Source organism: Mycobacterium sp. URHD0025 (assembly GCF_000426065.1).
GTDB lineage: Bacteria > Actinomycetota > Actinomycetes > Mycobacteriales > Mycobacteriaceae > Mycobacterium.
Genome location: NZ_AUEQ01000001.1, coordinates 286575 through 340247, shown reverse-complemented (window position 1 = coordinate 340247; position 53673 = coordinate 286575). Strand labels below are relative to the sequence as shown.

Below are 53673 nucleotides of genomic sequence, written 5' to 3'. Positions count from 1 at the left end.
GGCGAGGTAGGCGTCGGCTTCCTCGCGTGTCCTCATGCCCGCTTTCAGTCCCATCTCCACGGCATCGATGAGCTCCGTGGCGATGGGCTCGCCGGGTGGTACGAAGTCTCTGTTGCGCAACCGATCCCAGTCCTGTGCTTCCTCGCCCGCGTAGCCGACACTGACTTGGATGTAGGGCTGGATCCGTTGCATGGGGTCCAGCTGGCTGACGATGAGCGGAGCCGTCAGGCCCACGGCGAAGTTGCCGTCGAGCACGTACACGACAGGCGCTGGCTTCGTGGCGGGGTCGTAGCCGGGTGGCGTGGTGACCCAGACGCCGTAGTCATGCCCACCGCTGGAACGTATCTCGAAATAGTCGGTGCCGGCGAGACAGCCTTGCCACATGGCGCTCATCGAAGGTCCTCATCATTGGAAAAGCGTTATCCAATGGATAAACTGTGTGGCGTGGTCCTGTCAACCGCGGAACGCAAAGGCGACGCCCGCGAGCGTCTCCTGGCGCGGCTCCTCGACGCCTTCGAGGGGGCCCTTCCCTCGCCGGAGATGTCGCTGCGTGAGGTCGCCGCCCGGGCCGAGACCAGCCACGCCCTGCTGCGATACCACTTCGGGTCACTTTCTGGTGTCTTGGCGGCCATGCTCACGGTGCAGCGATCTCGTGACAACGAGGCGCTTTTCGAGATCGCTCAGCGGGGCAGCTTTGATGACCTCGTTATGGCGATCTGGCGGGCCTACACCCGTCCTGAGCAGCTGTCGCGTGCCCGCGGCTTCTTTCACGTCATAGGACTCGCCGCGTACAGCCCAGGGGACTTTCGTGAGTTCATCGACTCGCTCGATGACCTGACCTCGATGCTGACCTCGCTCGCGGAACGCGAAGGGCATGACACCCAGGAGGCGCGGACCATGGCCACCCTCGCCATTGCCGCAATTCGTGGCCTGCTCTTGCAAGAAGTTCTGACTCCGGCAGTCCACTCGCAGGACGCGGTCGCCTTGATCCTGCGCATGACCAAGGGCTGATGGGTTCCTTGTCCGCGTCCGGAGCGACGCCGAGGGCATCGAGGCGGCGCTGCACGAACAACTCTGGCAACTCGGAGCGCTATCGGCCCGATCGCGTGGAAGGCTCGGCGTGACGCTCGCCGTCATGCCAATTGGCCAAGAGTCGCAGCGAGGTCTCGGCGGGTGATCCGGGTTCGGTCGTGTAGACGATGAGCACCTGATCAGGGTCACCGGACGGGTTGAGCGCCTGGTACCCGACAGTGAGGTCGCCGACGATCGGATGGTGGTAGGCCTTGGTTCCGGTGGTGCGGCGTTCGACGTTGTGGTCCGACCACCATTTGCGGAACTCCACCGATCGGATTGAAAGTTCACCGACCAGGGCCGAGAGTTTCTCGTCGTCGGGGTAGCGGCCGGCGTCCAGGCGAAGCATCGCCACGGTGTCGGCAGCCACCTCCGCCCAGTCGGCATACAACTCCCGCGAGTGTGGGTCGAGAAAGACGAAGCGGGCCTGATTGCGCATTGGGGCGGGAAGTTCACGGAACTCGGTGATCAGCGCACCGGCCAAACGGTTGTGCGCCAGCACATCCAGTCGTCGGCCGAGTACGAACGCCGGCGAGGAGACTTGATCGAGAAGTTCCAGCAGACGCAGAGTCGCCGGGTGAACCGATTGCGGGCGGGGGCGCCGTTTGCGTTGCACTGCTAGGGGTTTGGCCAGCAGATGCAGGTGCTGGCGCTCGGCGTCGTTGAGGCGCAGCGCGGTCGCGAGCGCATCGAGCACATCGGCCGACGCACTGCGGCTGCGGCCCTGCTCCAGGCGGGTGTAGTAGTCGACGCTGACCCCGGCCAGCCTGGCCAGTTCCTCGCGGCGCAGGCCTGGAACCCGCCGGCGCGTGGCAGGTCCGTCCAGTCCCACATCCTGTGGAGAGAGGCGCGCGCGCCGCGCACTGAGGAATTCGGCCAGCTCGGTGGGCTTCCGATCACTCATAACGGCCAGTCTGCCGCCCGGCGGCGTGGTCGTCGACGCCTATGGTGGCCCAATTTGTCCCCTGATACTTCGGGCCAGCGTGCGTCCACAAATCCGGCCTTCGGACCTGTTGTCTCGAATGCACATATCCACGCAGTCTCGAAGGGAACAAGACGTATGTCCACCGTGATCTCCTCGGCCCCGTTGACGGGCCGCGTCGCTGTCATCACCGGAGCCTCCAGCGGCATCGGCGAAGCCACCGCATTCCGGCTGGCATCGTTGGGCGCCGGCGTCGCCATCGCGGCGCGCCGAACCGACAAGCTCGACGCGCTCGCACGACGGATCACCGCCGCGGGGGGCACCGCGCTTGCGCTGCCGCTCGATGTCACAGACAGGTCGGCCGTGAACGCGGCCGCCGAGCAGATTGCCTCGCGCTTGGGTCCGGTTGATCTGGTGTTCAACAACGCCGGGGTTCAATTGATCTCGCCGATCGACGACGTCCGATTCGCGGACTGGCAACAGCAGATCGACCTGAACATCACCGGCGTCATGAACGTCATCGGCGCGTTCGTGCCGCAGCTCATCGATTCGGCAGCTCACGGTAAAGCAGCCGACCTCATCACCACATCGTCGATCGCGGCGACCCGGGTACTGGAGAAGTTCTCGGTGTACTCGGGCACCAAGGCCTATATCAGCCAGCTGACCAGGCTGTTGCGCGTCGAACTGGGCCGAAAGATGGTGCGGGTATCGACCATCGAACCGGGAATGGTGGATACCGAATTACCCAGCCATGTCACCGATCCCGACGCGAGCCGGTTGATGGCCGACCTGATCAACGACATCGACGTGCTCACCGCAGCCGATGTCGCCGAAACCGTCGCTTTCATCGCCTCGGTCCCGCGCCACGTCAACCTCACCGAAATCACCATCCTGCCCACCCAGCAAGCCGTCTAGCCAGAAGGACCAACCACCATGACCACGAGCCCGAAGACCGTCCTGATCACCGGAGCCAGTAGCGGAATCGGCGAAGCCGCGGCACTGCGCCTGGCCGGCGACGGTCACCGACTGTTCCTCGGTGCCCGCCGCATCGAACGGCTGAAATCCCTGGCCGCGCGGATTGAGGCCTCTGGCGGCACCGCGTCGTTTCGCCGGCTTGATGTCACCGACGCCGCCGACGTCCGGCGGTTCGTCGCCGCCGCCGTCGACACCTACGGCAGCGTGGACGTCGTGATCAACAATGCGGGCGTCATGCCGCTGTCGGCGCTGGCCGAGAACAAGGTCGATGAATGGAATCGGATGATCGATGTGAACATCCGCGGTGTGCTGCATGGCATCAGTGCGGCGCTTCCCGTCATGCAATCGCAGGGAAGCGGGCACATCGTCAACGTGGCATCCATCGGCGCCCACGAAGTGGAGCCGACCGCGGCCGTGTACTCCGCCACCAAGTTCGCCGTCTGGGCCATTTCCGAAGGGCTGCGTAAAGAACAGTCCGGCGGCATCAGGGTGAGTGTGATCTCTCCGGGAGTCACTGAATCAGAACTCGCCGAATCGATCTCAGACCCGGCAGCCCGTGACGCCATGCGCACCTATCGCGCCCTGGCGATACCGGCTTCGGCGATCGCCGACGCCATCGCATTCGCCATCGGACAGCCCCCCACGGTGGACGTCAACGAGATCATCGTGCGACCGGCCGCCAGCACTCACTGATCTGCCGTCGCGCCGCACATTCAGATACGGCAGTGCGCCACTCCCTCTGGGGAGTGGCGCACTGTTACCGTGGCGGCCGATCCCGGCCTGCCGGTTGGGTGTGTCTTCAGGCGGTCGTCGGGCTGGGGATATGCGCTGCGATCGCCGGCTCGGCGACATGCCGTTCCCGCAGACCGAAGGTCGCGAGCAGCGCGATGAGGTTGAGCGCCGTGATGAAGATCGCCACCGCGGGCCAGTTGTTCGTCTTGCCGAGCAGTGCCGTGGCGATCAGCGGCGACAACCCGCTGCCGATGATGGTTCCCAGGCTGTAGCCCAGCGACATACCGGTGTAGCGGATCCGCGGCGGGAATACATGCGTGAAGTACGCCGGCATGGTGCCGTAGCTGGCGACTTGCGGCAGGAGCAACACGAGGAAGGCGAAGAAAATTGTCGTGTAGGACTTGGTATTCATCATGACGAACCAGATCCACGGTGTCACCAGCATGCCGGCTATCCCGAGTTGGTAGATCAGTTTCCGGTTCTTGAAGTCGGAGAGCCATCCGAAGTAGACGAGGCCGACGATGGCGATGGCGTTGGTGATACAGAGGATCGTGAGCATGACCGGACGTGAGAGGTCAAGCGTTTTGGTGCTGTAGGACAACGAGAAAACGGCCGCCAGGTAGAAGATCACGCCGGTGGGTAGGTAAGCCAGCGCCATCAGCACGATCTCTCGGCCATGGCTGGTCACGGCAGTGCGAATCGGCAGGCGCTCGATGGTGTTGGTGGCACGGACGGCGGTGAACTCGGGGCTCTCCGCAACCCGCAGGCGGATGAACAGGCCGAGGACGAGCAGAACGACGCTGAGCAGGAACGGGATTCGCCATCCCCAGGACATGAAGGCCGCGTCGGGAAGCAGCGACACCAGCCCGAAGACCGCGGTGGCCAGGATGAGGCCAAGGCTGGCTCCGCTGTTGATGATTCCGCCCGTGAGACCGCGCCGGTGAACCTTGGTGTGCTCGATACTCATCAACACCGCGCCGCCGTATTCACCGCCCAACGACAGCCCCTGGATCAGGCGCAGTGCCACCAGGATCACCGGTGCCGCGACACCGATGGCGGAATACGTTGGGAGAACACCAATCAGGAATGTCGCCCCACCCATCGATACCAGCGACACCACGAGTAGGGTCTTGCGGCCGAGGCGGTCACCGTAGTGGCCGAAGATCGCCGCACCGACGGGCCGCGCGACGAAGGCGATGGCAAACGTCGACAACGAGAGCAATGTACCCATGAACGAGTCGAACTTCGGGAAGAACAATTTGTCGAACACCAGCGCGGCGGCGGTGCCATAAATATAGAACTCATACCATTCGATCACCGTGCCGATCAGGCTCGATGCGACGACCCGGCCGGGCCGGCTGGCTTGGACAGTTGTCATGCTTGACTCCAATGGTCTGGGATTTCCTGATTCGGCCACCGCCACCACGTCGTGCGGGGACGTTTGTAGTGGCGGCCTGCCGAGCCGCCCGCCGTACCTTCAGAGGCCGGCACTCATTCGCTGCACCGCGTTGTACTCGTACACCCAATTGGCCTGTATTCCAACGGTGTTCCGGTCGAGCAGCTGGCGCAACTGGTAGACGCGATCGCGCTTGAACTGTGCCCACCTGCTCGGCAGATGGTAGGTGCGCCCACGCTCACGGGCTTCGAGCTGGACCCGGCTGGCTCGTGGAGCCCGTTCGTGTTCATAGGCTTTCAGCGCCAGCGCGATGTCGCCGCGGGATTGGGCCAACGCCTCCGCCAGCACGTAACCGTCCTCGATGGAGATCGCCGCTCCCTGGGACAGGAAGGGGAGCATCGGATGAGCAGCGTCACCGAGGAGGGCGACTCTCCCGTCGGTCCACGTAGAGATCGGATCACGGTCGAAGAGGCCCCATTTGAAGATGTTGTCCTCGTCGGCGCCCTGCAGCAACTCCTGGATGTTCGGGTGCCATCCGCGGAATGCGTCGAGCAGTTCTTGCTTGGAGCTGGGAATCGTCCATGATTCCTCCACCCAGTCGGGGTGCTCTTTCACCGCGACGATGTTGACCATGTCACCGCCGCGGACGTAGTAGGTGACGATGTGCGAATTCGGTCCCATCCAGAACGACGAGTCCGGGCTCACGTGCTTCAGCGGGAACTGTGCGACCGGAACCAGTGCGCGCCAGCACATGTGACCGGTGTAGCGGGCCTTCTCGTCGCCGAACTGTGTGGCGCGCACGATGGATCGGACGCCGTCACAACCCACGATGACGTCAGCTTCGAACTCACTGCCGTCCTCGAACAGGGCGGTCGCCGAAGTGTCGGTGGTACGTACCCCGACGCATGTGGTGCCAAGGGTGGTGCGTTCGGCCGGGATGCGGCGCGACAGCATCTCGTGCAGATCGGCACGGTGGATATGGATGAAACGCGCGCCGTAGAGGGATTCGCAGCTGTCCCTGAGCGGCGTGCGAAAGAGTTCGCGAGCGGTGCGCCAATTGCGGCCCACCATGGCCTCGGGAAGGAACCCAGCCCGGTCGAGGTCGGCGGTGTGGCCGAGTTCGTCGAGGACGTTCACAGCGTTTGGCGTCAATTGCACGCCCGCACCGACTTCGCCGAATTGCTTTGCCCGTTCGAAGATGTGGTAGTCGAAGCCGTGGCGATCGAGTGCGTTCGCAAGTGTCACGCCGCCGATTCCAGCGCCGATGATCGCCACGCGGGGTTGGTTGGTCATGGTTGTATCTCCAGGATTGTCGAGAGAACTGGGTGTCAGATATCGATGACGACGTTCCCGCGGCCACGGGAGCAGCAGATCATCATGCGATCGTTTTTGGCCTGCTCGGAGGCAGTGAGCACCGAGTCGCGGTGCTCGATGTCGCCTGCGATGACGGACACTTCGCAGGCTCCGCACACGCCCTCCTCGCAGGAGAAAGCGACGTCGAGTCCGGCCTCGATGCAGGCACCGAGAATGGTCTCCTCCGGGCCGATGTGCAGCCGTTTCCCGGCGCGCTGCAGGGTGACATCGAAGCCGGTCAAGTCGGTCTCCTCGACGGTTTTTGCAGTGAAGCGTTCTCTGTGCACACACTCGGGATCCCGCCCGGCAGTGATTCTTTCGAATTCGTCGATCATGGCTGTCGGGCCACAGCAGTACAGCTGTGCCGATGCCGGGATGTCGGCGACCACCTCTGCCAGGCGAGGTACGCCGGGGGACTCGGTGTGAATCACCTCCACGCCTGTTGCGCCTGCGAGTTCCTCGTGAAAGAGCGTCCGCGCGGGTGATCTGGTCCAGTAATGCAGCTGCGCCTTGCGTCCGTCGGCGGCCAGTTTGCGGTACATCGACACGATCGGGGTGATACCGATTCCGCCGGCGAACAGGTGAAACTCGCCGTCCTCGTCGGTAAGTCCAAAGTGGTTGCGCGGCTGCGATACCTGATACATCGCACCCACCACCGACTCGCGGTGCAGGTGCCGGGCGCTCGAGGTGTCACCGCCTGGGTAGTGCACCGCGATCTCGTACCGATCAGCTGTCCCCGGTGACCAGAGCAGTGAGTACTGCCGGGTCACTCCGGGCGCGACGTCGACATCGATGTGAGCGCCCGGTTCGAACGCGGGCAGCGGGATACGGTCCGGTGCGGCGAACCGGTAGAGATTGATGGCGTCCGCACCGTGCTCGACGGACACCAGACGTAAGGTCATCGTGTCCGTCATGCTCAGATGACCCCGTAGGTGATGCCTTTGCGGCGCAACCAGCTTCGGTAGCGCTGCCCCATCAGGTCAGTCCGGTGATGCAGCTCGTAGCGCAGTTCGACCGGAATACGTTCGGGTCGTTGTGTTTCCACGATATCGCGGTCTTGATGGTAGATGACGTCGTTGCGGGCGCGCACCGCGTCTGCGTCGGGTCGCGGCTGGACGTTGAGCGCCGAGCAGACCCGCACGATGCACGTCACGGCGTCGATCGGCTGGACCGTGAAAAGTGTGGCGAAAGTGTCGGACTGGCCGGAAATGACATTGCCGGCTTCGTCTGCGTCCTGTGTGCGCTTGGAGAAGTAGCCGACGAACGGTTTGAGCGTGTGATACGTGTAGTACGCCAATACCGGCTTGCCGCGCGCGTCTCCCTGCGGCTGAAACACCCGGACTTCGGATGATTTCAACGTGCCGTCGTCGAGCTCCTCCACCGTGTAGGGGTCGAGCGTGTCGGGATTGTCCTGAACACCGTTGAATCCGGCATGCACGAACGGGAAGTGGGAGGCGTCGACGAAATTCTCGACGGCGCGGAATCCGTTGCCGGCGTAGGGGTAAGGACCGCTGTGAACTTTCATGAAGCTGTCGTCGTCCCACTGCGAATAGGTCGGCACGTCCGACGACGGTTCGCCGAGGCACACCCAGACGAATCCGTAGACCTCCTGGACCGGGTAGGGGAATGCGCGGGCCTTCTTCATGGGTTTCTCGGTGGGCGCGGCAGGCATCAGCGTGCACGTACCCTGCTGGTCGTAGCGCCATCCGTGATAGGGGCACACCACGTTGTCACCGACCAGCCAGCCTTTCGACAACCGGGCGCCACGGTGGATGCACAGGTCTTCCCACACGTGAGCCTCGCCGTCGCTGCTTCGCCACACGATGAGGTCACGTTCGAGCAAGGTCACCTTGTGGATGTCGCCGGGCGGGAAGTCGGTGCTGAATCCGATGACGTGCCAGTCGTCGAGAAGAACCTTGTCCTGGCAGGCATCTCCGGCGGTGAGTGGGCGGTGCTCGGTGGTGACGGTCATTGCTTCTCCTTGTCTGGGTAGGCGGTCAGCGGGATGCCGGGACGGGAGCGAGGTTGTCGGTCAGGTTCCCGTTCTCGACGACGACGATGTCGTCGATCGAGATGGTGTGTCCGCGCTGGGCGATGTCGAGGTGGGCGTAGGAATCCCGCCCCAGGAACGGTTGCGGCCCGGTGGACCACAGGAAGTTGCCGGCATAGGCGCGGCCGTCCATGCCCATGATTTCGTTCTTGCCGTACATGTCGGTGGCGAACCAGTCGGCGGTGCGCATCAGACCCCAGCCCATGTGTGAGGTGTAGCGGGCCCACTTGTCCTGGGAGTCATCCATGTACATGTTGAGCAGATCCGCGTCAGCGCCCCCGGTGATGGCGGCGATGGCACCGTCGGTAACGTGAATCTCGGTGCGATCGCGGACGAATTGTTTGAAGGGAAACAGGATGTCGCCAGGGGCGAGCACGATGACACCGTCGGCGGTTTGCGGCCAGAACAGGCACATCTTGGATGGCCAGTGATCCCAGCGGCCCGGGTCGTCTGCGTAACCCACCTGGAACCCCGGATGGCAGTCGGTCAGATTGACGGTGAGGTTGGTGCCGTGTGGAGATGTCACCGTCATTGCGGTGCCGCTGCGCACGAGGTCGACGGCGGCGAGGACGTCATCCTTGTCGCGCTCGGTGGGCATGTTGCGCGTCAGCACATCCGGTGCGTCGCAGACGAAGATGATGCGGGTGCCCGCGTCGAGGATCGACTCTTGCAGCGGGGCGTGGATGAAGCCCTCCCTGGTGAGGTCGACAACCAGATCCGCACTGCGCAAAAGGGATTGCGCGGCGCCATCGGAGAGGACGGATTGCAGGCCGGGGCCCGCGCCGGTGTGGGTCGACGGCACCGGCGCGGGGCTCCCGCCGGGAACGACCGCGACGATGACGTGCGCGTCGAGACGCCGGGCCGCAGCGAACGCCGCTTCGACATAGTCGGTGCGGCTGGTGGGCTCGGCGAGAACGACCACATGCTCACCGGCGCTGACCTTGCACAGGGTCAGTTCCCTGGTGAATGCGTCGTGGAGATCGGCAGACCGAAGATCGAACATGGAATTCTCCCTATTTCGGCGAATGTGCGTTAATGGCAGGGTTTTTCGGCTCAGCCGTGACGGCAGACTCAAGTGCCGTGACGAACCCGGAGAGGTTGTCCCACGGCACCATGTGACCCGCGTCGGGGACTGCCGTGATGCGCACCCGGGTGTTGCGCTCGGCGAGCTCCGCTACGGCCTCGGCCGGCACGACCGGGCTGTTGGCGCCGTAGATGAGCGTGACGTCGCCGTCGAGGAGGTCCCAGATCGGGAAGAAGTCCTCGATCTCGAAGCCGTGATGCGTCGCGGCGACCGCCTGCGGATCGCAGGTCGGCAACACCGCGGCGCGCAGTTGCAATTCGGCCTCCGGCCACCGCGGGAAGTACTTGCGGACCTGCTCCGTGGTTGTGCCGGCGCGCGCCTCGTCGATTTGCGCGAGGAACGAGGCAGAACTCATCGGATATGGCGGCCGCCCGGGGCCCGACGTCGGGGGATCGACGAGGACGACCGGTGCGGTCGGGGAAGTCGCCAGCGCAACCGACGCGATGATGCGTGCTCCTAACGAATGGCCCACCAGCACTGGGTCGTTCAGGTCCAGCGCCGCGATGATTCCGACGGCGTCCGCGCGATAGTCGGTGAGCTGGTATCGGCATTCGGGGGACACGTCGGTGTGCCCGCGGCCACGAAGATCCGGGACGTGCAGACGCAGATGCGGCAGGGCGTCGGCGATGAAGCGTGCGGTCTCGGCCGGGCTGGTGATGCCCGGGATGAACAGCACGTCGCGCTCGGCTTGTGGGTTGAACGTCACCACGCGGTGCCGCAGGCCGTTGCTGTCCACATACCGGATACGTGCCCCGGCCAGCGCGCGGGCTACCACGTCGGTGGCTGTACGGGCGGTCACCGCGATGCTCCCTGAGTCAGGGAACGCAGCGCCGCACCGCCGGCTGGTGCGTCGACCGTAATCCGCAGCGCCTTGATGATTTCGCGGGTGGTCGCTGTGGCCGCGGTGATGACAGGCAGGCCGGTGATCCGTTCGACCTCGGCGACCGCAGGCAGCGAAGGCATCTGCACGCATGCCGAGAGCACGATGCCGTCGGCCCGTCCGAGATTCAGCCGCTCGACGTGGGCAGGCAGGGATGTGGAGTCGAGTCTTCCGACGTCGCAGTTGTCGGTGACTGCCAGCGTTACCCAGTCCGTCACCTCGATGCCGTAGCCCTGAAGGTAGTTGATGACCAACTCCGTCAAGGCCGGCATGTACGGTGCCACAATCGCCACGCGCGACATGCCGAGTTCGGTGGCAGTGCGCACCAGCGCACCGGCGCTGCTCACCACGGGACTGTCGACTCCGAGTCCGTGTAGAACGTCGGTCATCCGTGCCTCGATGCGTTCGTGTGCACCTGCGCCGGCCGCCATGACGGCTACCAGACATGCGTAGGCGAGCACGTCGACACGGGCGTCGCCGAGTTCGGCCGCACACCGGTCACTCTGATTCACCATGGCGGCAAGTGATTCCGCGTCCACGGTGTGGAGGGTGGCTCTGCTGGAGTGGAAGGTGATGGCGCTGGGGTGATCCGCGAGCAATTGCGGGATCTCGGTCTCCATTGTGGTGTTCGAACTGGGAACGACGAGCCCGACCCGCCGCGGTGACTGCGTGGCGAACGTGGGTGGCGCGATGTGTGCGCTGGTGGCTGGGTCGAGATCCGTTGCGCTGCTAGGCATTGGCTGCTTCTTTCGTCGACGGGTTGTCTTGTTTCAACGAATCGAGGTAGGCGACCACCTCGGAAGTGGGGAGAACGTCGGCGTATTTCGCCTGTAAGTCGAACAGTGCGGCGTCGTGTGGCGCCTGTGCGCGATCGCCCACTGCCTCCCTCGGGACCAGGATCGGAAAGCCGTGTGAGACACCGTCAACCGCGGTAGCTCGGACGCAGCCGCTTGTGGTAGCGCCGCACACCACGATCGAATCGACACCTTGTGCGCGTAGCTGCTCGGCCAGGTCGGTCCCGAAGAATGCTGAGGCGTGATGTTTGACCAGGATGCGGTCCGCCGGCCGAACATCGAGGCGTGCGTCGATGTCCACCAGAGGCGTGCCCTCCCGCAGGGCACGAAGACCTGGTGTCTTCGCCAACCAGGTGGCCGCCTGTTCGGGGCGGTTATAGCTGATGGTGGTGAAGATGACGGGTGCTCCGACACGTCGCGCCGCCGCGACGACGCGGATCGTGGCGGCGATCTCGTCACTCAGATCCGCGCCGGTAGGTACCGCGGGATCAGTGAACCCGTTGGTCAGGTCAACGACGACAACGGCGGGGTGGGTGCCTCGCTCGAACGAGAACCCAAAACCTGCCGCGGCATAGGCGCTGGTCAGATCACTTTGGGCAGCGCTCGAAGGCGATAGGTCCGGTGGTCCTACCTTTATGGTCACTAGCGATCCCTCTCTCACGTCGGGCTGATCAGGTTGTCAAGCGGTCGGTGCTCAGCAGCCGCAGCTGCTGACGTCCTCCAGGTGTTGGCGCATCTCCAGCGCGGCGCGTTGAGGATCCCCGGCGGTGATGGCCTCATAGATCAGGCGGTGGCCGCGGGCCTGACTGCTCGTCGGTTGATACGTGCGGGAGTCGAGCTGAACGCGCGATCCGCTCAACAGTGAATCCACCGCGTCGTAGACCGCGATAACGGTCGGATTGGCAGTCGCATGCGCGATCGTGCGATGGAAGGCGGCATCGGCGGCCTGTGCTTCCAGAATCGCCGCTGATGCCGCGTCGGCGGCGTCGACGCAGGATTCGAACCGGGTCAGCGCTTCGAGCAGGGTCTGTCGAGCATCATCGGTGATCACCTTGGCTGCGAGTGCCGCGACTCCCGGCTCGAAGGCGTGCCGAAACTCCATCACCGAATCCTCGGCAGCGCTGGACAATTCGATCACCGCACGAAACGGCGCTGCGACATCGGCCGGGGACGGCACCGCGACAAACGTGCCCTCGCCGTGACGGCTGGTGACCATGCCCAGCAACTCAAGTTCTCTGAGTGCTTCGCGCATCGTGTTCCGCCCCACCCCGAACATCGTCGAGAGCTCACGTTCGGGTGGCAACTTGTCGCCGGCCGTCAACTTGCCCATACGCATGTGCTCCTGGAACTGCTCGACGACCAACCGGGACATCCGCCCCAACTTCACCGAGACGAACTCGTCACCCGTCATTGCTGCTGATGGCAACTCGACGTTCTCCTTTGTGCAGACCACCTTCGAGGTGGTGTAGGTATTCGAACCCTGGTTTGTTACGGAACGCTGGTTCGTGTGTTGCGAGCCTGTAAAGGTCCTACCACCCGACCATGCCGACGCGCAGCGTTTTCACCGCAACTTGTTCGAGCCGGCGCAGGGGCAGTCTTGGTGCGCCGCCCTTCAAGGCCCGCCTCTTCTTGGGGTTGAGCGCACGCGAAAACCAGCGCCGCATCGATATCGGCGTAGCGGCTCAGGCCCTAAAACTCATGGCGATCGTTGTGACGTACCGGCGCTTCGTCAGGCAACCGGCGATGAACCGGATAGTGGTGTGGCAAAAGACCATTCACGTGGTCGGCTGCAGCGGGAGGCGACGCCAGGGACTGTCGGGACGAATGTGCATTGCGTTGACAGCGTCGGCCGCGGTTTGACCGTATGCGCCGGCGGTGGCGACGTCGGTGAGCGCCCGCCAATACGTGCGGCCGATGATCACACCCTGACCGAACTGGCGCCAGTTCGGGTAGTAACTGCGCGCCGCCGAGAGGTTGGCCCGCAGAATGGCCCAGCTCTCATCGTCGTCCAGGTAGCCGATGTGGCGGGCCACCCGCACGATGTAGACCAAACGGGCGAAGTCCCATGCGCGAATGTGGGTGGGCCAGTTGGGTGAGGTGAATCCGGAAAACGGCCTGGCGATCGTACGAAGCTGGTGGAGCGCATCGTAGGCCGCTATCCAATGGTCCACTGGCTCGTTGCGGCTGTAGGCGCGCAGAGCCAGGTATTCGCGGTGAAGATCGGGGGCATGACCGTCTGTCTTGTCGACAATGGCCGTGACCAGCGGGAACACCATTTCGTAGGTGGCGCTGTGCATGCCGTCAAGCAGCCGGCCCACCGTTTGACGGGCCTCGGTGGTGCTGGTGATACCCCACCCCTCCCGCAGCTGGGTGCGCATGTGCTCGCGGTCCTCAGCGATGTCGAGGGTGTCGCACGGCATGTTGTTCAGGCGCGAGCAGTGGTGGGCCCCTACGTTCAGTGCGCTTTGATCGCGCTCGTCGAGAGGCGTCGCGGATTTCCAGATGAACTCAGTGCGCGCCGGTGAGTTGTTCGGTAGGGGAAACATCCGGAGTGCGTGAGCATCGGTTGCCATGGCGGGATCCAGTTCGTCGGGGTGCGGTAGGAAGATCGGCGGACCGGCTGACGCTCAGTGGTCGGAGGCCGGGGGATCAGGCGAAGGAAACGGTGGCGATGACGCGGACTGCGCGCGCCCGAACAGCCGTGCTACCGCCAAGCGCATGGACTCGTCATCCAGGGCGCCCGTCGAATGCGCGCGACGCAGCGCCGCGAATTGCGAGAACTCTTCCAACACGTTGCCCGTATGAGCGGTCTCATACCCGGGCTGGGCGTTGGTGTGCACCCGCACCGCCCACCGAACAGCAGTGTTGACCGCCTCAATTGCCGCGCGGGTCTCGAACCACATGACGATGTTGCGTTCAAGGTCGACGAGAGTGCTCTTACGGTCACCGTGTTCATTTGTCGTGTCACTGTCGAGAAGCCACAGCATCGCCGAGATCGGCTGCGCGAACATGTCTTCAGATGCCGCACTGGGCACATACAGAACGCGGTCAGTAGTCACCGAAAGCAGCCCCCATCCTTGCGGACTCAGCCACGCGGCAGTGGCGACGAGGACAAGTTCGGTGTCACCGATCAACTGAATCAGGCGCTCCGCGGTCAACGCCCATTTGCCGGTGGGACCCCACATCAGCGCTGCGGCGATGTCGGGCCGCAACCGGTGGGCGGGTCCGCAGCTCGCCGGCACCTGCGGACCCTGCAGCGGTTCGTCCGCCCCCTCGGCGTGCGAAGCGGAGGTTCCATCGTGTGACGTACCAGGAGCCGCGCCGGCGGACTCGTCGAGCGGGCTGCTGTTCACCCAACCAAATATAGGTCTTGTCCCGTCATCGCGGCCTCGCCATTTTCGCACGGCCTGGCCAGAGCTGTCGTGTGCAATGGCGCAACCCCGGCGAGACGCCGTGCCCTGTGTGATATTGCATCCGTGCTACTGGGAAGACTGAGATCGGGCCGTGTCCTCGCCGCAGTCATGGCACTCGCGCTGGCAACCAGCGCGTGTCACGTGGGCGATCAGTCGTCGGGTCTATCCACCCAACCTGCCTCACCGGAGATTCAAGGCCCGCTGATCGCCTACACGGTTCCGAGAACCACCCCATGGTTCGACACCGGAGAGGTGGGATTCGTACTGACACAGGGAGCGCAGGCCCTTGCGAAGTGGACGGAACAGGTCGGTGCGTCGAGGTTCGTGGGTTTGGGCACACCGGGTTTCACCACCGATGGAAGGTACGCCTTCGCGGAGTACTCCGATGAGCAGGCCGGTCGATACCCCTACGACGGTGCCGACATTCACGCCAAGTTGGTGTGGATAGACGTGGCGAGCCGTCAGACACACGAGGTGGACATCCCAGCCGTATCGCGCACGGATTCACAACGGCCGAGTCGGCCCGGCGCCCCATATGCGTTGCAGGGCAGCACAGTCGTCTGGCAGGCCCCGGCTTCAGAGAACGCTCCCGACGGGCAGGTGACCCTGATGCAGCTGGATCTCAGCCAGCCCAAGGCGACACCGACCGCGTGGCACACAGTCTCGTTGCCGCCGCGAACGCCCGAGCAACAAGCGGCCCCGGCCCAGATGCAAGACTTCGCCGGAAATGTCATCGGCGCAGGCCATGGGCGCGTGGCCATCGTCAAGAAGTACGGCTCCGACAGATTCGCCCAGGCCGACCGTCTGTTCCTCGTCGACACCGACGGCGCGGTCCGCGACGTCGTGCACCAACCGACCACGCAGTGGATGTCAGCAGTCTTCAGCCCTGACGGAACCCGATTCGCATACGAGACCGGTAGCACCGCCAAGGCGGGTCCCTGCAATCAGCACCAAGTCACGGTGTTCGACTCGGCAACCGGTCAGCAGGCTGCCGGATTTCCGCACGGCCCCTTCGATGCGAGTCCGAGGGCCTACTTCTACGGCAACCAGAGCGGTGCCGTCTGGTGGACGCCCGACGGGAGGCTGAGGGCCACCGCCGGCGCCGAGCAGTGCCCGACGAATCCGTCCGAGCCCACACCCGATGGCGGCGTGTGGGAACTCAAAGGCAACCAGTGGATCCAGGCCGCCGGGGAGGGGACGTATAGCGACTATCCGCTGCCCAACGGCGACGCGGTGATTGTCGCCCGCGTTCCCCGGCCATCCGATGCGCAGCAGCCCGGCCAATCAACCAGCGTCACAAGCTTGTTCATACGCCAGGACGGTCACAGCGTCCATATCGCGGACGTGGACGTCGGTGCTGTCGCCGTTGCACCGAGTCGGCCCTGACCGCGTTCCAACTGAAGCCACTGGCGGGCGCGACTCGGTTTGGTCAGTTGGTCAGTCGTACGGTGACCGTGACGCGTCCTTTGTTGTCGCGCTTGGCGACCGCATGCCCGTGGTGATCGGTCTCGCCCAGACGCAACGTGAGGGGGCTCCCGTCGCCGAGAAAGTTGCGCCACCACGTCTTCGCGTCGGGCATGGCGACAGCGATCACGACCTCGTCACCGGTGCGGCGGTATGCCACCGGCATGCTGATGCTGCGTCCGGAACGACGACCGGTGTAGCTCAGTATGGCGATGTTGCGGTTCACCAGCCTGCTCAAGCGTGGCGAGGTGGCCACCGCGGCTACCGGCGCGTTGAACAGAGGCGCGGTGCGCATCAGTAGGCGTCCCAGTGTTGTTGGTTGTTCGGTCACGATCACTATCCCTTCAGGTGGTGGATGTTGCGGTGATCTATCGCCGGCCCTTTTGCGGTCAGACGATCAGCGTGAGGCACAGCGCGACGACGGCGAGACCCTGCAGGGCGGCTCGAGCGGTGATGATGCGGTTCCAGTTCGATTGCAGCGCACGTGCGTTCGCCGGGACCTGTTGGCTGGCGGCGGCTTGGGTGAGCTCGCGGTTGATCGGCGCGCTGATTCGCACGTAAAGCACGATCCAGGCCAGCAGTAGCACCACGGCGCAGAGTGCCGCAATGCTCTGGATCCATTGGCCGGCCACCGCGAACAGTGCGGCACTTGCGATGGCGGCAATGCCGCCAAGAGCGCCCGGTGCCGGCATGCGGCGATCCGCGTAGCGATGCATGTTGCCCATCACTGTCACCAGGGCGCGATCGTCAACGGCGGCCAGTGTGGGTCGCAGAACAACTGCGCAGAACACGTCGGTGCCGTAAACAACCGCGGTACCCAGAACCGAGATCAGCGCCAGCGTCTTGGCCAGTTCGATCACGTCGCACCTCCTTGATCAAGCCGTCGTGGTGCTAGCAACGCTAACCCTTGGTCCAAAGCGCGTCAATAGCAGCGCTAGAACTTCTAGCGATGCTATTGTCAAGTATGGCCACCAGTGAGCGTCGCGATCGTGAGCAAGCCGCGCGTCGTCGACTGATCATCAGTACGGCACGGGGATTGGCGGAGGCCGAGGGCTGGGAAGCGGTCACCACACGTCGGCTTTCCGAAGAAATCGAATACAGCCAGCCGGTGCTGTACAAGCACTTTTCGGGCATGGACAAGGTGGCCGAGGCCGTGGCGATCGACGGCTTCGGTGAACTGGCTGAGGTTTTGTCCGAAGCTCGCCGTGGGCGACGGACCGCCAAGGCGACGCTCAAGCGCGTGGCGCAAGCCTATCTCGACTTCGCCGCCAATAACCCGGCGCTCTATGACGCAATGTTCACCCGCGCAACCACATTGAGATTCGCCGACGCGGATACGCCCTCCGAATTGTCCGCGGGCTTCGCTGAGCTGCGTCAGGCAGTCGCACAAATTGCTGGTCGGCACGACGCCGACACCCTTACCGAGGTGCTATGGGCGGCGCTGCACGGGCTGGTGACGCTCAGCCGCGGGGCCCGGTTGCGTCCGGGGCAACAGGCTGCTCGAGTCGAGCTGCTGATCAATCAACTCTGCGATCAACCGTAATGCCGGCCCTACCGTCTGGGCTTGGCTCAGCGGGTTCTGGGGTCAGCACGAACATGGGGATATCACGGGCTGTCCGGGAGCGGTATTCGGGGAAGTCCGGCCAAATCGCCTCGCACACCGGCCAAAGACCGTCCTTCTCGTCTCCCGTCGCTTCCGCGGCGCGCATCGTGCGGATCAGTGAGCCGTCCTGAACATCGACCACCGGGTTGGCCATGAGGTTGTGGTACCACGCGGGGTTCGCCGGCGCCCCGCCGTATGAGGCCACCACAATGTACCCGGCATCGTGCGGGATGCGTATCAGCGGCGACTTGTGCAGCTTGCCGGTTTTGGCGCCGCGATGTGTGACGATGATCAGCCGTCGGCCCTCGAGTGTGCCACCCACGCGTCCATTCGATTCCTCGTAAAGGGTGACCTGCTCGCGAATCGAGTCAAAGCTGCTCGGCTGGTACTCGCCGCTGAGAGCCCTCATGCGCTGGCGACCTCGACCTTCACGGTTGGCCCAAGCAGCAGACCACCGGATGCGTCGATGAATTGTCCAGTGACCCACCGTGAGTCGGGGGACGCCAGGAATGCCACGACATCGGCGATGTCGTCGGGCGCACCGATTCGGTTGAATGCTGACCATGCCGCTGCCTGGGCGCTCATCTGTTCGTCTGCCAGCCACGGCGCGATGTCGGTTCGTACGATTCCCGGTTCGACGGAATTGACGGTGATTCCGCGCGGGGCGAGTTCGAGTGCCAGCGTGCGCGTCAGGGCATTGATCGCGCCCTTGGTCATCGAATAGGCGATCGTCAATGGGGAAGCGACACGCGAGGCACCGGAAGAGATATTGATGACGCGGCCACCGTCGCGCAGGCGTCCGGCGCCGTGCTTGACGATGAAGAACGGTGCTTTGGCGTTGACGGCGAAAACCAGATCGAAGTCATCTTCGCCGACGCTGTCGATGGTGCCGTAGATGACGGTTCCAGCGTTGTTGACCACAATGTCCACGCCTGTGGTGTCGGCATGGTTCCCGACAGCGGCGTCGAATGCCGCCCACAGCGCTTGCGCGTCGCCGGGCCGCCCCAGAGGTGCGCCGACGACGAAGGCGTGTCCGCCGTCGGCAGTGATCGACTCGGCTGTTGCGGCCGCGGCCTGCTCGTTGTTGCCGTAGTGCACCGCCACCAGTGCGCCATCGCGCCCCAAGCGTTCGGAGATTGCGCGCCCGATGCCTCGGCCACCGCCGGTGACCAGCGCGGTCTTGCCTGTCAAAGTCCCCATGTGCGGCTCTCCCAACATTCTATAAAGACCGTTACAGAATTCGATTGTCAGGACGCTAGCAGGTTTCTTTAGTGAGCGCTATAGAATTGCCGCGTGGAACGCGTTGCACGCCGGGGACGGCCCCCTCAGTTCGACCGAACGAACGCGCTCGAGCAGGCAACCGAGTTGTTCTGGGAGCGCGGGTACGAGGCGACGTCGATCGCCGACATCACCGCGAAGGTCGGCATCGGGGCGCCCAGCCTGTACGCGGCTTTTGGCGACAAACGCGAACTGTTCGGCAGGGTCGTCGAGTTCTATCTGCGCGAGTACCACGGATGGATGGGCGCCGCGTTACGTGAGGAGCCGACTTTGCGCGCGGGTATCGACCGGCTGCTGAGGGAGGCAGTCGTCGCGTACACCAGGACGGGGCACCCGCCTGGTTGTCTGGTGATCAGCTCGGCAATCAACTGTGCCTCGGTCGAAATTCGGGAAATGCTGCGCGCGGTGCGCAATACCAGCGTGTCTCAACTCGAAAGCGTCATTGCCGCGGCTGTGGAGGCGGGGGAACTTCGTGCTGACGCGAACCCGCGGGCGCTGGCGCTTTTCACTGCCTCCGTCATGCAAGGCATGGCTCAACTAGCCCGCGATGGGGCGGCGCGCCAAGAGCTTCACGAAGTCGCGGAACTCGCCGCCGCCGCATGGCCTTGGGTGCGCGCCAGCCCCGACACCGCGGACTGAGCGCGACCGTCGACGGACCGATTACCTCAGTGGCGACGGGACGTGATCGTTGCGCGGCAGCCGATATCGTCCGAGGCCGAGGCGTTGTACGACGAACCGGCTCATCGATCCCTGTGCGTGGTCGGGCTCTGGGTCGACTCCCACTTCGATTCCAATGACCGCGTGACAGGTGTGCCCGCGGTCAAGGTCAGTTGGAACGTATCCCCGTCATCGCCTTCGAAGGTGACCAGGAAACCGGATTCGGATGGTTCTTTGTGGACCACCTTGTAGCCCTGCTCGCCCGTACCGCGATCGAGACCGATGATGTCACCTGGAGCTACGTCGTCGATGCGACTGTCACTGGGAGATTGAGGCATGCCTCGTCGATAGCCGGTTTCTGCGAGCGCCAAACAAACAGGCTCGAATCCCGATGAAGTGATCGATCAGAGTCCATTCGGAAGACTGCAGCTGTGTAGAACCTGGCCGTCTTTCGGACGCATAGTGTTGGGTATGTCGGTTAGCGCGGACGGTCCGCCGGCGTGGGCCACAGAGCCTGTCTCTCTTGCCGATGCCGATCCTGCGTGGGCTCGGCGCGGAGAGCAAGAACGCGACCATCTGGAGGTGCTACTGGCACCATGGCTGATCGCTGACATCGAGCACGTCGGCTCCACGTCGATACCCGGCCTGTCTGCCAAACCGATCATCGACTTGCAGGCGCCTGTAGCGGATTTGACGGATCTGGAGCCGCTCGTCGCGGCACTGAAACCGCACAGCTGGCACTACGTGGATCCCGACCTGGATCAGCGCCCGTGGCGGCGATTCTTCGTCAAGGTCACCGAGGGGAGACGCAGTGCCCACCTGCATGTCATGACGCTCACCACTCCACGGTGGCAAGAACAGCTCATCTTCCGCGACGCGCTGCGCGCAAACCCCGTCCTGGTCGCGGAGTATGCCGCGCTGAAGCGGGCCCTGGCGTCCGAATACGCCGGCGATCGCGAGGCTTACTCGATCGCGAAAGCAGATTTCGTGGAGTCAGTCCTCAACTGCCATTCTTAGCTCGGTCGCATTGGGATACCGCAGGTAACTGCACCGTGACGCAGAGCCCACCGGCGGGACGGGGCGTGAGAGCGAGGGTGCCGTGGTGTGCCTGGACGATGCTGTTGACGATCGCCAGCCCCAGACCGACGCCCGCGTGGTGGGTGCGGATGCGTTCGGAGCCCCGCTGAAACGGCTCGACAAGGGTGGAAACCAGTTGTGGAGTGAGCTTTTCGCCGGTGTTCTCGACCGTGAGTACCACGCCCTCGGGACGGACGCAGGTTGTCACCCGCGCGGTGCCGTGGTCGGGCAGGTTGTGGACGATCGCGTTGTGCACGAGGTTCGTGGTCATCTGCAGCAGAAGCGCTGGCGAACCGACGGTGGGCGTGGTGTCACCGGAGGTCTCCAGGATGACGCCGTGTTGTTCCGCAAGGGCCAGAAGGGTTTCCGTGGCTTCCTCGGCGATGAGGGAGAGCTCGACAGGTTCTTGGGTGAAGGACCGTTGGTCGGTGCGGCTGAGCACGAGCAGCGCTTCGGTGAGGTCGATCGCTCGGGTGTTGACGACGTGAAGGCGCTCGATCAGCTCGGCGCAGTCGGTGTGGCGGTCCTGGCGGGCCACGTCGAGGAGGGTCTGTGTGATGGCCAACGGGGTTCGCAGTTCGTGTGAGGCATTGGCGGCGAATCGTTGTTGTTCGGCGACGTGGGCTTCGAGCCGTTCGAGCATGGTGTCGAAGGCGTCGGCGAGTTCGCGGAGCTCATCTCTGCGGCCCGGCAACCGGATTCGGTGCGACAGCGCGCCTTTCGAGGCCATCCGGGTGGCGGCGGTGATACGCGTCAGGGGCGCGAGCATCCGGCCGGCCAGCAGCCACCCTCCCGCGAGACCGAACACGAGCAGAAGGGCCATCACCGCGGCGGCTCGGGGAGCGAAGACGTGCAGGAGCCTGGACCGGATGGGAAAGACATCATTGGGGAAGGCGATGTCGGTGCTGCCCGGGATGATCATCATGCGGTCTGGGACATAACGCAGGAGGAATACCCACACGGCGGCGAGCAGCAGGGTACCGGCGAGCATGAGGAATCCGGCGTAGCTGAGGGTGAGTTTGAGGCGAAGGCTCAATCCCGGTGCTCTATCCATGGTTTCTCTCCTCACGTCCGGATCCCGCTGCGGTGTCGATGCGGTAGCCGACGCCGGGCACCGTGGTGATGATCCAGGGTTCGCCGAGGCGTTTGCGCAAGGCCGAGACGGTGATGCGCACGGCGTTGGTGAACGGATCGGCGTTCTCGTCCCATGCCCGCTCCAGAAGCTCCTCGGCGCTGACCACGCCCCCGTCCGCGGCGACAAGGACCTCGAGCACCGCGAACTGTTTTCGGGTGAGGGCCACGTAACGGCCGTCGCGGTAGACCTCGCGGCGGAACGGATCCAGCCGCAGGCCGGCGATCTCCCGCACCGGCGGTCGGTTCTGAGCGCGTCTGCGGTCGAGTGCCCGCAGACGCATAGCGAGCTCTCGCAGTTCGAAGGGCTTGGTCAGATAATCATCGGCGCCCAGCCCGAACCCCGAAGCCTTGTCGTCGAGCCGATCTGCCGCGGTCAACATCAGGATCGGGGTGCCGCTGCCCGATGCGACGATGTGTTCGGCGATCTCGTCGCCGGAGGGCCCGGGAATGTCACGGTCGAGGATGGCGATGTCGTAGGCGTTGATGCTCAACAACTCCAGCGCGGTGTCCCCGTCGCCGGCGATGTCGGCCGCGATCGCCTCCAGGCGCAGACCGTCGCGGATGGCCGTCGCCATGTAGGGCTCGTCCTCGACGACCAGCACTCGCATGCCGTCCACGCTACGAGCCGCCGCATATCGCCGGCGTATCGAAAATCGCATACGCGCTCACAACACCACCGCGCCTTGACTGGCTGCCATGACAAACCACAACACAACACACACCCGTCGACCGCTCCTCACTCTCGCCACGGCCGCCGTGATCGGCTCGGCCGGATTGGCCGGCGCCGCCCAGGCCGGCGCCGACCCGGCCGGTCAGGAGCGCGCGGTGAAGTACTCCGAGTGCATGCGGGCCAACGGTGTCGCGGACTTCCCAAACCCGAACGCCGACGGTCGGTTTCCCTACGGAGGCATCTCAGTGCCGAAGGCGACGTGGCGGAAGGCAGTCGGTGCGTGTGCGGGCCTGGAGCCGTCGGGCTGGTCAGCGGACGCGGGGCGCACTCCCGCGCAGCAGGAGGCCGCACTCAAGTTCGCCCAATGCGTACGTGAGCACGGGGTTCCGGACTTCCCCGACCCGGCTGCCTCCGGCGATCCCCTCATCGACACGTCGAAGATGCGCGGCGACGTCAGCGCGGGCAGCATTCCGGAGCTGAAGCCCGCGGTGGCAGCATGCAACAGCTTCTTCACCGCCGCGCTCCCGCCCCTCGGGACTGGCCGGCCAGGCTGACCGCCGCGTGGCTACCCGCCGCAGGTCTGTAATCGGGCGTTCTCCGACCTGAGGTGGGTGCCGGCCGCGCGAATAGGACAGACACCGAACGGGCATAGCTAAAGGCAGAGCCACAACGCACAAGGGACGAGGAAGCACCGATGACAATTTCGGCTGATGACATACGACGGCTGCTGGCCTCGGATATGGCCGACGCCGTGCTGGTCCTGATCCAAGGACATACCGATGTGGTGCCCGCCGGACAGCGCGATTCCGATGACTACCGTGGCGCGCTGCGGGTTATCTCGCGGTCCGACCTGATCGGCCGGACCCATGGAGCGCAGTTGTCCGAAGACCAGATGGCCGAGGAGGCGGCCAAGTTGGATTCTGCGATATCGAATCTCGGGGCGTAGTCTCCGTTTTCGCGGTCTCAGACTGTCCGGCGCGCCGCCGCCTTGTCGGCATCGTCGAGGTTCCCGTCCGACAAACTCACCGACGCCAGGACTTCGGCCATGTTGGCATAGGTCTCCGGTGGCATCGCACGTAGCGCGCGGGCCGCGTCCTCGCAGTCGTTTTTCATTGCCACATCTACGATTTGGTCCTTGTGCGCCGGGAAGTCGACATCGTAGAGGCAGTCCCGAAGACGGCTCTGGGCGATAGAGGCAACCATGATCGTGTCTCCGTATCGGTCTGTGAATGAACAACGCGCCTACTGGACATCCCCGCGGAATGCCGGCGGTAAACGTCGGAACACTGTTGGACGTACTGTCGGAAGGTGTCGGTCCGCGAGTTGGTCGTGCTCGGTACCTCCAGCCAGGTGCCCACCCGTCACCGCAATCACAACGGTTACCTGCTGCGCTGGGACGGTGAGGGCCTGTTGTTCGACCCGGGAGAGGGAACTCAGCGTCAGCTGCTGCTGGCCGGTGTTGCCGCCGGCTCGATCACACGGCTATGCCTCACCCACTTTCACGGCGACCACTGTCTCGGCGTTCCCGGAGTGCTGCAGCGCATGTCGCTGGACGGTGTGCCACATCCGCTGCGGGCCTACTTCCCGGCATCAGGGCAGGAGTACTTCAGCCGGCTCAGGCGTGCCAGCATCTTCCACGACACGCTCGAGATCGACGAACACCCGATAGACGCGGACGGGCCCGTCGTCGATGCCGCATTCGGACGGCTGGAGGCGCACCGGCTGGACCATCCGGTGCACTCGATCGGTTACCGGCTGGTCGAGCCGGACGGTCGGCGCATGGTGCCCGAACTGCTGGCACGTTTCGGCATCGCCGGACCGGTCGTCGGACAACTGCAGCGGTCGGGGGAAGTGAGCGTGGCCGGCCGCCGGGTCCGGCTCTCCGATGTCAGCGAGCCACGCCGCGGGCAGCGCTTTGCGTTCGTCATGGACACCCGGTTGTGCGACGCCGTCTACGCCTTGGCCGAGGACGTGGACCTCCTGGTGATCGAGGCGACCTTTCTCGATCGCGACGCTGGACTGGCCTCGCGCTACGGGCATCTGACCGCGCGGCAGGCTGCCGAGGTGGCCGCGTCGGCGAAGGCGCGGCGGCTTGTGCTCACCCATTTTTCCCAGCGTTACGAGGACGGGGAGCGCCACCGGGACGAGGCGGCGGAAGTCTTCGACGGCGAGGTGATCGTGGCCGAGGACCTGATGAGGATCCCAGTTCCAAGGCGGGCGTGAGGGCGGCCGCTCGCCGGGTTGCAGGGTGTCAACGATTCCACCAGATTCGATACATTTTGTAACCCTTGCCTGGTGGGCGGGCGACCTAAGGTCACAGCTGTGCGCGATCACCCATCAAGGTGACAGCACCGGAAGACCGTCGGTTCGTCTGTAGAGGTTGCTTCATGAGTGGTGTTTTCGAGCGGCTGGCAACTGCCATGTACATAGCGATGACGGCAGCGTTCTTAGGACTGGCGTTCTCGGCTCTCCTCGCGGTCCTTATCGCTACCGCCCCTCTCAAGCTCTTGAGCTCTTGGCGTTGATCGACGGGCATGCTCGATTACGGAGTGAGCAAGGCGGTCTGATCCGCCTCGGCTCCGATCCGCGGGTAGGTCGGGTACTCAATGCCTGACAGGTACTGCACCGTCCGCACCACCTGACTCGAATAGCCGAATTCGTTGTCGTACCAGACGTAGAGGATCACGTTGTCGTCGTCGACGATCGTCGCGTTCGCATCGATGATGCTCGCCGCACGGGAGCCGATGAAGTCGCTGGAGACGGCGTCGGTCGCCGCGGTGTAGTCGAGGTTGCGGCTCAACGGTCCGGACAGCGACGCCTGGCGCAGGTACTCCAGGGCCTCTTCCTTGGTGGTCGGGCGGTGCAGTTGCATGTTGAGGATCGCCACCGAGACGTCCGGTGTGGGAACGCGAATGGAGCTCCCGCTGATCTTGGCCTTCAGGTCCGGCATCGCCTTCGCCACCGCCGACGCTGCACCCGTTTCGGTGAGCACCAGGTTGAACGGCGCGGACCGGCCCCGGCGATCAGCCTTGTGGTAGTTGTCCAGCAGGTTCTGGTCGTTGGTGAACGAGTGCACGGTCTCCACGTGGCAGCGCGCGATGCCGTACTCGTCATCCATCGCCTTCAGCGGCGGGACGATCGCGTTGGTCGTGCACGACGCGCACGAGAAGATCTGCTGCTCGAGATCGAGCGTGCGGTGGTTCACCCCGTGCACGATGTTCGGCACATCGCCCTTGCCGGGCGCGGTCAGCAAAACCTTCGCGATGCCGGGGCGCAGGTGCTTGGACAGGCCCTCGCGGTCGCGCCACTTACCGGTGTTGTCGATAAGGATCGCGTTGTCGATGCCGTACTGCGTGTAGTCGACGGTCGACGGGTCGTCGCTGTGGATGAACTTGATGACATTGCCGTTGGCGATGAGGCAGTTGTTCTCGGTGTCGACCTTGATCGAGCCGTTGAACTGGCCGTGGACCGAGTCGCGGCGCAGCAGCGAGGCCCGCTTGGCCAGGTCGCCCTCGCCGTTGCTGCGGATCACGACGGCGCGCAGGTTGAGGCCGTTGCCGGATCCGGCCTTCTCGATGAGCAGCCGTGCGACGAGCCGGCCGATGCGGCCGAACCCGTAAAGCACCACGTCCCGGGGGCCTTGCGGTTCGCTCTTGTGTTCACCGGTCACGTCGCTGAGCACCTGCGCGGTGAATTCGGGTACGGACAGTCCGGCATCGCCGGCGCGGTAGGCCATGACCAGCAGGCCGAGGTCGATCTTCGACGGGCCCAGGTCCAGATCGGCCAGTGCCTGCAGGAAGGGGAAGGTCTCCTCGACGGACAGTTCGTCACCGCCCACCTGTCGCGCGAAGCGATGGGTTCGCAGGATGCTGATGACGGATTTGTTCACCAGCGACCGGCTGTGCAGCAGAACCGTCACGCCCTTCGCCCGGTGCAGGGTGCCGATGATCGGAATCATCGCCTCCGCGAGTGCTTCCTGAGCATTCCAATGGGCGAGTTCTGGCGAGTTCAAATCAATCGTCCTGTGGGTCGTGTGGGCTGGCCCCTCGGATGAGTAGCGCTTCGATGTTAACGATTGGCCGATCTCACAAATCGCCACGGTATGGCCGTGAGATGGGCAGTGGCCCAGGTCACAGGTGGAAAGATCAGATCCGGATGGGCCGAAAGGGGTTCTCATGCCAGTGCCGGAGCAACCTCCCGGGGTCGAAATCGGGGAACGTGGGGGCCATCCGATCACCGGCGTGACGACGATGTGCGCATTCGTCGGAGGCGCTGCGAGCGGGCCTGTCGGGGATCCGGTAGAGGTCGCGTCCTATGCCGAGTTCGAGAGCACATTCGGCGGATTGGCAGCTGACAGTGGCCTCGGATATGCCGTGCAGGATTTCTTCGCCAACGGCGGATCCGACGCCGTGATCGTGCGCCTGGTGGCCGCCGACGGCGCCGCGCTCTCCGAAACCGACTACATCGACCTGGGTTTCGAGGAGGCCGAAAAGGGCCTCTATGCCGTGGCCAAGGCCGAGCGGTTCGCCCTGCTGTGCCTGCCGCCACCGGTCCCTGACGGCGATCTGCCGCTGAACGTGTGGGCGGCGGCGCTCACGTTTTGTGCCCGACGCCGCGCGTTTCTGCTCGTGGACCCGCCCGCCGCGGCGACGCCGAACACCGTTCGTAGTTGGCCGGCGGCCCGTGGACTGACCGGGGACGCGGCCGGCAACGGCGCCATGTACTTCCCGCGGATTCGGCGCCCGGATCCGCTTCGGAACGGGGCGGCAGGCGACTTCGTGGCGTGCGGCGCGGTGGCCGGAGTGATCGGGCGCACCGACGCCGACCACGGAGTGTGGAAAGCACCGTCCAACGCCGGGCTGTCCGGGGTGACCGGCCTGACCGTGGCGCTCACCGACGCACAGAACGGCATTTTGAACTCGTCGGGAATCAACTGCCTTCGGACACTGCCCGGCAAGGGGACGGTGGTGTGGGGTGCCCGTACGCTGCGCGGCATCGACACCCTGACCGACGAGTTCAAGTACATCTCGGTGCGACGGCTCGCGCTCTACATCGAAGACTCCGTGTACCGCGGCACCCAGTGGGCGGTGTTCGAGCCCAACGACGAACCGCTGTGGGCGCAGCTGCGCCGGAGCGTCGGCGAATTCCTGCGAGTTCTGTTCCGGCAGGGCGCCTTTGAGGGACAAGCCGAAGACGAGGCCTACTTCGTGCAGTGCGGTCGCCACACCATGACGCAAGATGACATCGGCCAAGGCCTGGTCAACATCGTGGTGGGGTTCGCACCTGTGAGGCCGGCGGAGTTCGTCATGATCCGCATTCAGCAGAGGGCCGCGGCGCCGGCGGGATGACTGATCAGATGTGGCCGCTGCTGCTCGGGCCGTTGCGTGGCCCGTAGCGCTCGGCGTAGGCCTGATGGATGTGCGCGTTCTTCTTGCGCGACAGTTCGTCGATGAGGGCCGGGTTCAGGCCGTGCTTGACGAGCATGTGACGCCGCCACACCTTGTTCAGCGCGTGGGAGAAGTACACGAACGGGATGAAGATGGGCACAGTCATGCTGGCGTGCAGGTACAGCGACATCGGGATGAACCAGATCGGCGCCAGGACGAGGATCGCCGGGATCGCGACGCGGACCATCATCCGGATGGTGGCACCGGGGCCTGCCAGGTCGTTGGCCACCCACTCGCGCATCGAGTCGGGCAGCCGTTTGCCGTAGCAGTATCCGATGTACTGCAGCGGGCCCGGTTTTGTGCGGGGGGCTTGGCCGGTGGGCATTGCTGAAGGTTAACGCTCGCTATGATGGTTTGCGAATTTCTTCAATCCGTCAATCATTGGGGCAGCGGTGACCGACAGCGTCTTGGATGGTCCGGAGCGACCGCTGTACGAGATCAAGGCCAACCTCTTCAAAGCGCTGGCGCACCCTGCGCGGATCCGCGTGTTGGAAATCCTGTCGATGAATGCGGAGCCAACCCCGGTCAGTGCGATCCTGGCCGCCACCGATATCGAGCCGACCCTGCTGTCCCAGCACCTCGCGGTCCTCAAACGCCACCACGTGGTCAGCGGGCACCGGGTCGGCAACGCCGTGTACTACACGCTGGCTCATCCGAAGATCGCTGAACTGCTACTCATCGCCCGGACGTTCCTCGCCGACACCCTCGCTGCTCAGCACGGACAGCTCAAGGCCGTCGGCTCGCTGCCGCCGATCGGAACCCCTCGCTGATCACTGCGGAAGGTGAGGGCTCAGGTTCTGGCGTCAACCGCCTCGGGTACCGCAGTCAGGAGCTTGGCGTCGGCGGTGAGCAGGGCTAGCCGCTCCACACTGGCTTGAGCCACGAGGATCGCATCGAATGGATCCTTGTGGGGTAGCGCGGTGAGCTTCGAGGCGAGAGTGTGGCGACGCGTGATCGGCAGACCCTGCAAGCCGGATTGGCTGATTGCCTCGTCGAGATCATCGGGCAGCGTCAGCTTGCCGATCGCGGCCTTGATGGCCAGCTCCCAGGTGCTGGCCGCGGATGCGAATACCGCGGGACTCTGTGTGATGCGGTCACGCGCCTTGGTTCCCAGCCGCGGGTTGTCTTCGAGTAGCCAGAGCAGGACGTGAGTGTCCAGCAACAACCCGGTCATTCGATTCCGAACAAGCTGTTGAGGTCGCTATCGGTGTCGTCGAAGTGTTCTGTGTCGTAACCGAATTGGCCGGCGAGCCCGCCGAAGGCAATGTCGACACGGCTATGGGGAACGAGGTCTGCCACCGGTTTGCCTGCCCTCGCGATCGTGATCTTCTCGCCGTTCTCGACGCGAGTCAGCAGTTGCGACAGGTGTGTCTTCGCATCGTGGATATTGACCGTTGGCATGAGGCCAGCCTACTAGGCTTAGTCTAGTCGGACTAGGGCCGATCAACGGGGCAGACGGTCGAGCCAATCGGAGTTCCCATCGACCGATTCGCCGTCGATGACCACCATCGGCACCCCGGAGTCGGGGAGCTGCCGCAGCAGCGGCAGGTTGTTGGCGGCGATGGCGTGTCCGTCGAACGGGATGGGAAGTCCGAGCTTGATCATGTCCTGCGCCGACGGCGGCGCGCCGGCGCGATCGGCCAGGCCGGCGAGCTGATCGTTGCTCAGATCGGTTGGGCCCTTTTCCTTCGGCTGCTGGTCGGCGGCGAAGATCTCCTCGATGAACTGCCAGGTGATGTCGCTCGACTTGGAGTGATCGGCGACGATGAAGGCCGCATAGATCGCGCGGCTGTCGTACGTGCCGCTGGCTGAATACTTTTCGAGGAAATTCACGAGCCGCAGGTTGATGTGGAGCTTGCCGGTCTCGATGCGGCGGCCGATCTCGGCGCCCTGCTCGCGGACCATCTTTCCGCTGTAGGGGCACAGCGGATCCAGGTAGAGGTCGATCTGGCCCGGCGCTGCCGGGTCGCCGATGGAGAGCGCATCCCCGGCCGGAGATGCTTCCGCCGCGTACGCACGGCCGGCGCCTGGCCCCCACATCAGAACCGCTGCCATCAGGCTCAGCACCATCGCGATGGCAATCGAGGTACGTGTCGACCGGTTCGCAGATCGGGTTCGCGTGTGGCTCATGGGCTCCATCATGTCTGAACGCCTCAGCGTGACGGCCCGAGCCCGTTCTCGATGAGGTGCATGACCTCGCCGGCGACTTGGTCATGCGCCTTCTCGGAGTTGATGACGTTGTGCAGCACCGCGGTCATCATGATCGCGCCGAAGATGGTGATCGCCGCGCTCTGCGGGTCGGGGAGGCGCCGCAGCGAACCATCGTCTGCCCCGGCCCGGAGCACTCGTGCGATGGGATCGTAAAAAGCCTCTTGCACGGCCGTCGCGAGCTCAGGTAACCGGATCGCCCGACTCAGATCGCCGACAAGCGCCTGGGCGGTTGCCGGGCGGTCCATCGTGTGGGCGACCTGGACCTGGATCACCGAGGCCAATCGATCCCTACCCGGCCCCGGCGCATCGGCAGCCGAGGCGACGTCGCGGGCGAGCGCATCGAGCGAATCCCGGAAGAGGAAGGCCAGGATGTCGTCCTTGCCCTTGAAGTAGTAGTACAGCGTGGCCTTCGGGACGCCCGACGCCTTGGCGATGTCCTCGATCTTGGTTTTCTCCAGCCCACGGGCCGCGATGAGGTCGGTCGCGGTGTACAGCTTCTCGGCCACCGCGGCAGGCACGGTTCGCCCGGTCTGTTCAGCCACGAGCGCAGTCTACGAGCGTCCTTGCGCGGAGTTTGTACTTTGAGTACAAACTAGGAGTTCAAGATCGGGCGGCCGATCACATTCAGGGAGAGCCATGCCAAACGCGCACACAGTCGATGTTCTCGTGGTCGGATACGGAGCTGCGGGCGTCTGCGCTGCGTTAGAAGCACGCGCGCGAGGCGCCGATGTGCTGGCCATCGACCGGTTCAACGGCGGCGGTGCAACGCAGGTGTCCGGCGGGATCATCTATGCGGGCGGCGGCACCTGGGTGCAGCGCCAAGCCGGCGTGGACGACACTCCCGATGCGATGTACGCCTACCTGCAGGCCGAGATCGGCGATGCCGTCCGTCCCGAAACGCTTCGACGCTTCGTCGACGACAGCCCGGCGATGATCGACTGGCTCACCGCACACGGCGTGCCCTTCGAAGCGTCGGTGTGCCCGTACAAGACGTCCTACCCGAACAACAAGTACTACCTGTACTACTCGGGCAGCGAGAACTCCGGGCGCTTCCGCGCGATCACGCCGCCGGCGCAACGGGGTCACCGGGCGAAGGGGCCGGGTGCCTCGGGCAAGAAGATCTATCAACCCTTGGCCGAATCGGCAGCAGCCCTCGGAGTGCGCACTCAGTTCCACACTCGTGCTGCCGCGCTGCTGACCAACTCGGAAGGCCGCGTGGTCGGCGTGCGCGCCACGACACTCGCCGACGCCCCGGCCTGGGTCCAGCGCCGCTACCGCGCATACGCCGACCTGGCCATCAAGCCGGGCATCTACTACCCGCCGCTGCGGGCCGCGATGGAAAAGCTCCTGAACCGCCTGGAGCGCAGGTATGCCCGCACTGTCGATATTCATGTGCGCCAGGCGGTCATCCTCAGTGCGGGCGGCTACATCGCGAATCGTGAATGGATCGCCGAACACGCGCCGCAGTACCGCGATGGGCTTCAGCTCGGAACCAGCGCCGATGACGGCGGCGGAATCACTCTGGCAGCCGATGTCGGTGCCGCCGTCGATCGTCTGGACAACGTATCGGCCTGGCGATTCATCACCCCACCGAGCGCGTTCCTGGGTGCCCTCGTCGTCGACGAAGACGGACAACGCTTCATCGACGAGACCCGCTACGGAGCGGCCGTCGGTCACGCCATGATTCAAGAGCACGGCGGCCGCGGCTGGATTCTGGCCGATCACGGCCTGCTCAAGGAAGCGCGAGCACAGCTTCCCCAGCAGGCCATCTGGTTTCAGCGTCTGCAGATGGAAGCCATGTTGCGCACCGACCGGGTCGTCGGGGACACCTTGGAGGAGGTGGCCGCCAAGGCCGGGGTCGATCCGGCCGGTTTGCGTGCCACTGTCGAGGCCCACAACGCGGCCGCCGCGGCCGGGTTGCCGGATCCGCAGGGGAAGCCGGCCGAATTCGTGCACCCCGTCGGCGAGGGGCCGTTCTCGCTGATCGCGATCTCCATCAAGCGCAGCCTGATCAACCCGTGCCCCATGTTCACCCTCGGCGGCCTGGTCGTGGACGAAGACACCGGGTCAGTGAGAACGCCTGCAGGCCAGGCGATTCCAGGTCTGTATGCGGCCGGACGTACGGCGATAGGGATATGCGCGAACTCCTATGTCAGTGGGCTGTCGCTGTCCGATTGCGTCTTCTCGGGGCGGCGGGCCGCAAAGCACGCCGTGGAACTGGAAGCCGCACCGATGCCGTAGGAGTGGTGTGGCTCCTGGGGGAGCGACTGGCGCTTATCGCCTCGCGCCATTACTTTCCCTGAGGTGATGTCCTCAGCTGCTGGCGCAGTCGCTCGGTTGATCGCCCCTTTTCTGACAGTTGCCTCCGTGGTCGGCGCGGGTCTTGCCGCCGAGCCGGCGCCCATGGTGCGCCTGGCCAGTGACGGCAACCCGCTGGAGGGCCATTCGTTCTACGTCAATCCTTCGTCGAAGGCCATGCGTGCTGCCCAAGGCAACCCGAGTCCCGAGTTGCAGGTGATCGCCAACACGCCGACGGCCTACTGGATGGACAACGTCTCCAGCCCCGCGGTGGACGCCAAGTACATCGCTACGGCCCAGGCCGCCGGCACCATGCCCATCTTGGCGCTGTACGGCATCCCGCATCGTGACTGCGGAAGCTATGCCGCGGGTGGATTCGGGTCGGGTGCCGCCTATAAGGGCTGGATCGACGGGGTGGCGGCCGCCATCGGCGGTGGACCGGCCGCGGTCATCCTCGAACCCGATGCGCTTGCGATGGCCGACTGCCTGTCCGGTGACCAGCGCGAGGAGCGCTACAACCTGATGAGCTACGCCGTCGACACGCTGACCCGCAATCCGGGCACCGCGCTGTACGTCGACGCGGGTCACTCGCGGTGGGTCGCCGCCGACGAAATGGCGAACAGGCTCAACCGGGTCGGGGTGGCCAAGGCCCGCGGTTTCAGCCTGAACACCGCGAACTTCTTCACCACCGAAGAGGAAATCGGTTACGGCGACGCGATTTCGGGCCAGACCGGTGGCAAGCCCTACGTCATCGACACGTCGCGCAATGGCGCCGGACCGGCCGAAGGTGAGATGTACTGGTGCAACCCCAGCGGCCGGGCCCTCGGTGCAGCGCCGACCACGGCGACCGGAAACGGCAATGTCGACGCCTTCCTGTGGGTCAAGCGTCCCGGCGAGTCGGACGGCTCGTGCGGTACGGGTGAGGCTTCCGCAGGAACCTTCGTCAACCAGTACGCCATCGACCTGGTCCGCAAGGCTCACGGGTAACCGCCGGCTTACTGGGGCGGTGGAGCGACCTCGCACTCGGCGAGCATCGGTGTGGAGAAGTTGACCGATCCCACGCCGCCGAGTGTCATCCCGTTGTCGGCGAGCGTCATCGTCGTGGTGTAGCGACAGGTCTGGTTCACCGTCAGGCCGGTGAGGAATTCGACGTCGTAGGTGTACAGGAACGAACGCACGAGCTGGTTCGGATCCCATGGCACATCGAGGGCGAAACCCAACGACGACGCGGACAGGGCATTGAGCAGTCGCGGTCCGACCTCACCGATCCCGGGAGTCAGATAGAACGGGGCACCGTCGAGCTTGGTTCCGGACACGCTGACACTTCTGATGCGATAACCAGTGGTGCCCGACGGGATGAGTGGGCCGCGTCTGATGTTCGTGCTGAACAGGATTGAGTAATTCGTGCCGCCCACGATCGCTGTCGTGCTGAAACTCGTCGAGGTGAACTCCTGCGGCAGCTGAGCCGCGCAGTTGCCGACCTTGCCCGATGGGTCACCGCATTCCGGAGGTGCCGCAAGAGCAACCGGTGCGACGACCGCTGCTCCGATGATGGGTACCGTGACGGCCGCGCCGCGAATGAACGTGCGTCGGGAGAACGCACTTCCTGAACGATTGGTCATTGGTCTTCCTCCTTGTTGGCTCGTGCTTTTCATCGGCATCTTCGAACCTAACAAGGGTGACTTGCGGTGTGGTGGCGATTTCCGCTAGCGGAAAGTGCCCGCTCCGCCGTCGACGAGCAGGGTCTGCCCGGTCATGTGACAGGCGAGAGGTCGACCCCGGCCGGGGGTTGGAGCCGCCGCAACTTGCCGTCGAACGCCGTGACATACAGGGCATTGCCTTCGGGACCGGGCCCCACCCGCACCGACGTCGGTCCGTTGGGCGGCAGGGAGAGTTGGCTGAGTCCTCTGGCGATGGTGCACACCCGTCCGGTGCCGGTGTCCACGGCATACACCTCTCCTGAGGTGTCTCCGGCGACATACAGTGTCCCGTCGCGGGTGGCTTGCATGTCGTCGGAGCCGGCGATCAGGCCCGGCAATCGCGCCACGGTCGACGTCGTGTGGGGCTTGTCGAGCGGAATCCGGAGAATCGTTGACAGGGCCGAATTCTCGGTGAATATCGCGGTGCGATCAGGCGTCAATGCGAGACCGTTGGGAAGCGGTGTGGTTGACCAGGTTTGGGTGTGGAGTCCGGTGGCGGGGCGGTAGCGGTCGATGCCCTGGGGTGGGACGCTCAGTTGCGAGAAGATCAGATCCCCGTCCGGTAGGAACAGCAGCCCGTTCGGTGCGGACAGCCCGGTGAGCAAGGTGGTGGCTTGCCCGGTGGACAGGTCCAGACGTTGCAGCGTGCCGCGTGAGGTGCCGGGGTTGTTTCCGGTGAGGAAGTACAGGTCGTTTCCCGAAAGCCGCAGCCCCGCGGGGTGATCGAGGCCGGTCAGCACCGTGGTACTGGTCCCGTGGTCGTCGACGTGAAGCAGACGTCCATCCGTGATCGCGCTCAGGTAGAAGCCGCCGTGGCCGTCGGGCTCGAGATTCTCGAGCGCGCCGAGCCCGCCGGCCACCGTGGTCACCGGCCATGTGCGACACGCGCCCGCCGAGGTGTCGGAGCTGGGCGTCGCGCTCGCGGTCGGTGCGGCCGCCACGATCAGGGCCGCGAGGGCGCAGGCGCCGGCGCGAATTGTTTTCTGCAGCATCGAATCACCCCTCGGGAGGTCTGGAGCTCACGTTTGATACCTTTTGGTATCGGATGCCAAAAGGTATCATGAGTCCGTGGCGAAAGACGAGGGCGAACCGGTGCGGCCCATGACGCGGCGGCGCCTCGAGACCCGTCGCCGGCTGCTGGATGCGGCCTTCGCCGTGTTCGCTGCAAAGGGGTTCGGGCGCACCAGGATTGATGACATCTGTCAGGCTTCGGGGTACACCAAAGGCGCGTTCTATTCGAACTTCGGCACTTTGGACGAGTTGTTCCTGGCCCTGTATCGGGAACAGTCCCGCGAGTTCGCCGAGCACACCGTGAGATTCTTGGCAGCTGAACCGTTCGACACCGTCGAGGCGACGATCCAGGCGTGGGCGCAGGCCCTGCCCATCAACCGGGATTGGTTGCTGATCAACACCGACTTTGTCCTGTACGCGGCTCGTCGGCCGGATGTGCAATCGGAACTTGCGGCGGAACGTTCCCAGATGCGCGAGGATTTCACCCGCATGCTCGCCGACCACATCGGCGACCGCGGGACGGACCTTCCGGGGGTACTGCCCACGCCGGCCGACATGGCCCGGGCCCTGGTCACGGTCTATGACGGCGCCATCGCGCAGCTCATTCTCGACATGGACGAGCCCGCGGTGCGAAAGCACTTCGCAGACATCGCCAGTGCGCTTTTCCGGTAGTGCTCACACAGCAGTCGAGGCCTGTGTGAACAGCTCCTTACCAGACGGATACGGCCGGGAAACTGATTCGCCGGTGGATGGTGCCACCGTAGGGCGATGACGGCAGAACCTGTTGATCCATTCTGGCATCGGCCGGTGGCCGCGCCCGCTCCAGTGTTGAATCTGGCTCCCCGGGCGAGCGCCGATGTACGTCAGGCGCAGGCGTTCATCGCGCTTCTCGAAGCGGAAATGGCCGATGTTCAGTCACAGTTGGCGCGGATCGAGGAGCGGGTGAGGCTCGGCCGTCCGGGAGCGCATCATCATCAGATTGCGGTGCGGGCGCGGCTCAACGAGGTGCAGCGCCTACTCGACGCCCTCATTTTCCGCTTTCCTTCCGCCTGAGCTTCCAGTCGCCGATCGCGGCGAGACGTCGGCGTTGTTGGGCTGCGGCGGCGTTGTCCAGACCGTGCCCACGCTGTTCGAGGTTGTCGATCACGCGCTCACGGTGCTCGACCGGATTGGCATCGTCGTACTTGAACTTCGCTTCCACCCGCACCACCTCCAGGCGAATGCCGCGAATGCCGGGCAGCATGCGGCCGTACGGGTCTTCCCCGACCGCGACGGTGGCGTGGCGGCCTTCTGGCTGGAAGTCGGCGAGCTGGGCGGCGAGGATACGGGCCTTGTCTTCCGCGGCATCGAGAATCGTTGGGCGGCAGACGAACTGCACGGACGAGTAATAGCTCGTCGGTACCCCGTCCTCGTCGGGGCCGCCCGCCTTGGCGCGCCAGTAGGTGGGGATGAAGGCGTAGTCACCAATCACCGTCATGCGCACCTCGGTGGCAGCTTCCAGATGCGGCCAGACCGGGTTGGGCCGGGCCAGATGCAGCAGCAATTGCGCGCCGGCATTGGTGAAGTGGGTCGGCACCATCACCGGGGCGGCGGCCGGGTCGAGGTTGTTGACGCCCAAGATGCCGAATCGATCGGTGCCGGCCAGCCAGTTCTGCCATTCGGCCTCGTCAAGGGCGGCGTCCCACGGGTGGATCAGCATGTCATTCTCCTCGGGGTCGTTGGGCCGTGCCCACACCGGGTTCGAACACTGTCAGGGCGAAACGGGCGGGTACATCGTGCGGGTTGGCGTAACCGTGGTCGACGTCGCCGGGGAAGGCCAATGCGTCGCCGGCCTGCAGTGTGATCACCTCGTCGCCGACGTCGACACTGATCGCACCCTCGAGCACGTGAATCAGCTCCTCGGTGCCCGCGGCATGGGCTTCACTGGTGTGACGGTCGCCCGGACCGAGCGACCAGTCCCACAACTCGACAACATCCGGTGGCGTTGTGCCCGCCACCAGAACACCACGGCCACCCGCCGCGCCGCTCCACAGCTGTGCGCCCTCGCCGGCGCGGGTGACTTTCACCGGGCGGGCCTCCGGCGGCTCCACCAGCGCGGGAAGGCCAACCCCGAGCGCATCGCTGAGCCGCAGCAGTGTCCCGACACTGGGGTTGACCTCGCCGTGCTCCACGCTGACCACCATGCGCCGGCTCACCGACGCCGCGGCCGCGAGCTGATCGAGGGTCCAGCCACGCGACGCGCGTTCCTGTTTCACGCGCGCGCCGATCGCGGTGGCCAGTTTGGCCGCGGCCTCGTCCATGAGTGCAATATAACGCACTACAAGTGCAATCTCCCCCGGGTGCCGCCGGGTCGCCTTCATACAGCGGAAACGAGTAGTCGCCTACGCGTGTGCCGAAGAGGGGCGGGGAAAAGACTGGTTGCAGCGATATCCCGACGTAAATGAGGTAGCCGTCATGTCGAACGTCTTCATGGAACCCGACCACTGCCGGTTGGTTCGCCGCGTCGCCGCGATCACCGCCGGGGATCTGACCTCGACGCAGATCAGCAAGGTGGTCGGAGGCGACCTCGATCTGCTCAAGAACCTCCCGCAGTCCGGTAAGGACAAGGTGGCGGCTCTGGTCAAGCCGCAGATGAAGGGCGAACTCGAGAAGATCATCGGTCCGACGACCGACTTCGTGCCGATCTACTACGTCGAGATGGCCAGGCTGTCCGCGCAAGCGGTGGCGCGCGTCATCGACGGTAAGCGCCGGCCGCTGGGCACCGGCGTGATGGTGTCACCGCGGTTGTTCATGACCAACAACCACGTGATCGCAGATGGCCAGAGTGCCGCATCGGCTTCGATCCAGTTCAACTACCAACTCGACATCGACGACGTGCCTGCAGCGGTCACCGAGTTTCGGCTCGACCCGGCAACCTTCTTCTGGACCAGCGCGGAGAACGAACTCGACGTCTCGGTGATCGCCGTCGGCCCCCGGACGGCCGGCGAGGGCAAACTGGGCGAATTTGGTTGGAGTGCACTGTCATCGGCGCAGGACAAGCACGCCGAAGGCGACCACGTCACGATCATCGAGCATCCCGACGCCGATTACAAACAGATCGCCTTGCGGGAGAACCGGGTGATCGGTCGCGGCAAGAAAGGCATCACGCTGTACTACGCCGCCGACACTCTTCACGGCTCGAGCGGCAGCCCGGTCTTCAACGATCAATTCAACCTGGTTGCCTTGCACCACGCGGGTGGCGGCCACAATGACACCGAACTCGAAGACGGTCAACCTGTTCCGGAGGACTGTAATGAGGGCATCCGGATCAGCGCCATCGTCGACGCCCTTCGCATCCGCCATGACCAATTGCCTTCCGGTTTACGGGATTTACTGGCCGAGGCGCTCAACCCGCCGGCCTCCAGCACACCGCTGGAAGGGGCGGTGGTCGTGTCCGTTCCGGCCGGCGACCGTGACGGTGCCCCGGTAGTCACAACGTCGCCGTCGGTGGTGACCGCCGATCTGGTCCTCCCCCGGCTCGTCATCACCGGCAACGTGGCCGGTCTGGACACCGGCCCGCGGATCGGCATGATCGCCGAGGAAGAGTCGGGCTCAGGGCAGGCCTCGGTCCTCGAACGCAATGACGCACCCAATCCCGACTACAGCAATCGCTCGGGTTACGACCCGGAATTCCTCTCCAAAGCCGTTGCGATTCCGTCCATACCAGCGAAGCTACTGGCGCAGTGCGCCGTACCGAAGGGCCTCAAACGGTCGACGGCCAACGTCGTGTTGCGCTACCACCATTTCAGTCTGGTGATTCGTGCCGATCGGCGGATGCCGCTGTTCACCATCGTCAACATCGACGGTCGGCGATTGCGCCGGATCAACCGCTCGACGGGGGAGGTCGAGGCGGTGGAGACCTGGTACACCGATCCGCGGCTGCGGCCCGAGCAACAGCTCGACCAGGACGTGTTCGAACGGCAGAAGCCGCGACTGTTCGACCGCGGACACATGGTGCGTCGCCTCGATCCGGCGTGGGGCAGTCCGGTCGCCGCAAAACAGGCCGCGGACGATACTTTTCACTTCGCCAACTGCTGCACCCAGATCTCGGCCTTCAACCAGCACCTGTGGGCCGGCATCGAAAACTACGCCCTCGACAACGCAGGTGCGGAGAAGCGCCAGATCACCGTCATCACCGGGCCGGTGTTCGGTGACAAGGATCCGCTGTATCGGGGTGTCAATGTGCCGCGGCAGTTCTGGAAGATCGTCGTGCGGGTCAGCGCCGAGGACGGCGACCTTCGCGCCACGGCATTCCTGGCCGATCAGAACGCGGCTTTGGACGCGGCCTTCGGCTCCGACACCGAATCATTCAGCGACATCGACAAAGTCGTCATGTTCCAGAAATCCGTCGCCGATATCGAGCACCTCACCGGCCTGTCGTTCGGTGCGCTCCACGACCACGACACGATGACCGTGGGACTCGAGGCCATCGCGCCGCCTCTGGGCTCGTTGGATCAGGTCGGCTGGTGAGTATCACCACCGCGCCCGCCGATGCGCCCGGGCAGCAGCCGACCCGGCGCGGCGCAAAGCTCGCCGATGTCACCGGGCGCGGGATCACCGACCGATGGGGCGTCACCGCAACCGATCTCGGCGCATCGGTGCTGGCTCCGAACGGAACACTGGTGTCGGTGTTCGGCGACACCTTCTCCGGTACGCACGTCGGCGAAGGCTTATGGCGGGCTCCGGTGGTGCTCATCGGCTCCGGCGACGCGCAACGCCCGATCCGCTACGAACGCGCCGGCGGGCCCGACCCGGATTTCGCTCAACAACTCTGGTCCTATATCCACGACGACCCGGGCACCGGATGGACTCACGGCGGAATCAGCACGGTGCTGCCCTCGGACCTGCTGCGCGTCGATGACACCCTCTATCTGCACGCCATCGTCAACCGTGGCTTCCCGAACGTCATCTGGACCGAGATCTGGTCCTCGACCGACAACGGGATCACCTGGCGCCACATGGGAGACAAGGCGAAGTTCTCCGCCGGTCTGCACCACGGGCAGGCGCAGTGCTGGTCGTGGGATTACGAGCCCGACGACGGCTGGGTGTATGTGGTGTCCACGGGTTTTCAACGAGACAAAGGCATCATTCTGCGACGCGTACGCCCGGACGGTATCGGTGACAACGCCAGATACGTCGGATGGGGCTGGGATGGTCAGCGTTGGGGATGGGGCAATGAGCCGACGCCGATCACTCCCGGAGACGAGCATTGGGGGGAACTGACGCTGCGGCGCCTGGCGCCGGGGAAATGGGTGCTCGGCGGATTTCTGGCTTCGCAGTACGCCCTCGGCTATCGCGCCATCGCCTCCCCGACGGCCAACCTTCATCAGACCCCCGTTCAGACACCGGTGGTCGGCACGACGTGGGAACGCGAGGACCATGCAGTCGGCGAAGTAGCCCAGCTCTACGGCGGGTACATCATGCCGGGCGCACAGCTCGATGTCGTCGGTGGTACAGGTCTAGTTGTCTCGCAATGGAACACCACCACCGGACACCCCTATCGCGTGATGCAGTTCCGGGCCACCCTGGCGGACACCACCGCGGCGATCCACAACCCGGTCGACCCGAGAAACCTGTAAGGGGATGCGGCGCATCAGCGGTGTGGTGGTCATGCCGACAGATGCGCCCCGGGCCAACGGCCGCCTGACGGTCGAATTGCGTGACGTCACCTATCTCGATGCGCCGGCTCCGCTGATCGCGAGCTCCGAAACCGACGACATCGCAACGTCGCCCACGGCCACACATGATTTCGCGATGTTCGCGCCCGACCTCCCCCGCAGGGCTCTGGCGCTGCGCTGCCACATCGCCCTGTCAGCGGGTATGGGTGTGCAACCCGGCGATCTGCTCAGCACCCGATCCGTGCCAGTACCCGCGACCGGCGACGCCGATGGGCTTACCGTTCCTGTCGCGAGGATCTGACTGCCACACACCGGAATTCGGGTAGCGAACTACGCATTCGCGGAGGCCGTGAACCGGACGACGATAACGGCAGCGGTGCCCGTCCGGCGCGGCAGAACAGGAGTGGAGCTCATGACAATAGCCAAGGAAGCGGTCAACGCCGTGCCGCAGGACGATACCGGCGAATACCGATCCGGCACCAAGACGGGTCAGGCGGTGATAGAAACCCGAACCCTCGGGCAACGCGAGATCACCGTCTCCGAGGTAGACGGGCTGGCGGTGTTCGAGGGCGACATCGTGATCGGGCCCTGGGACAAGGTCGTGGAGCTGGAGGGCATCGGGATCACCGGCACACAATTCCGATGGCCCAACGCGGTCGTCCCCTTCGACGTCGACAGCGCACTTCCCAACGCGCAGCGCATAACCGATGCTGTCGCACACTGGACCGCCAACACCAACATCCGGTTCGTCCCGCGCACCGCGGCTGACACGGACTACGTCCACTTTGCCCGCAGCACGGCAACGCGATCGCCCGTCGGGCGGCAGGGAGGTCGCCAAGACATCGAGGTGGCGGACACCGCGCCGACAGGATCAGTGATCCACGAGATGGGTCATTCCATCGGGCTGTGGCACGAACAGAGCCGCGAAGACCGCGACAAGTTCATCACCGTGCATTTCGAGAACATGAATGCCGGCGACCAGCACAACTTCGACCAGCACATCACCGACGGTGACGATATCGGGACCTACGACTTCGGCTCGATCATGCACTACTCCGCGACCGGTTTCAGCACCAACGGGAAGGCCACGATCGTCCCGAAAGTGGCTCTGCCCGCGGGAGTCACCATGGGACAACGCAACGGCCTGTCAGCCGGCGACATCCAGGCGGTGTTCACGCTGTACCGGAGCTGGTTCCTGATTCATCCCGAGGTCAAGATGCAGCGTGGGGCTACCGTGACCGCTCTGACACCGCGCAAGGATCACATCGACCTGTTCTCGACGGGCACCGATGGTGCGGTGTGGTCGACGTTTTGGGAGCCGCGGACCGGTTGGGTGAATTGGTTCTTGATTCACCCGGAAGTGAAGATGCAGCCGGGTGCGACGGTGACGGCGTTGGTGCCCCGTGAGAATCACATCGATCTGTTCGTGACGGGTACCGATGGTGCGGTGTGGTCGACGTGGTGGGAGCCGGGGAAGCCGTGGCAGAACTGGTTTTTGATCCATCCGGAGGTGAAGATGCGCCCGGGTGCGACGGTGACGGCGTTGGTGCCCCGCAAGGATCACATCGATCTGTTCGTCACCGGTACGGACGGTGCGGTGTGGTCGACGTTCTGGGAGCCGGGAAAGCCTTGGCAGAACTGGTTCTTGATTCACCCGGAGGTGAAGATGCAGCCGGGTGCCACGGTGACGGCGTTGGTTCCGCGTGAGAATCACATCGACCTGTTCGTGACGGGTACCGATGGTGCGGTGTGGTCGACGTTCTGGGAGCCGGGGAAGCCTTGGCAGAACTGGTTCTTGATTCATCCGGAGGTGAAGATGCGCCCGGGTGCCACGGTGACGGCGTTGGTGCCCCGCAAGGATCACATCGATCTGTTCGTCACCGGTACGGACGGCGCGGTGTGGTCGACGTTCTGGGAGCCGGGGAAGCCTTGGCAGAACTGGTTCTTGATTCACCCGGAGGTCAAGATGCAGCCGGGTGCCACCGTGACAGCGTTGGTTCCGCGGACCAACCACATCGATCTGTTTGTCACCGGTACCGATGGTGCGGTGTGGTCGACGTGGTGGGAACCGGGAAAGCCATGGCAGAACTGGTTCCTCATCCATCCCGATATCCGGATGCAGCCGCGCGCCGAAGTCAGCGCACTTGTGCCGCGCACCAACCACATCGACCTGTTCGTCACGGGCACCGACGGTGCGGTGTGGTCGACGTGGTGGGAGCCGACAACCGGCTGGTTCTGAGGCGGGTGACCGCTATCAGCGGGTCGCGTCGAGCGCACCTTGCCAGACGGTGTCGAACGGCGCGTTACCGCTGATCCGGTCGACGATCCCGGCGGTGGTGAACTCCTTTGCCAGGCGCACCGCCTCCGGGACGCTGGACCCCTTGGCGAGCGCGGCGGTGATCGCGGCTGCCAGAGTGCATCCCGCGCCGGCGACGCGCGCGTGCCCTACTTTCGGTGCACGCAGGATGTCGGCGTCAGAGCCGTCGAAGAGGACGTCGACGGCGTCGTCACCGGGAAACTCCACCCCGCCCTTCACCACGACGTAGGACGGGCCGAGATCGGCGATGCGCCGGGCCGCTTCGACAAGATCGTCGATCGAGGAGAGGGTGTCCATTCCTGCCAGAGTGCGGGCCTCGAACAGGTTCGGGGTGACCACGGTGGCCAGCGGCAGGATCTGGCGGCGCAGAGCCGTGTCGGTGTCGAGCGCGGCACCGGGCTCCTGGCCTTTGCAGATCAGCACCGGGTCGACGACGATGTGCCGCCACGCTTGGCGGGCGAGGGCCTCTGCGACGACGTCGATGGTTGCGGGAGTCCCGAGCATGCCGATCTTGACGACGTCGAGGTTGTACGCCGACGTCGCGGCTTCAATCTGGTCGGCGATGACCTGTGGGTCGACGGGCACGAATCGGTGACCCCAGTTCGCCTTGGGATCGAACGAAACGATGCACGTCACCGTGCCCACACCATAGGTGCCGAACTCCTGAAAGGTGCGCAGGTCTGCCTGCAGGCCGGCGCCACCAGTGGCTTCGGATCCGGCGATGACATACGAGAGGTCCACCACGTGGGTGAGCGTACGCCTCGGTTGCTCGCCCTCGCGATCAGTGGCGGGTCAGGTGCTCACGGAAGAAGGTGGTCAACGTGTCGAACGGGATGAGGCCGACCCGATCGTAGAGATCGACGTGACCGGCGCCTGGGACGACGACGAGCCGCTTGGGTTCGGCGGCGAGCCGGTAGGCGTCCTCACTGAACTCGCGCGAGTGGGCTTGATCGCCGGTGATGAACAGCATCGGGCGCGGTGAGATCGTCTCGATGTCGGCGAACGGATAGAAATTCATGAACTTGACGTTGCTGGTGAGTGTCGGATGCGTGGTGGTGTCGGGGCTGAAACCCCTTGCCGTGCGGTAGAAGTCGTAGAATTCCCGATCGATCGGCGTCGACTGCGCGGTGAGCTCCTCGGGCGTGCCGGACGTGAATTCGGTCTTGCCGCCGGTGAATTCGACGTCACGTTGTTCGGCGGCGCGGGCGATGATCTGCTTGCGCTGGTCCGGGCTCAGACCGTTTCGCAGTCCGTCGCGGTTGGCCGCGCCCATGTCGTACATGCTCACGGTGGCGACAGCCTTGATGCGTGGATCGATCTTGGCTGCGCTGATCACAAAGCTGCCGCTGCCGCACACACCGATGGCGCCGACGCGTTCCCGGTCGACGAACGGTTGACTGCGCAGGTAGTCGACGGCGGCGCTGAAGTCTTCGGCGTAGATGTCCGGCGAGACCGCGTTGCGCGGTAGGCCTTCGCTTTCGCCCCAGAACGACAGATCCAGCGACATGGCGACGAAGCCTTGTTCGGCCATCTTGGTGGCGTAGAGGTTGGCGCTCTGTTCTTTGACCGCACCCATGGGATGTCCGACGACGATCGCGGCTGTCTTTCGAGTGCGGTCCAGATCCCTGGGCACGAACAGATTGCCGACCACATTCATCTGGTACTGGTTCTTGAACGAGATCTTCTGAACGTCGACCGCGTCGCTGACGTAGAAGTTGTCGGCACCGTGGGAGGTATCGCCCGTGGTGAGGCCAGGTGTGGGAGGCGGCGCTGCCGGCGTGGTGCTGGGCTGTGACGGCCCGCATCCCGTCGCGGTCAGGGCGGTCAGTGCGGAAAGGGTGCCGGCCAGCTTCAACACGCTGCGCCGGCCCACGGGAGTGATGGTCATCCGGATTCTCCTTGTCGGTTGAAAAGGTTTGTGCGGTAACGCGATAGCGTCAGACCCGCGATGGGCACCAGCGCGGTCCCGGTGACCGCCGCGCCGAGCACCGCCGGGCCGACCAGCCCCAGTGAGGTCGACAGCGTCGCTGCTGCCAGGGCCGAGCCGACGGCGGTGCCGAGGTTGAAGGCAGCGGTGGCCAGGGACGAGGCCAGGGTCGAACCCGCCCCGGCATACCGCAGGGTCTGCGCGATCAGGACGGGATTGGCGCCGAGGCCGGCGGCGCCGAGGAGCACCACCAGCGCCACCGTTATGGTCGGATGGCTGGACGTCGAGGCCAATACGAGCATCCCCACCGTGGACGACGACACCGCCACGACGATGGTGACCCAGGGGTACCGGTCACCGAAGCGTCCGCCGAGGACGGTGCCCACCAACGCGCCGATACCGAACCCGACCAGAACGACCGGCACCAGCGCCGTCGGAATCCCGGCCCGGTCGGTCAGCAGTGGGCTGATGAAGCTGTACATGCCGAGGAAACCGGCCTGGGCGAGCACGATCGCGGTCAGTACCACCCACATCCGCCATGACCGCATGGCCGAGATCTGGGTGCCGATCGATGCGTCCGAGGCTGACTCGCCGATGGTTGCCGGCGCAATCTGCCGCACGGCGACCGCGGTGACCAACGCCAGGGCGGCCAGCATCCAGAACGGGCCGCGCCACCCGGTGAACAGGCCCGCGAACGTACCGAGTGGCACCCCGGCGACGACCGCCAGGCTCAGCCCGCCCGACATCACGGCCAGCGCGCGGGCTCCGGCGCCGGGGCCCGCGACCGCACTGGCCACCACCGCCCCGATCGCCCAGAAAGTGCCGGTGGCCAGGGCGGTGACCACCCGTGACACCGCGACGACGGTGAACGAGTCGCTGAGCGCGGCGACGACGTGACCGGCGGCGAAGACGAGCAGGGCGCCGACGAGTGAGGCGCGGGCAGGCAGACGCAGGGTCGCCAGCGCCATGATCGGCGGGCCGATGATCATGCCGACGGCGAACGCGGTGATGAGCAATCCGGCACGGGTGACGTCGACGCCGAGGTCAGAGGCCACGTCGGGCAGAAGGCCGGCGAGCATGAACTCGGTCGTGCCCATCAGGAAGATCCCGGCGGCGACCACGTACACCAAGGCCGGGAGCCGGGTCCTGGTGCCGGTGTCCACGGGTTCGCGTTCGGTGGGAAGGAGCATGCCTCCAGGCAACCCCGTCAACCAGAATTGAGGGAGTCACTGACGAGAGGTGTACTGAAAGGGCATCCCACGGACCGGTTGCCGGTCGTACCGTCGAATGTGTGAACAACCGCGCCGAGGTTCGCGAGTTCCTGACCTCGCGGCGAGCCAAGATCACCCCGCAGCAGGCGGGTCTACCCGAGTCAGGTCAGCGCCGGGTCCCCGGACTGCGCCGCAGTGAGGTGGCCGCGCTGGCCGGTGTCAGCGTCGAGTACTACGCCAAGCTCGAACGTGGCTCACTCGGCGGAGTTTCCGCGTCGGTGCTCGACGCGCTGGCCCGGGCTCTGCAACTCGATGATGCCGAACGTGCGCATCTGTTCCATCTCGCCCATGCGGCCGACGGCACGAGTGCCGGCATGCGTCCGCGTCGACGCCCGAGCACCCGTTGGACACCTCGTCCGGCGCTGCAATGGGTGCTCGATGGTATCGGCCCGCCGGCCATCATCCGCAACGGACGCATGGACCTGTTGGCCACCAATCACCTTGGCCGCGCCATGCACGCCGACCTGTACGACCGGGAACCAGGCGGGGTGCCGAACTTCGCCCGGTACACCTTCCTCGATGACGACTCTCGCCGTTTCTATCCCGATTGGGACACGGCCGCCGACACCTGCGTCGCGATCCTGCGCACCGAAGCCGGACGCGACCCCCACGACAAGGCGATGCACGATCTCGTCGGCGAATTATCCACCCGTAGTGAACTTTTCAGGAAGCTCTGGAGTTCGCACAACGTGAGGCTGCACGGCGCAGGCACCAAGCACTTCCACCACACGGTGGTCGGAAACCTGGAACTGGCCTACGAGAGCGTGGACATGATCTCCGACCCGGGCCTCACCATGACGATCTACGTCGCCGAACCGTCGTCGCCGACGGCGCATGCCCTGGATCTGCTGGCCTCGTGGGCTGCCACCGTCGAAAACGTCTGACGCACAGGAAGTGAGGAGAAAAATGAGCAGCATGCAGGTTTCGCCCGGCGATTCGAGGGCCGCAATGGCCGGGCCTGCTGCCACATTCACCGGCGAGGTGAGTGTCAAGCCGTTGTTCGATCCCAACGATGACCGCCAGTTCAGTTCAGCGGAAGTCTCGTTCACCCCGTGCGCGCGGACCGCCTGGCATACCCACCCGGGCGGGCAGACGTTGATCGTCACCTCGGGTGCCGGCTGGGTCCAGGAATGGGGTGGCCAACGGCAGGACATCACAGCCGGTGACGTCATCTGGACGCCTCCCGGCGTCAAGCACTGGCACGGAGGCACTTCCGCAACAGCGATGACCCACATCGCGATTCAATCCGTTGTCGATGGTGAGGTCGTCGACTGGCTGGAACACGTCGCCGACGACCAATACCTCCACTAGGGGTGGACGGTGGCGTGCGCGGAAATCGCGGGCGCCACCCAGGCCCGTAGGTAGGTGCGCAGGCCGGAATCGTGGCGTGACGGTCCACCGGGGTCGATGATGAACGACTGCAGGGTCCGCAACATGAACTCGACCAGCTGGTCGAACACCTCGTCATCGAATCCGACTGCAGCCCAATCGATGTCGAAACGCCGCAGGATCGACTTGCCGAACCCGATCGCCAGGTCCGACGTCACGCCCGCGGTGAATGCGCTGGCCTTACCGGGTTGCAGCACCAGGCTCAGGTAGCGGTCGTGTGGAATCTGTTCAGCGGTGTAGGCGATGCCTTCGATGACGGCTTCGCTGGGGTCGGTGATCGAACCCAGCTCTGCGGCCAACCGGTCGAGGAAGCCGTCCACCGAGGACACGGCGGTGGCGACCATGAGGCTCTCTTGGGTGGGGAAGTAGCGGTACACCGTCTGCCGGGTCACGCCGAGGGCCTGCGCCACCTCGGACACGCTGACCGTGCTGCGCGCGTCGATGGCCCGGCGCGCCGCATCGATGATGCGGCGCTGGGCTTCGTCGTCGTCGGCGGGAATGTCTCCCGACCAGCCGTGCCTGCGCATCCGTTGATCGTCGCACGAATGGCCATCCGACCTTGACAATACAGTCGATAGCCATTGTATGGTCAGATCATGACCGTCACCCCAGTGAGCAGCACCGATGAGGAACTGACCCGACGCGCCCTGCGGCATGCCGTCGACGGGACGACGGATATGGCCGAGGCGGTGCTGAAGGTGCCGTTGCACTACTATCGCGATCCGAAGATCACCGAGATCGAGGAATCCCAGATCCTGCGTCGGGTCCCGCTGGCGATCGTGCCGTCGGCCCAGATCGCGCAGAAGAACGACTTCGTCGTCCGCTCGGTGCTCGGGGACTCGCTGCTGGTCACTCGCGACCGCACCGGCGCCTCCCACGTGTTCCTGAACTACTGCCGTCACCGCGGCGCCATGCCGGCCTGCGGGTCCGGCAATGCGTCACGGTTCGTCTGCCCGTATCACGCGTGGACCTATCGCAACACCGGTGAGCTGTTCATGGTCCCGGGCAAGGCCGGTTTCGACACGATGGACCCCGCGGCGTACGGCTTGGTGGAGTTGCCGTCGGAGGAGCGTTACGGTTTCGTCTGGGCTGTTCTGACCGCGGACGCGACGATCGAACTCGACACTCATCTGGGCGCGCTCGGACCCGAACTGGCGCAGTGGAACTACGAGACCTACGGTTACCACACCGATCGCGAGTTCTCCTCGAAAGTGTCGTGGAAGGGTGCACTCGAGGCGTTCGCGGAGGGCTATCACTTCCCATTCGTCCACGGCGAGAGCCTGATCGGGCAGAACACCCTGCCGAATACCGCGATCTACGACGAGTTCGGCAAGCATCACCGAATCGGGTTCCCGTTCAACTGGATCAAGAATCTCGCCGACGACCCAAGTGCTGCACTCGACCCGTCCGCCAACATGGGCGTCATCTACTGGGTCTACCCAAACCTGATTCTCGCGAACAGTCCTGTTGGCGTGGAGATCATCGACATGTTGCCCGAGGGTGAACCCACTCGCTGCACGGTGCGGCACAGTTGGATGGGGCGTATCCCGGCGACGAATGACGACATGCGGGCGGCCTACGACGCCGTCTACGAAGGCGTCCACGCTGCGGTTCGTGACGAAGATTTCGCGATGCTCCCGCAGTGTGGAGAAGGCGTCCGCCACGGTCAGCACGACCATATGATCATCGGCCGCAACGAGATCGCGGTTCAGCACATGATCAAGGTGTTCGCCCAGGAGCTCGGTGTCGCCTTGGGTTAGCCTGACGTGTCACTTGCCCGGTAACCGCCGCATCGCCTGCAAGGTGATGCCGGGCACCGAGTTCGCCAGGTCCGGACGCTGCTTGCCGAACGCCCGCATCGTGCGATAGAACGACCAGACCTGGCGTGGAGTGGGAACTTTCGGCACCCAGGCCAGCTCCCAGTGAATTCCGTTGATCGGATCGTCGAAGAAGACCGCGTAGTAGCCGGGCCAGTACTGCGGATAGTCCTTGGGCTCATCGGTGACCGGGATATCGCGGGGGATCAGGAAGTCGCGGTGAAAGCGGTCGATTTCCTTACGGTCTCGGGCCCATAGCGCGATGTGGTTGATCCCGACCGCCTGGTCGGTATGGGCGAGCTTGGCCCCGGTGCGCGCGGGTTGAATGCCGATGTAGCTGTGCGGGTTGAGGAATCGAGTCATGTAGTAGATCGACTGGTACTCCATGTTCAGCGAGGAGAAACTGCTGAACCCCAGCCAGCCGAACATTGCGTCGTAAAACGCGATCGATTCGTCGTAGTCCAATACCGCGAACTCGACATGATTCACTCCGCGCCACCGCATCGTTCCTCCAGGACTCGACTACTACAGAATGTAGTACGTATGAACCCGGGTTGTGAAGGTTCAGATCCGGGGGGCTGAGGTACGGCGGGTTGCCCGCCGCCGCGCGGCGTCGTGCGCCCCGCCGAGCAGCCTGACTGCCAATGCCAGAGTGTGCGTCCCCGGGTTGACGATCGAGATCCAGCCTTGTGTGCGATACACGGGATGCGGCAACACGGTGTCGACTGCAGTGAAGTCGACGGCGGTCGGGGCGACCCGCGGATCTGTGCCGACGACCTCGATGAAGGCGCTCCTCCCGACGTGGATGTTCAGCCGCCATCGGCCGGGCTGGTCGAGGTCACAGCAAGTGTCGTCGGGATAGTTCTTCGTGATGATGGTGGCGTACGGCTGTTCTCGTTGTGGCACTTGGCCATTGGGTGCGAAGTAGAAGAAGTGGTCGCCCCAGGCAATCTCCGGGAACGGGCTGTTCGCTGTCGGTGCCAATTCAAAGACGCCATCGAAGCGCCGGATCGTCTCCAATAGCTGGTCCATACTCATGCTTGAAGTGTGAGGTTGAAGTGCTTATGGAGGGTTTGTGCATGGCCGCGACCATCGTGCGGCGAACATGCTGACCGTCTCGGCGGTAGCGGCGGCCGCTGGGTACTCGGTCCAGCAGGTTCGGGACTTGGAGCGTCGCGGCGTCATCGCCTCAGCGGTGCGGGCTGACAACGGTTACCGACAGTTCTCGGCGTCTGCGATCCGTGACCTGCGTGCGTATCGGGATCTGGCTCACGCCGTGGGTCCGGCGGAGGCCCGCCGGACAATGCGCGCAACCCGGGCGTTGCCGACCGGGGATGCGGCGGCTTTGCTGTGCTCGTTGCACGACGGACTCAACCGCGAGCGCGAGCAGGCCCTCGCCGCGCGTCACGCGCTGGAGGCCATCCAGCACGAAGCCCAGACCGACGCTGCCCCGGTGGATGCCGACGCTATGACCATCACCGAACTGTCACGGGCGCTCGGCGTTCGTGCCTCCACGCTCCGGTTCTGGGAGAAGGAGGGGTTGGTGAAGCCGGAGCGGGTCATCAACCGAAGCGGATCGGCCAGGCGCTATCAGCTTGAGGCCGTCCGCGAGGCGCGCATCACGGCAGCCCTGCGCGCTGCCGGATACCGCATACCTGATGTCCGGAGTGCCATCGCGGCGATACGGGACCTCGATGATGTGAACCGCTCGCTCGAGGCGCTCGACAAGCGTTTGAACTCCATCACCGAACGCACCCTTTCGCTATTTCGTGCGGCGGCGACATTGGCTGAGATCATCCAGTCCGCATAGCGGTTGGTGGTGACGTCTGCCAAACGCCGCTCAATTTCTGCCAGTGGAATTAACCGCGTTGACCGGCATGTTGTGCAGCTCAGACCGGGTAGGAATCCCCCGAACCGGTGGACAGACGTCCGAACCGCGACACCCACGCCACGGCTCGAACGCCCAGAACGAAGGGCTTCGACATGAAGAAGATCGGTTTTGCGAGCATCATCGCCACTGGTTTCGCTGCAGCCATCGTCGGCCTGGCCGGCCCGGCGCAGGCCGACATCACCCATCACCAGTGGGTGCACGACATCCAGCAGCATGCCAGCACCGGCGTTGTGACCCCGACATTCGGTAACGGCCGCTGACACACGACCCGAGCGAGGGGCGCCCACACCGGGCGCCCCTCGCTCGTCGTTGGCGGTGAATCGCCGGAAAGTAGGGTGGCGGCATGACCACCACTCACCGATTGGCTGTGATCCCCGGCGACGGCATCGGCAAGGAAGTGGTGCCCGAGGGTCTCAAGGTGTTGGAGGCAGCGGCGGCGGCCTTCGGTTTCGCCATCGACTATGAGCAGTTCGATTACGCGAGCGCGGAGTACTACACCGACACCGGCGCCATGCTGCCCGACGGGTGGTTCGATGAGCTGGGCAGGTTCGATGCGCTCTTCTTCGGCGCCGTCGGCTGGCCGGACGTTGTGCCCGACCATATTTCGCTGTGGGGCAGCCTTCTGCAGTTCCGCCGGCATTACGACCAGTACGTCAACCTACGTCCGGTCAAACTGATGCCCGGAGTGAAATGTCCGCTGGCCGGCCGGAAGCCCGGAGACGTCGATTTCGTCGTCGTCCGGGAGAACACCGAAGGTGAGTACTCGAGTATCGGCGGCAAGATGTTCGAGGGCACGGACCGCGAGACGGTGATGCAGGAGACGGTGATGACCCGCGTCGGCGTCGACCGAATCCTCAAGTACGCCTTCGAACTTGCCCAACGTCGCCCCGACAGGCACCTGACCTCGGCGACCAAGAGCAACGGTATTTCCATCACGATGCCGTACTGGGACGAACGCGTCGAGCAGATGAGCGAACGGTTCCCCGACATCAAGGTGGACAAGTTCCACATCGACATCCTCGCGGCGAATTTCGTTCTACACCCCGACTGGTTCGACGTCGTTGTCGCGAGCAATCTCTTCGGCGACATCCTGTCTGACCTGGGTCCCGCGTGCACCGGCACCATCGGCATCGCACCCAGTGGAAACATCAACCCGGAGCGGCGGTTTCCGAGTCTGTTCGAACCGGTTCACGGCTCCGCGCCCGACATCGCGGGACGAGGACTCGCCAATCCCATCGGTCAAATCTGGAGCGCGTCGCTGATGCTCGACCATCTGGGTGAACCAGACGCCGCGGCAGCGATCGTGAAAGCTGTCGAGGATGTACTGGCCCGCGGCGGCGACATCCTGACGCCGGACATGGGTGGAACCGCGACGACGAGCGCACTGGGGACTGCTGTGCGCGAGCAGCTTCAGACGAATATTTCGGCTTCGTCGTAGGTGGCTAGGCCGACATCTGGCAGAGAAAGTCGGGTCCTCCGACATAGACGATTCCGGACGGGTACGGCGCGGACGCGGCGCGGGCGATCGTCGTCGCCAACTCCCGGTCGGACATCATCTCGCCGGACACGACGGTGAAATCGATTCCCCGCCGGTCGAATTCGGAACGCATGGCGTAGAGCGCGGTTTCACCGGCGCGCTTGCTCGCCGCGATCGGTCCGTAGCCCTTCGGCACGGCCTTGTTGGGGAAGAAGTGGGCCTGATGGCTGGTGACGAACACGATCTGGCCGCCCACCGGCATCAGTGGCAGGGCCAGCTTGACCAACCGGCGCTGCGCATCGCGGTTCAGCCGCATCGCGTAACCCGGATCAGCACCGAGATCCAGCCCTGTCGATGCATTGAGCACCAGCACGTCCAGCCGGCCGAACTCGCGGCCCACCCGTTCGATCATCGCGGCGGCGGCGGCCTCGTCGGAGATGTCGGCCCCGAGCGTGGAGGCGCGACCGCCCGCGCGGCGGATGGCGTCGACAACCGAGTCGGCACGTTTTGCCTTCTCGCGGTAGTTGACGACGACGTGGGTGTCCGGACCGGCGAGCTGTTGCGCGACGTCGGCGCCGATACCCCGCGAGGCGCCGGTGACAAGTGCGATCCGGGTGGCTGCTGCAGGTTGCATGTCGGGTTCCTTCCGTCACTGCTGAGGCGGTGGGTCCGAGTTGACCTGCGATAACACGTTGGTGTGCCCGTGC

At 64.7% G+C, this 53673-nt stretch carries 64 protein-coding genes (1 of these 64 cut by a window edge); 26 read left to right on the top strand and 38 right to left on the bottom strand.

The features are described from left to right. Window positions 1-393 carry the beginning of an alpha/beta hydrolase gene (locus tag H977_RS0101685; RefSeq protein ID WP_029106229.1) on the bottom strand. It extends 462 nt beyond the left edge of the window, so only the first 393 of its 855 coding nucleotides appear in the window; the start codon lies at window positions 391-393; the stop codon falls past the left edge of the window. 51 nt (window positions 394-444) lie between these two features. Between H977_RS0101685 and H977_RS0101680 the strand changes: the two genes are divergently transcribed. After that, on the top strand, window positions 445-1011 hold the full coding sequence (locus H977_RS0101680; protein ID WP_029106228.1) for a TetR/AcrR family transcriptional regulator: 567 nt from the start codon (window positions 445-447) through the stop codon (window positions 1009-1011). Window positions 1012-1090: 79 nt separating this feature from the next. Here the strand turns inward: H977_RS0101680 and H977_RS0101675 are convergent, their stop codons facing one another. Continuing rightward, window positions 1091-1975, bottom strand: a complete 885-nt coding sequence (locus H977_RS0101675; protein ID WP_029106227.1) for a helix-turn-helix transcriptional regulator — start codon at window positions 1973-1975, stop codon at window positions 1091-1093. Window positions 1976-2131: 156 nt separating this feature from the next. On the opposite strand from H977_RS0101675, the gene H977_RS0101670 reads away from it, so the two are divergent. Together H977_RS0101670 and H977_RS0101665 are read left to right on the top strand one after the other, a co-directional pair. Continuing rightward, window positions 2132-2908: an SDR family oxidoreductase gene (locus tag H977_RS0101670; RefSeq protein WP_029106226.1), complete on the top strand. Its 777-nt coding sequence runs from the start codon at window positions 2132-2134 to the stop codon at window positions 2906-2908. Between the two features lie 18 nt (window positions 2909-2926). Next, the gene (locus H977_RS0101665; RefSeq protein ID WP_029106225.1) at window positions 2927-3661 is read left to right on the top strand and encodes an SDR family oxidoreductase; all 735 of its coding nucleotides are present in this window, start codon (window positions 2927-2929) and stop codon (window positions 3659-3661) included. Window positions 3662-3767: 106 nt separating this feature from the next. On the opposite strand, the gene H977_RS32295 is transcribed toward H977_RS0101665, so the two are convergent. From H977_RS32295 to H977_RS0101605, 11 genes are all read right to left on the bottom strand, one after another. Beyond that, complete coding sequence (locus tag H977_RS32295; protein WP_036474776.1) at window positions 3768-5078, bottom strand: MFS transporter; 1311 nt, start codon at window positions 5076-5078, stop codon at window positions 3768-3770. A gap of 99 nt (window positions 5079-5177) precedes the next feature. Continuing rightward, the gene (locus H977_RS0101655) at window positions 5178-6389 is read right to left on the bottom strand and encodes an FAD-dependent monooxygenase (protein ID WP_029106224.1); all 1212 of its coding nucleotides are present in this window, start codon (window positions 6387-6389) and stop codon (window positions 5178-5180) included. A gap of 35 nt (window positions 6390-6424) precedes the next feature. Beyond that, window positions 6425-7363 carry a PDR/VanB family oxidoreductase gene (locus H977_RS0101650; RefSeq protein ID WP_051288537.1) on the bottom strand — a complete coding sequence of 313 codons (939 nt, stop codon included), beginning with the start codon at window positions 7361-7363 and terminating at the stop codon, window positions 6425-6427. A gap of 2 nt (window positions 7364-7365) precedes the next feature. After that, complete coding sequence (locus tag H977_RS32290) at window positions 7366-8421, bottom strand: Rieske 2Fe-2S domain-containing protein (protein ID WP_051288535.1); 1056 nt, start codon at window positions 8419-8421, stop codon at window positions 7366-7368. Between the two features lie 25 nt (window positions 8422-8446). Then, entirely contained in the window at window positions 8447-9502 is a 1056-nt protein-coding gene (locus H977_RS0101640; protein WP_029106222.1) for a 2,5-dihydroxypyridine 5,6-dioxygenase NicX family protein, read from the bottom strand. 10 nt (window positions 9503-9512) lie between these two features. Continuing rightward, a complete protein-coding gene (locus H977_RS32285; RefSeq protein WP_231395838.1) occupies window positions 9513-10382 on the bottom strand; it encodes an alpha/beta fold hydrolase in 870 nt (289 codons plus the stop codon). Next, a complete protein-coding gene (locus H977_RS0101630; protein WP_155946461.1) occupies window positions 10379-11200 on the bottom strand; it encodes a maleate cis-trans isomerase family protein in 822 nt (273 codons plus the stop codon). Before H977_RS0101630 ends, H977_RS32285 begins: the two co-directional genes overlap by 4 nt. After that, complete coding sequence (locus tag H977_RS32280) at window positions 11193-11900, bottom strand: isochorismatase family protein (RefSeq protein ID WP_231395837.1); 708 nt, start codon at window positions 11898-11900, stop codon at window positions 11193-11195. The genes H977_RS0101630 and H977_RS32280 overlap by 8 nt, the downstream gene beginning before the upstream one ends. A gap of 51 nt (window positions 11901-11951) precedes the next feature. Continuing rightward, the gene (locus H977_RS34315) at window positions 11952-12683 is read right to left on the bottom strand and encodes a FadR/GntR family transcriptional regulator (protein ID WP_155946460.1); all 732 of its coding nucleotides are present in this window, start codon (window positions 12681-12683) and stop codon (window positions 11952-11954) included. Window positions 12684-13032: 349 nt separating this feature from the next. Continuing rightward, window positions 13033-13830, bottom strand: coding sequence for a DUF1266 domain-containing protein (locus H977_RS32270; protein ID WP_051288529.1), 798 nt, complete (start codon window positions 13828-13830; stop codon window positions 13033-13035). A 54-nt stretch (window positions 13831-13884) separates the two neighbouring features. After that, entirely contained in the window at window positions 13885-14610 is a 726-nt protein-coding gene (locus H977_RS0101605) for a hypothetical protein (protein ID WP_029106220.1), read from the bottom strand. 168 nt (window positions 14611-14778) lie between these two features. Between H977_RS0101605 and H977_RS0101600 the strand changes: the two genes are divergently transcribed. After that, a complete protein-coding gene (locus H977_RS0101600) occupies window positions 14779-16056 on the top strand; it encodes a hypothetical protein (protein WP_029106219.1) in 1278 nt (425 codons plus the stop codon). Between the two features lie 43 nt (window positions 16057-16099). On the opposite strand, the gene H977_RS0101595 is transcribed toward H977_RS0101600, so the two are convergent. Continuing rightward, entirely contained in the window at window positions 16100-16429 is a 330-nt protein-coding gene (locus H977_RS0101595; protein ID WP_029106218.1) for a nitroreductase/quinone reductase family protein, read from the bottom strand. A gap of 94 nt (window positions 16430-16523) precedes the next feature. Then, window positions 16524-16994 (bottom strand): DUF1772 domain-containing protein, encoded by a 471-nt coding sequence (locus tag H977_RS0101590; RefSeq protein WP_029106217.1) that lies wholly within the window; start codon window positions 16992-16994, stop codon window positions 16524-16526. A 104-nt stretch (window positions 16995-17098) separates the two neighbouring features. Here H977_RS0101590 and H977_RS0101585 point away from each other — a divergent pair, with 104 nt between their 5' ends. Then, window positions 17099-17677 (top strand): TetR/AcrR family transcriptional regulator, encoded by a 579-nt coding sequence (locus H977_RS0101585; protein WP_029106216.1) that lies wholly within the window; start codon window positions 17099-17101, stop codon window positions 17675-17677. Here the strand turns inward: H977_RS0101585 and H977_RS32265 are convergent. Beyond that, window positions 17652-18146, bottom strand: coding sequence for a nitroreductase family deazaflavin-dependent oxidoreductase (locus H977_RS32265; RefSeq protein WP_051288527.1), 495 nt, complete (start codon window positions 18144-18146; stop codon window positions 17652-17654). The genes H977_RS0101585 and H977_RS32265 overlap by 26 nt on opposite strands. After that, a complete protein-coding gene (locus H977_RS0101575) occupies window positions 18143-18937 on the bottom strand; it encodes an SDR family oxidoreductase (RefSeq protein ID WP_029106215.1) in 795 nt (264 codons plus the stop codon). Before H977_RS0101575 ends, H977_RS32265 begins: the two co-directional genes overlap by 4 nt. 93 nt (window positions 18938-19030) lie before the next feature. Here H977_RS0101575 and H977_RS0101570 point away from each other — a divergent pair, with 93 nt between their 5' ends. Beyond that, window positions 19031-19654 (top strand): TetR/AcrR family transcriptional regulator, encoded by a 624-nt coding sequence (locus tag H977_RS0101570; RefSeq protein WP_029106214.1) that lies wholly within the window; start codon window positions 19031-19033, stop codon window positions 19652-19654. A 101-nt stretch (window positions 19655-19755) separates the two neighbouring features. Here H977_RS0101570 and H977_RS0101565 read toward each other — a convergent pair whose 3' ends face one another. Further along, complete coding sequence (locus H977_RS0101565) at window positions 19756-20010, bottom strand: hypothetical protein (protein ID WP_029106213.1); 255 nt, start codon at window positions 20008-20010, stop codon at window positions 19756-19758. A gap of 133 nt (window positions 20011-20143) precedes the next feature. Here H977_RS0101565 and H977_RS0101560 point away from each other — a divergent pair, with 133 nt between their 5' ends. After that, window positions 20144-20689 carry a GrpB family protein gene (locus H977_RS0101560; protein WP_029106212.1) on the top strand — a complete coding sequence of 182 codons (546 nt, stop codon included), beginning with the start codon at window positions 20144-20146 and terminating at the stop codon, window positions 20687-20689. Here the strand turns inward: H977_RS0101560 and H977_RS32260 are convergent. Both H977_RS32260 and H977_RS0101550 read right to left on the bottom strand, forming a co-directional pair. After that, window positions 20673-21803: a sensor histidine kinase gene (locus H977_RS32260; protein ID WP_036474773.1), complete on the bottom strand. Its 1131-nt coding sequence runs from the start codon at window positions 21801-21803 to the stop codon at window positions 20673-20675. The two genes, H977_RS0101560 and H977_RS32260, sit on opposite strands and share 17 nt — an antisense overlap. Continuing rightward, complete coding sequence (locus tag H977_RS0101550) at window positions 21796-22491, bottom strand: response regulator transcription factor (protein WP_029106211.1); 696 nt, start codon at window positions 22489-22491, stop codon at window positions 21796-21798. Before H977_RS0101550 ends, H977_RS32260 begins: the two co-directional genes overlap by 8 nt. Window positions 22492-22579: 88 nt before the next feature. On the opposite strand from H977_RS0101550, the gene H977_RS34310 reads away from it, so the two are divergent. Both H977_RS34310 and H977_RS0101540 read left to right on the top strand, forming a co-directional pair. Continuing rightward, window positions 22580-23107: a hypothetical protein gene (locus H977_RS34310; protein ID WP_155946458.1), complete on the top strand. Its 528-nt coding sequence runs from the start codon at window positions 22580-22582 to the stop codon at window positions 23105-23107. Between the two features lie 140 nt (window positions 23108-23247). Next, a complete protein-coding gene (locus H977_RS0101540) occupies window positions 23248-23499 on the top strand; it encodes a hypothetical protein (protein ID WP_029106210.1) in 252 nt (83 codons plus the stop codon). 17 nt (window positions 23500-23516) lie between these two features. Here H977_RS0101540 and H977_RS36015 read toward each other — a convergent pair whose 3' ends face one another. After that, window positions 23517-23756: a DUF2795 domain-containing protein gene (locus tag H977_RS36015; protein ID WP_036474905.1), complete on the bottom strand. Its 240-nt coding sequence runs from the start codon at window positions 23754-23756 to the stop codon at window positions 23517-23519. Window positions 23757-23861: 105 nt separating this feature from the next. Here H977_RS36015 and H977_RS0101530 point away from each other — a divergent pair, with 105 nt between their 5' ends. Next, a complete protein-coding gene (locus H977_RS0101530; RefSeq protein ID WP_029106209.1) occupies window positions 23862-24776 on the top strand; it encodes a ribonuclease Z in 915 nt (304 codons plus the stop codon). A gap of 319 nt (window positions 24777-25095) precedes the next feature. Here H977_RS0101530 and H977_RS0101520 read toward each other — a convergent pair whose 3' ends face one another. After that, window positions 25096-26565: a glyceraldehyde-3-phosphate dehydrogenase gene (locus tag H977_RS0101520; RefSeq protein WP_029106208.1), complete on the bottom strand. Its 1470-nt coding sequence runs from the start codon at window positions 26563-26565 to the stop codon at window positions 25096-25098. 163 nt (window positions 26566-26728) lie between these two features. On the opposite strand from H977_RS0101520, the gene H977_RS0101515 reads away from it, so the two are divergent. Continuing rightward, window positions 26729-27901 carry a phage tail sheath family protein gene (locus H977_RS0101515; RefSeq protein ID WP_029106207.1) on the top strand — a complete coding sequence of 391 codons (1173 nt, stop codon included), beginning with the start codon at window positions 26729-26731 and terminating at the stop codon, window positions 27899-27901. 4 nt (window positions 27902-27905) lie between these two features. On the opposite strand, the gene H977_RS0101510 is transcribed toward H977_RS0101515, so the two are convergent. Beyond that, window positions 27906-28325, bottom strand: a complete 420-nt coding sequence (locus H977_RS0101510) for a DUF5313 domain-containing protein (protein ID WP_029106206.1) — start codon at window positions 28323-28325, stop codon at window positions 27906-27908. A 67-nt stretch (window positions 28326-28392) separates the two neighbouring features. Between H977_RS0101510 and H977_RS0101505 the strand changes: the two genes are divergently transcribed. Continuing rightward, window positions 28393-28770 carry an ArsR/SmtB family transcription factor gene (locus H977_RS0101505; RefSeq protein WP_029106205.1) on the top strand — a complete coding sequence of 126 codons (378 nt, stop codon included), beginning with the start codon at window positions 28393-28395 and terminating at the stop codon, window positions 28768-28770. Between the two features lie 20 nt (window positions 28771-28790). On the opposite strand, the gene H977_RS32245 is transcribed toward H977_RS0101505, so the two are convergent. The 4 genes from H977_RS32245 to H977_RS0101485 all read right to left on the bottom strand — a co-directional run bounded on the left by H977_RS32245 (window position 28791) and on the right by H977_RS0101485 (window position 30753). After that, window positions 28791-29174 (bottom strand): type II toxin-antitoxin system VapC family toxin, encoded by a 384-nt coding sequence (locus H977_RS32245; protein ID WP_036474771.1) that lies wholly within the window; start codon window positions 29172-29174, stop codon window positions 28791-28793. Continuing rightward, complete coding sequence (locus tag H977_RS0101495) at window positions 29171-29401, bottom strand: type II toxin-antitoxin system Phd/YefM family antitoxin (RefSeq protein WP_029106204.1); 231 nt, start codon at window positions 29399-29401, stop codon at window positions 29171-29173. Before H977_RS0101495 ends, H977_RS32245 begins: the two co-directional genes overlap by 4 nt. Before the next feature lie 42 nt (window positions 29402-29443). Further along, a complete protein-coding gene (locus H977_RS0101490; protein WP_029106203.1) occupies window positions 29444-30070 on the bottom strand; it encodes a DsbA family protein in 627 nt (208 codons plus the stop codon). 83 nt (window positions 30071-30153) lie between these two features. Next, window positions 30154-30753, bottom strand: coding sequence for a TetR/AcrR family transcriptional regulator (locus tag H977_RS0101485; protein WP_036474768.1), 600 nt, complete (start codon window positions 30751-30753; stop codon window positions 30154-30156). A 94-nt stretch (window positions 30754-30847) separates the two neighbouring features. On the opposite strand from H977_RS0101485, the gene H977_RS0101480 reads away from it, so the two are divergent. Further along, a complete protein-coding gene (locus tag H977_RS0101480; protein ID WP_029106201.1) occupies window positions 30848-32452 on the top strand; it encodes an FAD-binding protein in 1605 nt (534 codons plus the stop codon). 66 nt (window positions 32453-32518) lie between these two features. Next, complete coding sequence (locus H977_RS0101475; protein WP_036474765.1) at window positions 32519-33496, top strand: glycoside hydrolase family 6 protein; 978 nt, start codon at window positions 32519-32521, stop codon at window positions 33494-33496. Between the two features lie 8 nt (window positions 33497-33504). Here H977_RS0101475 and H977_RS0101470 read toward each other — a convergent pair whose 3' ends face one another. After that, window positions 33505-34131 (bottom strand): hypothetical protein, encoded by a 627-nt coding sequence (locus tag H977_RS0101470; protein WP_029106199.1) that lies wholly within the window; start codon window positions 34129-34131, stop codon window positions 33505-33507. Window positions 34132-34262: 131 nt separating this feature from the next. After that, window positions 34263-35201: an SMP-30/gluconolactonase/LRE family protein gene (locus H977_RS0101465; protein WP_051288519.1), complete on the bottom strand. Its 939-nt coding sequence runs from the start codon at window positions 35199-35201 to the stop codon at window positions 34263-34265. Window positions 35202-35277: 76 nt separating this feature from the next. On the opposite strand from H977_RS0101465, the gene H977_RS0101460 reads away from it, so the two are divergent. Together H977_RS0101460 and H977_RS0101455 are read left to right on the top strand one after the other, a co-directional pair. After that, the gene (locus tag H977_RS0101460; protein ID WP_029106197.1) at window positions 35278-35892 is read left to right on the top strand and encodes a TetR/AcrR family transcriptional regulator; all 615 of its coding nucleotides are present in this window, start codon (window positions 35278-35280) and stop codon (window positions 35890-35892) included. Between the two features lie 96 nt (window positions 35893-35988). After that, window positions 35989-36273 carry a hypothetical protein gene (locus tag H977_RS0101455; protein WP_029106196.1) on the top strand — a complete coding sequence of 95 codons (285 nt, stop codon included), beginning with the start codon at window positions 35989-35991 and terminating at the stop codon, window positions 36271-36273. Here the strand turns inward: H977_RS0101455 and H977_RS0101450 are convergent. Together H977_RS0101450 and H977_RS0101445 are read right to left on the bottom strand one after the other, a co-directional pair. Then, window positions 36248-36919: an FMN-binding negative transcriptional regulator gene (locus tag H977_RS0101450; RefSeq protein WP_029106195.1), complete on the bottom strand. Its 672-nt coding sequence runs from the start codon at window positions 36917-36919 to the stop codon at window positions 36248-36250. The two genes, H977_RS0101455 and H977_RS0101450, sit on opposite strands and share 26 nt — an antisense overlap. Window position 36920: 1 nt before the next feature. Further along, window positions 36921-37520, bottom strand: coding sequence for a helix-turn-helix domain-containing protein (locus H977_RS0101445; protein WP_029106194.1), 600 nt, complete (start codon window positions 37518-37520; stop codon window positions 36921-36923). Window positions 37521-37674: 154 nt separating this feature from the next. Here H977_RS0101445 and H977_RS32240 point away from each other — a divergent pair, with 154 nt between their 5' ends. The 4 genes from H977_RS32240 to H977_RS35555 all read left to right on the top strand — a co-directional run bounded on the left by H977_RS32240 (window position 37675) and on the right by H977_RS35555 (window position 43116). After that, window positions 37675-39729 (top strand): DNA/RNA non-specific endonuclease, encoded by a 2055-nt coding sequence (locus H977_RS32240; RefSeq protein ID WP_051288517.1) that lies wholly within the window; start codon window positions 37675-37677, stop codon window positions 39727-39729. Then, window positions 39726-40838, top strand: a complete 1113-nt coding sequence (locus H977_RS0101435; protein WP_231395835.1) for a glycoside hydrolase family 183 protein — start codon at window positions 39726-39728, stop codon at window positions 40836-40838. Before H977_RS32240 ends, H977_RS0101435 begins: the two co-directional genes overlap by 4 nt. Before the next feature lie 4 nt (window positions 40839-40842). After that, window positions 40843-41178 (top strand): hypothetical protein, encoded by a 336-nt coding sequence (locus H977_RS0101430; RefSeq protein WP_029106192.1) that lies wholly within the window; start codon window positions 40843-40845, stop codon window positions 41176-41178. Between the two features lie 111 nt (window positions 41179-41289). Further along, complete coding sequence (locus H977_RS35555; RefSeq protein WP_196808148.1) at window positions 41290-43116, top strand: M12 family metallopeptidase; 1827 nt, start codon at window positions 41290-41292, stop codon at window positions 43114-43116. A gap of 15 nt (window positions 43117-43131) precedes the next feature. Here H977_RS35555 and thiD read toward each other — a convergent pair whose 3' ends face one another. From thiD to H977_RS0101410, 3 genes are read right to left on the bottom strand one after another with little or no spacing between them, the layout of a single operon-like run. Next, complete coding sequence (gene thiD / locus H977_RS0101420) at window positions 43132-43938, bottom strand: bifunctional hydroxymethylpyrimidine kinase/phosphomethylpyrimidine kinase (RefSeq protein WP_029106191.1); 807 nt, start codon at window positions 43936-43938, stop codon at window positions 43132-43134. A 37-nt stretch (window positions 43939-43975) separates the two neighbouring features. Then, window positions 43976-45082 carry an alpha/beta hydrolase gene (locus H977_RS0101415; protein ID WP_029106190.1) on the bottom strand — a complete coding sequence of 369 codons (1107 nt, stop codon included), beginning with the start codon at window positions 45080-45082 and terminating at the stop codon, window positions 43976-43978. Next, window positions 45079-46311: an MFS transporter gene (locus tag H977_RS0101410; RefSeq protein ID WP_029106189.1), complete on the bottom strand. Its 1233-nt coding sequence runs from the start codon at window positions 46309-46311 to the stop codon at window positions 45079-45081. Before H977_RS0101410 ends, H977_RS0101415 begins: the two co-directional genes overlap by 4 nt. Window positions 46312-46412: 101 nt before the next feature. On the opposite strand from H977_RS0101410, the gene H977_RS0101405 reads away from it, so the two are divergent. Beyond that, on the top strand, window positions 46413-47276 hold the full coding sequence (locus H977_RS0101405; RefSeq protein WP_029106188.1) for a helix-turn-helix transcriptional regulator: 864 nt from the start codon (window positions 46413-46415) through the stop codon (window positions 47274-47276). 22 nt (window positions 47277-47298) lie between these two features. After that, window positions 47299-47703 (top strand): (R)-mandelonitrile lyase, encoded by a 405-nt coding sequence (locus H977_RS0101400; protein ID WP_231395834.1) that lies wholly within the window; start codon window positions 47299-47301, stop codon window positions 47701-47703. Here the strand turns inward: H977_RS0101400 and H977_RS0101395 are convergent. Then, window positions 47700-48308: a TetR/AcrR family transcriptional regulator gene (locus H977_RS0101395; RefSeq protein WP_029106186.1), complete on the bottom strand. Its 609-nt coding sequence runs from the start codon at window positions 48306-48308 to the stop codon at window positions 47700-47702. The two genes, H977_RS0101400 and H977_RS0101395, sit on opposite strands and share 4 nt — an antisense overlap. A gap of 69 nt (window positions 48309-48377) precedes the next feature. Between H977_RS0101395 and H977_RS0101390 the strand changes: the two genes are divergently transcribed. Next, complete coding sequence (locus H977_RS0101390; RefSeq protein ID WP_029106185.1) at window positions 48378-49541, top strand: aromatic ring-hydroxylating oxygenase subunit alpha; 1164 nt, start codon at window positions 48378-48380, stop codon at window positions 49539-49541. Window positions 49542-49550: 9 nt separating this feature from the next. Here H977_RS0101390 and H977_RS0101385 read toward each other — a convergent pair whose 3' ends face one another. Further along, window positions 49551-50102, bottom strand: coding sequence for a VOC family protein (locus tag H977_RS0101385; protein WP_029106184.1), 552 nt, complete (start codon window positions 50100-50102; stop codon window positions 49551-49553). Window positions 50103-50162: 60 nt separating this feature from the next. After that, on the bottom strand, window positions 50163-50636 hold the full coding sequence (locus H977_RS0101380) for a DUF6194 family protein (protein ID WP_036474763.1): 474 nt from the start codon (window positions 50634-50636) through the stop codon (window positions 50163-50165). 67 nt (window positions 50637-50703) lie between these two features. Here H977_RS0101380 and H977_RS32230 point away from each other — a divergent pair, with 67 nt between their 5' ends. From H977_RS32230 to H977_RS0101365, 3 genes are all read left to right on the top strand, one after another. Continuing rightward, complete coding sequence (locus H977_RS32230; protein WP_036474897.1) at window positions 50704-51408, top strand: MerR family transcriptional regulator; 705 nt, start codon at window positions 50704-50706, stop codon at window positions 51406-51408. Window positions 51409-51581: 173 nt separating this feature from the next. After that, complete coding sequence (locus H977_RS35550; RefSeq protein ID WP_196808147.1) at window positions 51582-51749, top strand: hypothetical protein; 168 nt, start codon at window positions 51582-51584, stop codon at window positions 51747-51749. 83 nt (window positions 51750-51832) lie between these two features. Then, window positions 51833-52927, top strand: a complete 1095-nt coding sequence (locus H977_RS0101365) for a tartrate dehydrogenase (RefSeq protein ID WP_029106182.1) — start codon at window positions 51833-51835, stop codon at window positions 52925-52927. Between the two features lie 4 nt (window positions 52928-52931). On the opposite strand, the gene H977_RS0101360 is transcribed toward H977_RS0101365, so the two are convergent. After that, a complete protein-coding gene (locus H977_RS0101360; protein WP_029106181.1) occupies window positions 52932-53600 on the bottom strand; it encodes an SDR family oxidoreductase in 669 nt (222 codons plus the stop codon). Window positions 53601-53673 lie beyond the last annotated feature (73 nt).

What these genes read in the sequence shown, in the direction of transcription:
- H977_RS0101675 (WP_029106227.1), bottom strand. Translation starts at nt 1,975, where the DNA reads ATGAGTGATCGGAAGCCCACCGAGCTGGCCGAATTCCTCAGTGCGCGG.
- H977_RS0101670 (WP_029106226.1), top strand. Translation starts at nt 2,132, where the DNA reads ATGTCCACCGTGATCTCCTCGGCCCCGTTGACGGGCCGCGTCGCTGTC.
- H977_RS0101665 (WP_029106225.1), top strand. Translation starts at nt 2,927, where the DNA reads ATGACCACGAGCCCGAAGACCGTCCTGATCACCGGAGCCAGTAGCGGA.
- H977_RS32295 (WP_036474776.1), bottom strand. Translation starts at nt 5,078, where the DNA reads ATGACAACTGTCCAAGCCAGCCGGCCCGGCCGGGTCGTCGCATCGAGC.
- H977_RS0101655 (WP_029106224.1), bottom strand. Translation starts at nt 6,389, where the DNA reads ATGACCAACCAACCCCGCGTGGCGATCATCGGCGCTGGAATCGGCGGC.
- H977_RS0101650 (WP_051288537.1), bottom strand. Translation starts at nt 7,363, where the DNA reads ATGACGGACACGATGACCTTACGTCTGGTGTCCGTCGAGCACGGTGCG.
- H977_RS32290 (WP_051288535.1), bottom strand. Translation starts at nt 8,421, where the DNA reads ATGACCGTCACCACCGAGCACCGCCCACTCACCGCCGGAGATGCCTGC.
- H977_RS0101640 (WP_029106222.1), bottom strand. Translation starts at nt 9,502, where the DNA reads ATGTTCGATCTTCGGTCTGCCGATCTCCACGACGCATTCACCAGGGAA.
- H977_RS0101630 (WP_155946461.1), bottom strand. Translation starts at nt 11,200, where the DNA reads ATGCCTAGCAGCGCAACGGATCTCGACCCAGCCACCAGCGCACACATC.
- H977_RS32270 (WP_051288529.1), bottom strand. Translation starts at nt 13,830, where the DNA reads ATGGCAACCGATGCTCACGCACTCCGGATGTTTCCCCTACCGAACAAC.
- H977_RS0101600 (WP_029106219.1), top strand. Translation starts at nt 14,779, where the DNA reads ATGGCACTCGCGCTGGCAACCAGCGCGTGTCACGTGGGCGATCAGTCG.
- H977_RS0101595 (WP_029106218.1), bottom strand. Translation starts at nt 16,429, where the DNA reads ATGCGCACCGCGCCTCTGTTCAACGCGCCGGTAGCCGCGGTGGCCACC.
- H977_RS0101585 (WP_029106216.1), top strand. Translation starts at nt 17,099, where the DNA reads ATGGCCACCAGTGAGCGTCGCGATCGTGAGCAAGCCGCGCGTCGTCGA.
- H977_RS32265 (WP_051288527.1), bottom strand. Translation starts at nt 18,146, where the DNA reads ATGAGGGCTCTCAGCGGCGAGTACCAGCCGAGCAGCTTTGACTCGATT.
- H977_RS0101575 (WP_029106215.1), bottom strand. Translation starts at nt 18,937, where the DNA reads ATGGGGACTTTGACAGGCAAGACCGCGCTGGTCACCGGCGGTGGCCGA.
- H977_RS0101565 (WP_029106213.1), bottom strand. Translation starts at nt 20,010, where the DNA reads ATGCCTCAATCTCCCAGTGACAGTCGCATCGACGACGTAGCTCCAGGT.
- H977_RS0101560 (WP_029106212.1), top strand. Translation starts at nt 20,144, where the DNA reads ATGTCGGTTAGCGCGGACGGTCCGCCGGCGTGGGCCACAGAGCCTGTC.
- H977_RS32260 (WP_036474773.1), bottom strand. Translation starts at nt 21,803, where the DNA reads ATGGATAGAGCACCGGGATTGAGCCTTCGCCTCAAACTCACCCTCAGC.
- H977_RS0101550 (WP_029106211.1), bottom strand. Translation starts at nt 22,491, where the DNA reads ATGCGAGTGCTGGTCGTCGAGGACGAGCCCTACATGGCGACGGCCATC.
- H977_RS34310 (WP_155946458.1), top strand. Translation starts at nt 22,580, where the DNA reads ATGACAAACCACAACACAACACACACCCGTCGACCGCTCCTCACTCTC.
- H977_RS0101540 (WP_029106210.1), top strand. Translation starts at nt 23,248, where the DNA reads ATGACAATTTCGGCTGATGACATACGACGGCTGCTGGCCTCGGATATG.
- H977_RS36015 (WP_036474905.1), bottom strand. Translation starts at nt 23,756, where the DNA reads ATGGTTGCCTCTATCGCCCAGAGCCGTCTTCGGGACTGCCTCTACGAT.
- H977_RS0101515 (WP_029106207.1), top strand. Translation starts at nt 26,729, where the DNA reads ATGCCAGTGCCGGAGCAACCTCCCGGGGTCGAAATCGGGGAACGTGGG.
- H977_RS0101510 (WP_029106206.1), bottom strand. Translation starts at nt 28,325, where the DNA reads ATGCCCACCGGCCAAGCCCCCCGCACAAAACCGGGCCCGCTGCAGTAC.
- H977_RS32245 (WP_036474771.1), bottom strand. Translation starts at nt 29,174, where the DNA reads ATGACCGGGTTGTTGCTGGACACTCACGTCCTGCTCTGGCTACTCGAA.
- H977_RS0101495 (WP_029106204.1), bottom strand. Translation starts at nt 29,401, where the DNA reads ATGCCAACGGTCAATATCCACGATGCGAAGACACACCTGTCGCAACTG.
- H977_RS0101490 (WP_029106203.1), bottom strand. Translation starts at nt 30,070, where the DNA reads ATGGTGCTGAGCCTGATGGCAGCGGTTCTGATGTGGGGGCCAGGCGCC.
- H977_RS0101480 (WP_029106201.1), top strand. Translation starts at nt 30,848, where the DNA reads ATGCCAAACGCGCACACAGTCGATGTTCTCGTGGTCGGATACGGAGCT.
- H977_RS0101475 (WP_036474765.1), top strand. Translation starts at nt 32,519, where the DNA reads ATGTCCTCAGCTGCTGGCGCAGTCGCTCGGTTGATCGCCCCTTTTCTG.
- H977_RS0101470 (WP_029106199.1), bottom strand. Translation starts at nt 34,131, where the DNA reads ATGACCAATCGTTCAGGAAGTGCGTTCTCCCGACGCACGTTCATTCGC.
- H977_RS0101465 (WP_051288519.1), bottom strand. Translation starts at nt 35,201, where the DNA reads ATGCTGCAGAAAACAATTCGCGCCGGCGCCTGCGCCCTCGCGGCCCTG.
- H977_RS0101455 (WP_029106196.1), top strand. Translation starts at nt 35,989, where the DNA reads ATGACGGCAGAACCTGTTGATCCATTCTGGCATCGGCCGGTGGCCGCG.
- H977_RS0101450 (WP_029106195.1), bottom strand. Translation starts at nt 36,919, where the DNA reads ATGCTGATCCACCCGTGGGACGCCGCCCTTGACGAGGCCGAATGGCAG.
- H977_RS0101445 (WP_029106194.1), bottom strand. Translation starts at nt 37,520, where the DNA reads ATGGACGAGGCCGCGGCCAAACTGGCCACCGCGATCGGCGCGCGCGTG.
- H977_RS32240 (WP_051288517.1), top strand. Translation starts at nt 37,675, where the DNA reads ATGTCGAACGTCTTCATGGAACCCGACCACTGCCGGTTGGTTCGCCGC.
- H977_RS0101430 (WP_029106192.1), top strand. Translation starts at nt 40,843, where the DNA reads ATGCGGCGCATCAGCGGTGTGGTGGTCATGCCGACAGATGCGCCCCGG.
- H977_RS35555 (WP_196808148.1), top strand. Translation starts at nt 41,290, where the DNA reads ATGACAATAGCCAAGGAAGCGGTCAACGCCGTGCCGCAGGACGATACC.
- H977_RS0101415 (WP_029106190.1), bottom strand. Translation starts at nt 45,082, where the DNA reads ATGACCATCACTCCCGTGGGCCGGCGCAGCGTGTTGAAGCTGGCCGGC.
- H977_RS0101410 (WP_029106189.1), bottom strand. Translation starts at nt 46,311, where the DNA reads ATGCTCCTTCCCACCGAACGCGAACCCGTGGACACCGGCACCAGGACC.
- H977_RS0101400 (WP_231395834.1), top strand. Translation starts at nt 47,299, where the DNA reads ATGAGCAGCATGCAGGTTTCGCCCGGCGATTCGAGGGCCGCAATGGCC.
- H977_RS0101395 (WP_029106186.1), bottom strand. Translation starts at nt 48,308, where the DNA reads ATGCGCAGGCACGGCTGGTCGGGAGACATTCCCGCCGACGACGACGAA.
- H977_RS0101390 (WP_029106185.1), top strand. Translation starts at nt 48,378, where the DNA reads ATGACCGTCACCCCAGTGAGCAGCACCGATGAGGAACTGACCCGACGC.
- H977_RS0101385 (WP_029106184.1), bottom strand. Translation starts at nt 50,102, where the DNA reads ATGCGGTGGCGCGGAGTGAATCATGTCGAGTTCGCGGTATTGGACTAC.
- H977_RS0101380 (WP_036474763.1), bottom strand. Translation starts at nt 50,636, where the DNA reads ATGAGTATGGACCAGCTATTGGAGACGATCCGGCGCTTCGATGGCGTC.
- H977_RS32230 (WP_036474897.1), top strand. Translation starts at nt 50,704, where the DNA reads ATGCTGACCGTCTCGGCGGTAGCGGCGGCCGCTGGGTACTCGGTCCAG.
- H977_RS35550 (WP_196808147.1), top strand. Translation starts at nt 51,582, where the DNA reads ATGAAGAAGATCGGTTTTGCGAGCATCATCGCCACTGGTTTCGCTGCA.
- H977_RS0101365 (WP_029106182.1), top strand. Translation starts at nt 51,833, where the DNA reads ATGACCACCACTCACCGATTGGCTGTGATCCCCGGCGACGGCATCGGC.
- H977_RS0101360 (WP_029106181.1), bottom strand. Translation starts at nt 53,600, where the DNA reads ATGCAACCTGCAGCAGCCACCCGGATCGCACTTGTCACCGGCGCCTCG.